Source organism: Arthrobacter sp. SE2 (assembly GCF_058244265.1).
Window position 1 is genome coordinate 456,453 of sequence record NZ_JBZAYA010000001.1, and the last position, 55,149, is coordinate 511,601.

Below are 55,149 nucleotides of genomic sequence, written 5' to 3' on the forward strand. Positions count from 1 at the left end.
ATCGGCCGAACTGCCTTCGTGGAGAAAGCCACCATTGATAGTCAGTTAAAAGCTACCGCCAGTAAGCGGGACAAACTAATCCACAAGCTACGATTACTGGCGGAATGACGCACCCTGTGCGGCAAGTCACAGGATTGTTACCGAGCGGTGTTCAAGCGTTCCACGGCCGCATCGATGCGTTCGTCCGTGCCCGTGAGCGCCACCCGGATAAAACCATTGCCGGCGTCTCCATAGAACACTCCGGGCCCGACGACGATCCCCAGGTCAGCGAAACGCTGGACCGTGTCCCACGTCGCCTCCCCTGCGGTGGACCATAAGTACAGGCCTGCTTTGGACTCCTGGATCTCCAGGCCGAAGTTTTGCAGTGCCGGCAGGAGTCGCTCACGGCGGCCGCGGTAGAGATCCTTCTGGGCGAGCACATGGCCGGCATCGCCCAGCGCGACCCGCATGGCCTCCTGGACCGGGTAGGGCACGATCATGCCGGCGTGCTTGCGGCTGTTGACCAGATTCGCAACGATCGACGAGTCGCCCGCCACGAAAGCAGCACGGTAGCCGGCGAGGTTCGACTGCTTGCTGAGGGAGTAGACGCACAACAGGCCATCCGTGGACCCTCCCGTGACACGCGGGTCAAGGACGCTCGGCACTGGCTCGCCGCCATCCTGGGCATCCCATTCACCCCAGCCGAGTTCGGCGTAGCATTCGTCCGACGCCACGACTGCGCCGATCTCGCGCGCCTGGGCCACTATCTGCCTGAGGGACTCGACGTCACGGACGCTGCCCGTGGGGTTGCCCGGCGAATTGATCCAGATGAGCCGGACCCTGGAGCGGGTTGCGGAATCCAGTTCGTCCAGGCTGTCCGCGGCGATAGCAGTTGCCCCGGAAAGCATGGCGCCGATGTCGTAGGTCGGATAGGCCACGGTGGGGCGAACCACGACGTCCCCTGCGCCCAGTCCCAGCAGGAACGGCAACCAGGCCACTAGTTCCTTCGAGCCGACCGTCGGCATGACATCCCTCGGATCGATCCCCAGGACCCCGCGGCGGCTGGCGAACCAGTTGGATACGGCCTCGCGAAGAGCTTCCGTGCCGTGGACCGTTGGGTAACCGTGGGCGTCCGCTGCCCCGGCGAGCGCCTCACGGATCAGCTGCGGCGTAGGATCCACAGGGGTTCCGATGGAGAGGTTGACTGCCCCGCCCGGGTGTTCCGAAGCCTTGGCCACGTACGGCGCCATAGCTTCCCACGGGTAGTCGGGCAGGTTGAGGCCGAAAGCGGGGGCCGCAGAAATCAAAGGAAGCAACCGTTCTTAGTGGTCTTGGTTCTGTGGAGGCAGCGCGGCGATGAACGGGTGGTCCTTGCCGGTGTTGCCGATCTTGGCAGCTCCGCCCGGGGAACCAAGGTCATCGAAGAACTCGACGTTGGCCTTGTAGTAGTCGGCCCATTCCTCCGGGGTGTCGTCCTCGTAGTAGATCGCTTCCACCGGGCACACGGGTTCGCAAGCTCCGCAGTCCACGCACTCATCCGGGTGGATATAAAGGGAACGTTCGCCTTCGTAGATGCAGTCAACAGGGCATTCTTCAATACATGCCTTGTCCTTGACGTCCACACACGGCTGCGCGATTACGTAGGTCACGTCCCTTGCCTCTCCACAGTTGTCCCGGACAATTTCCGGGTAGTACCACCGGCCCTGTGGCCGGTACATCGAATTCTGAGCCTATTATCCACCAGCCGGAACTCAGCAACCTAGCCGGGCGTCTTACTATGAACTGGTGAATCTGCCCCGGCCCCAGGATTTCCTGCTCAATACCGTACCCGGAACACGGGTAGTTGTCCGATACCGCCTGGACGACGGCTTCACCGATGCCCTCGGCTACCTGCTCTCCGTCAGCAACGGTGCGTGCACCATCCGCACCCGACAGTCCGACGTCGAGATCCCGCTGGCCCTTGTAGTGGCGGCAAAGGAGGTCCCCCCTCCGCCCCCACGCCGGGGTACTCGCGCATCCCGCGAGTAACCCCGCGCTCCCCTGCCTGCGCCCCCACTGGACATGCCCCCTGCCCACTCGAACCACTGGACATAATGCCAATATGCCCATTTCTGGTTCTCAGGGCAGAGCATGTCCCTCGGCGGCGCAGGCCCGTGAGAAGCCGGGATCGGCACCCGGCACCGCATAGACCCCTCGGGCCACGCGGAGAATCCGCCCGCTCGCCAACGCCGACTTCAACTGGAAATGCGACACCCCAGCCGCAGCGAGATGCTTGGCCCGCGCCACGCCGTCGTACGCTGAAATGACGTCACTGATGTTCACCATGCGCCCCATCGTTCCGGCGAAAGCGGGAGGTGCGGAAGGGCAAACATTCGCTATGTGGAAAACATCCGGTCCACCCTTGCGGTCGAACATTGGACATGCGCCCCCAGCACCGCAGAGCATGCGCCACGTTGGGACCAAGGAATGAGCATGTTGCCATTATGTCCAGTGCTTCGGGCCAAGGCGGGGCATGTCCAGGGAGGGTCAGGAGCCGTGCACCTCGTCCGGTAGCCTGCGCATTCCCCACAGCGGGGAGAAGAGCACAGGCGCAACAAAAACAATGCTTCCACCCAAGCCGATCCAGAGTGTCGGGACGAGGCCAAAGTTCTCGGCTAGGAGACCCGAGGCAAGGGCTGCGATCGGCATGACTCCCCACACCACGAAGCGAATGGACGCATTCATGCGCCCCAGGAGCCGGGGCGGACACACGCGCTGCCTCATGCTCAACTGCATGATGTTGTACACCAGTACTCCGAAAGCGAACCCGAACTCGGAGACGATGAGCATCACGAGGGACATCCATCGTTCCGGGGCGAGCACGCACAGCGGAACCAGGAGGAGGAAAAGCGAGCTGATGATCGACGCCACGGGAATGACAGTCCCCTCGCCGATCCAGGCCGCGAACCTGGGCGCGGCAATCGCCCCGATCAGTCCGCCGACCGCACCGACCGCCATGATGAGGCCCATGCCCTCTGGACCGAGTTGCAATTCACGAAGCACCAACACCGGCATCAGAGTAAAGGCAAGCGTGGTGAAGAAGTTGACCCCGCCCGTGCACGCCACAATCCTGCTGATCAACGGATGCCTGACCACGAAGACCAGGCCTTCCTTGATTTCGCTCGCCAGCGGCTGCCGATCCTTCGCGGGCACGGGCCGTTCCGCATCGCGTGTCCTGAGCAGGAAAAGGGCCGACAGCAGATACCCGATCGCTTCCCCGACGAAAAGCACCGGGGCCGACACAACAGTGAGCAACCCACCGCCCGCGGCAGGACCCCCGATCCGCGCGATCTGGGAGGTGGCTTCCAGCTTGGAGTTGGCCTGCGGCACTTTCGGCGCATCCACGAGAACAGGCACGTAGCTCTGATAGGAAACGTCGAAGAAGACCGTTGCGGCCCCGACGACGGCGGACACGGCGTACAGGTGCCAGATCTGCAGGATGCCGGACCACCAGAGGATTGGTACGGTAGCCATCGCCGCGGTCCGGACCAGGTCCGCCACAATCATGGTGCGGCGCTTGAGCCAGCGGTCAACCCACGCTCCCGCCGGCAGACCGATCAGCAGGAAGGCAGCAAGGCCTGCGGCATTGAGTGCCCCGACTTCGAACTCGCTGGCGCCCAGCAAAGTTACCGCGAGGACGGGAAACGCCAATTGCCCCAGCTGCGCCCCGAGCTGGCTGACGGCTTGGCCCGACCAAAAGGTGATGAAGTTCCGGTCCCGCCACAGCGAGCCCGATTGCTGGGCTGGCTCAGTCTGCTGAGCATTGTCTGTGGTCCCGGCATTCACCCGCCCAGTTTCCTTCAGTGATTGGTATATGTCAATCACTCGGGGATGGCTACACTGGCCACCATGACGGCACACGAGCGGGAGGACAGTGACCTGGTGGCCAAGGGCCGCGCCTTGAGCTCACCTCTGCGCCTGAGGATTCTCCGGCTCTGCCTGCACCACGCGCGCACCAACAAAGAGATTGCCGGGCTGTTGGGCATCAACCCGGCGTCGAGCCTGCACCATGTGAGGACCCTGGTGCGCACCGGTTTTCTCGTGCCGCAGGAAGGCCGGAAGGGGAAAAGGGGCGCCAAGGAGGTGCCATATATCGCCACCCGCACCTCGTGGAGCACTCCCGTGGACGATATTTCCCCGGTCCTGATCGAAACATTCGTCCAGGAAACCCGCGGGCTCGCGCCCGAGGACATCGACGTCTGGCGGCTTGGCGTGAAGTTCAATGCTGCACGGCAGCAGGAGATGATGGGCAAGCTGCGGGCGGTCGTCGAGGAATACATGCGCCTTCCGGCAGACGACGACGGCGAGGCCACCTCGCTCTTGATCGCCCACCACCGGGACCCGAGCGCAGACTAGCTAGCCGCGCGGTGGACGCCCGTAGCGCCGGCACCACAAGAGCATCACGAAGGTAATGCCCGCACTCCCGTAGACCCAGACATTTCCAGGCACATCCGCGACGATCAGCTGCTTGCCCGTTCCGCCCGTCGAGAGCAGGCCTATGGTGGCGTAACAAACAATGCCCAGTACCGCCGTCGGGATCAAAGACCGCGACCACGCACCCAGCAGAAGCTGGAGCGATGCGAGCAGGAGCAATGCCGCTGCGGTGCCCCAATAGACGTCGACGCCGGCAATGAGGAGCGCCTGCCGGTGCAGTGCGGTGCCCGCAAGGGCAGCAAAAAGAGCCACCGGAACAGCAACGGCAATGCCGCGTGCTGTTCCGGTGGCTCCCTTATTCAATGCGTTGTCCGTTCAGCGCGTCAGTACGCGATCAGCGCAGGATCAGACTTTGGCGCGTGCGCGGGTAGCCTTGGCGCGCTCGTTGGCGTCCAGGATCAGCTTGCGGATACGGATGGACTCCGGGGTCACCTCAACGCACTCGTCTTCACGGGCGAATTCGAGGGACTCTTCGAGGGTCAGGTCGCGCGGCGGCGTCAAGTTCTCGAAGGTGTCGGAGGAAGCGGCACGCATGTTGGTGAGCTTCTTTTCCTTCGTGATGTTGACGTCCATGTCGTCGGCGCGCGAGTTCTCGCCGACGATCATGCCTTCGTAGACCTCGGACGTGGGCTTCACGAAGAAGGAGCCGCGTTCCTGCAGGTTGATCATGGCGAAGGGGGTGACGACGCCGGCGCGGTCGGCAACCATCGAACCGTTGGTGCGGTATTCGATGGGGCCGGCCCACGGCTCGTAGCCTTCCGAGATCGAGGAAGCGATGCCCGCGCCACGGGTGTCCGTGAGGAACTTGGTGCGGAAGCCGATGAGGCCACGTGCCGGAACGATGAATTCCATGCGGCACCAGCCCGTACCGTGGTTGGCCATGTTGGTCATGCGGCCCTTGCGGGCGGCCATGAGCTGCGTGACCGCACCGAGGTACTCTTCAGGCACGTCGATGGTCATGTGTTCCATCGGCTCGTGGATCTTGCCATCTATGGTGCGGGTGACAACCTGCGGCTTGCCGACAGTCAGTTCGAAGCCTTCGCGTCGCATCTGCTCCACGAGGATGGCCAGCGCAAGCTCGCCACGGCCTTGGACTTCCCAAGCATCCGGACGCTCGGTGGGCAGAACCTTGATGGAGACGTTACCGATCAGTTCCTTGTCCAGGCGATCCTTCACCTGGCGGGCCGTGACCTTGGCGCCCTTGACCTTGCCGGCCAGCGGGGAGGTGTTGATACCGATGGTCATGGAGATCGCGGGGTCATCCACCGTGATGAGGGGCAGCGGCTGCGGGTTCTCGGCGTCGGTCAGGGTCTCACCAATGGTGATTTCCTCGATGCCGGCAACAGCAACGATCTCGCCCGGGCCGGCCGAGTCGGTCGGAACTCGGTCGAGGGCCTTGGTGGCGAGGAGCTCGGTGATCTTCACGTTCTTCAGTTCGCCGTTGGCGCGCGCCCAAGCGACGGTCTGGCCCTTGCGGAGGGTGCCATTGTAGATGCGCAGGAGGGCGAGGCGGCCGAGGAACGGGGAAGCGTCCAGGTTGGTGACGTGCGCCTGCAGGACACCGTTCGGGTTGTAGGTCGGCGCAGGGATGTGCTCGATGATCGTCTTGAAGAGAGGTTCGAGATCTTCGTTGTCCGGTGCCGAGCCATCAGCCGGCTGGTCCAGGGACGCACGCCCGACCTTGGCTGCGGCGTAGACGACGGGAACTTCCAGGATCTTGTCCAGGTCCAGGTCCGGAACTTCGTCCGCGAGGTCGGAGGCCAGGCCAAGGAGCAGGTCCATGGACTCGTGGACAACCTCTTCGATGCGGGCGTCGGGGCGGTCGGTCTTGTTGACCAGCAGGATGACGGGCAGGTGTGCGGCAAGGGCCTTGCGCAGCACGAAGCGGGTCTGCGGCAGCGGACCTTCGGAAGCGTCGACGAGGAGGACCACGCCGTCAACCATGGACAGGCCTCGCTCCACCTCGCCACCGAAGTCGGCGTGGCCGGGGGTGTCGATCACGTTGATGGTGATGGTTTCGCCGTTGGACGACGGGCCGTTGTAGGCAACCGTGGTGTTCTTGGCGAGGATGGTGATGCCCTTTTCGCGCTCCAGGTCACCGGAGTCCATGACGCGGTCTTCCAGGTGGTTGTGCTCGGCGAAGGAGTTGGTCTGCTTGAGCATGGCGTCGACCAGGGTGGTCTTGCCGTGGTCAACGTGGGCCACAATCGCGACGTTGCGCAGATCACTGCGCGATGCAGTGGCCGCGGCGGTGTTGGTGGTGGTTTCAGACATGCGTAATGGCTCGATTCAGTGGTGAAGTCAGCTGTTGTATCGCGACATTTCCAACCGGAACGCACGACGGATTAGCCCCTTTGACACAGGGCACCTTCCTAGAGTCTAAGCGCTGTGGTATTTATTGGCCTAAAAATCACCCTCCAGGCCGCCGAATTGTGCCCTTCATCACAATCGGCAGCGAACTCCGGGACGAGCCGGGAACAGCAAAAGAGCCGGGACCACTTCCCCCCACGGAAGTGGTACCGGCTCTTCTGCCCGCCAAGCTGGCACTCAGCGGACGGGCGTCAAGCCCGTCAAGCCACCACAGGCGGCAGCATCAGGCTGGCACCCGGGATCGCCTGAAGCAGGGCCTTGGTGTAGTCCTGCTGCGGCGAATCGAACACGTCATCAGTGCTGCCCGTTTCCACGAGCTTGCCCTTCTGCATCACGCAGACATGGTCGGCGATCTGCCGCACGACGGCGAGGTCGTGCGTGATGAACAAGTACGTCAGTCCAAGATTGGACTGGAGGTCGGCCAGGAGGTTCAGTACCTGGGCCTGCACCAAAACGTCCAGGGCGGAAACCGCCTCGTCGCAGATGATCACTTCGGGGTCGAGGGCCAGGGCCCGCGCGATCGCGACGCGCTGCCTCTGCCCGCCGGAGAGCTCGTTCGGGTACCGCTGCATCGTGGACTGCGGCAGCGCCACCTGGTCCAGTAGTTCCCGGACCTTCTTTTCGCGGCTGGCCTTGTCACCGATCTTGTGGGTCCGGAGTGGTTCCTCGATGGTCCTGAAGATGTTGTACATCGGGTCGAGTGAACCGTACGGGTCCTGGAAAATCGGCTGGACGCGGCGCCGGAACTTGAAGATCTCCCGGCTGTTCAGGGTCGAGGTGTCCACACCGTCGAACACGATCCGCCCCGACGTCGGCGCGAGCAGGTTGAGGACCATCTGGGCCACTGTTGACTTGCCGGAACCCGACTCCCCCACGATCGCCGTCGTCGTCCCGCGTTTGACGTTGAACGAGACGTTGTCCACCGCTTTGAAGTCCGTTGCCTTGCCGATTCCGGAGCGCAGCTTGAAGACCTTGCTGAGGCTCTCGACCTTCAGAACGTCGTCTGCCAATGCCTTTTCGACCACAGCTTCGGTGGGCGCCAGGAGTTCTTCCGTCTGGATTCCTTCAGCCTTGGCGGCCTGGATCCTCCGGGAAGCGAGGGATGGCGCCGAGGCGACCAACCGCTGGGTGTACGGGTGCTGAGGGTTACGGAGCAATTCGAGCGAAGGGCCCGCCTCCACCACGTTGCCGCGGTACATGACCACCACTTTGTCCGCACGCTCGGCAGCCAGGCCAAGATCGTGGGTGATGAGCAAGACCGCCGTGCCGAGCTCCGCCGTCATGGTTTCGAGGTGGTCCAGGATCTGCCGCTGCACCGTGACGTCCAGGGCCGACGTCGGCTCGTCGGCGATTAGGAGCCGCGGCTGGCAAGACAGGCCGATGGCGATCAGGGCCCGCTGGCGCATGCCGCCGGAGAATTCGTGCGGGTACTGCTTGGCACGACGTGCGGAGTCCGGCAGGCCGGCTTCCCCGAGGACGCGGGCGACGTCGGCAGGACCGCTGGGCTTGCCGTTGGCGCGCAGTGTCTCGCGGACCTGGTAGCCGATCTTCCAGACCGGGTTGAGGTTGGACATCGGATCCTGCGGAACCATGCCGATCGTGTTGCCGCGCAGCTCGATCATGCGCCGTTCCGGAGCATGCGAGATGTCCTCGCCGTCGAGCAGGATCTGGCCGCCGGAAACTCTGCCGTTCTCCGGGAGGAGACCAATGGCTGCAAGCGCCGTCGTCGACTTGCCCGAACCGGACTCGCCCACAATGGCGACAGTCTCACCGGGCATGATGGTCAGGTGGGCGTTCTTGACGGCCTGGAATTCGCCGCTCGCAGTCTGGAAGGAGATGGCGAGATCGCGGATTTCCAGGAGCGGACGCTCTTCGGATCCGGCTTCGTCGATGGTGATGTTGGACGTTGTCATGATTGCCTCCTTCATCGCTTGCGGCTCTTGGGATCAAGGGCGTCACGCAGCGCGTCGCCAAGCATGATGAAGCTCAGGACCGTGATGGACAGTGCTGTTGCGGGGAACATCAGCACCTCGGGGTTGGTGCGCAACGTGTCTTTCGCCGCGGAAATGTCGTTACCCCAGGACATGATGCTGCCGGGCAGCCCGATGCCAAGGAAGGAAAGCGTTGCTTCCGTCACGATAAAGACGCCAAGCTCCATGGTGGCCAGGACGATGATCGGCGCGAGCGCGTTCGGAACGACGTGCCGGACCAGCGTGCCGATCTTGGAGACACCGAGCGAGCGTGCGGCGGTGACGAAATCCGCGTTGCGGACCTCGATCACGGCACCGCGGGTAATGCGGGCCATTTGCGGCCAGCCGAGCATCACGATGACCATGACCACCGTGAACACGCTCTTGTTCTCGCGGAAGAAGGGGAGCTGGGTAACAACCAGCGCACCGAGGACCAAAGGCAACGCGAAGAAGATGTCGCCGATGCGGGCAATGATGGTGTCAACCCAGCCGCCGAAGAAGCCTGCCAGCGCGCCGAGGGTGACCCCGATGATCAGGACGAAGATGACGGAGACGACGCCGACAGTCAAAGATGCCTGCGTGCCGTGGATGACGCGGGAGTAGATGTCACAGCCCTGGAAGGTGAATCCCAGGGGGTGGCCGGCCGAGGGGCCCGCGAGGGAGTCGCCCAGCTGGCAGTTGTCGTTCGGTGCTGTCTGCGTGAACAGGCCGGGGAAGAACGCGACCACGAGGAGCAGCAGAATCATGAGCGCCGAGATGATGAAGAGCGGCCGACGGCGGAGCTTCCGCCAAGCATCCGCCCACAGGCTCAGGGGTGCTGCGTCCACCTTGAGGGTATCGGTCGCCAGCAGCGGTGTCTCGTCGATGGGGGCAACAAAGTGCTCGATCTGACGGTTACTTTTCATAACGGATCCTCGGGTCAAGCCAGGCGTAAAGGAGATCCACCAACAGGTTGGCGGCAACGAAGACCAGTACCAGCACGCTCACAATGGCGACGACGGTGGGGCCTTCGCTGCGGATCACTGCTTGGTAGAGCTTCTGGCCGACGCCGGGCACGTTGAAAATGCCTTCGGTGACGATCGCGCCGCCCATCAAGCCACCTAGGTTCGCGCCCAGGTAGGTGACCACGGGAATCATGGAGTTTCGCAGGATGTGGGCCAGGACCACGCGGGGGCGCGAGAGGCCTTTCGCGGTTGCGGTCCGGACGTAGTCGGCGTTCATGTTTTCAATGACCGAGGCGCGGGTCAGGCGCAGCACGTAGGCAAAGGAAACGAGGCCAAGGACCGTGGCCGGAAGGATCAGGGTGCCCCAATCCGCGTTGGATCCAACGGTCGGCTTCGCCCAGCCGAGCTGTACGCCAACGACGAGCTGAAGGACGAAGCCCAGGACGAACGTCGGGACGGCAATGACCACGAGGGAGGCGACCAGCACGGTGGAGTCGAAGATCTTCCCCTTGCGCAGGCCGGCAATCAGGCCGAAGGCCACACCGAAGACAGCCTGGATGGCCAGGGCCTCGACGGCGAGCATGGCGGTGACCGGGAAAACGCGGCCAAGGGTGGCTGCGATTGGCTGGCCGGTGAAGTCCACCCCGAGGTTGAACGTGAAGAGGTTCTTGAGGAACAGGCCGTACTGGACCCAGAACGGCTGGTCGAGGTTGTATTGCTGGCGCAGCGCGGCAATGACGGACTCGCTGGGCGGTCGGTCGCCGAACAGGGCGCGGATGGGGTCGCCCGGGAGGGCAAAGACCATGAAGTACACGAGCAGGGTGGTTCCCAGGAACACGGGAATGACCTGCAGCAAACGCCGGAGGATGTACTGGGTCACAGCAACGGTTCCTTAGCGCTCATGAAAATGTGGGGATTCATTAGGGACAGCTTTCGTGCCGAATCAAGGCATGGGGGCCCGGTTTTTGGCCGGACCCCCATACGCTAACGAGCTTGGAACAAGTCCAGTAGGACTACTTTGCGGTGATGTTGTAGTACAGCAGGACGCCGTTCCAGCCGGAGTCAACGTTGCTAACGTTCTGGCTCCATACAGCCTGGCGTGCCTGGTACCACAGGGGCAGGTTCGGAAGGTCTTTGAAGAGGATTTCCTGCGCCTGGGTGAACTTCTTGTTGGCGTCGTCCGTGGACTTGGAAGCCAGGCCCTCGGTCAGCAGCTTGTCGAACTCAGGGTTGCTGTAACCCTCGTAGTTGGCGCTGGCTCCGGTCTTCAGCAGCGGGCCGAGGAAGTTGAACAGCGACGGGTAGTCTGCCTGCCAACCGGCGCGGGTGAAGCCCGGAAGGGTCTTGGCCGTGCGGAGGTTCAGGATCTCGGCGAACTTGGCGAACGGCTGGCCTTCTGCCTTGATGCCGAGGTTGTTCTTGAGGTTGTTGGCAACGGCGTCAATCCATTCCTTGTTGCCACCATCGGTGTTGTACGCGAGCTGAAGAACCTTGTCGGCGGGCCACGGGCTCATGGCGTTTGCCTTGGTCCAGAGGTCCTTGGCCTTCGCGGCGTCGAACTTCAGAACGTCGGAGCCGGTCACGTTGGCGTTGTAGCCATCGATGGACGGGGACGTGAAGTCCTTCGCAGGAATGCGGGTGCCGTTGAAGACAACCTTGGTGATCTCATCGCGGTTGATCGCCATCGAGATGGCCTGGCGGCGCAGCTGGCCGGCGGGTCCCTGGAACTCAGGCAGGTAGTTCGGGATGTTCAGGGTTGCGTTGCCGGCGTAAGCCTTGTTGAGACTGTGGTCCGGGAAGTCCGTGGTGTAGGTCTTCAGCGCGTTCGTCGGCAGGACGTCGGTAACGTCAAGGTTGTTGGCCTGGACGTCCGTGTAAGCCGGAGCCGGGTCGGTGTAGAACTTGAAGGTCACGCCGCCGTTCTTGGCCATACGCGTGCCCTGGTAGTCCGGGTTCTTGACGAGGGCGATCTGGCTGTCGTGCTGCCAGGCACCCTTGGCTGCCATCTTGTACGGGCCGTTGCCGATCGGGTTTTCGCCGAAGGCCTTCGGGTCCTTGAGGGCGTCGGCCGGAAGCGGCATGAAGGCGGAGTAGCCGAGGCGCTGCGGCCAGTCGGCCTCCGGCTGGGCCAGCTTGACCGTGATGGTCGAGTCGTCCTTCAGCACCAGGCCGGACATGGTCTGGGCGGTCGGTGCGGGAGTCGACGTTGACTTTCCGTCCGCGCCCTTGGTCTTCGTTACGGCGCTGACTGCGTCGTAGCCTTCGATGGATTCGAAGAAGCTGCTGCTGGACTGGGCGTTCGTGCTCAGTGCGGCGAAGTTCCAAGCATCAACGAAGCTCTTGGCGGTGACCGCCTCGCCGTTAGTGAACTTGGCGCCCTTCTTGACCTTGATGGTGTAGTTCTGGCCGTCGCTCGTGTTAATGGATTCCGCGAGTGCGTTCACGGACTTGCCATTGGCGTCGTAGCTGGTCAGGCCTTCGAACAGCAGGTCGACAACGCGGCCACCGTACACCTCGTTGGTGTTGGAAGGGATCAGGGGGTGCTGGGGTTCATTGCTGTATGCGGTGATGATTTTGTTCGGATCGCCGGCAGCGGTCGGGCCACTGCTTCCGGAGCCAGAGCTGCCGCATCCGGTGAGGGCAAGTGCGGCGACTGCCAGCAAGCCAAGAGCTTTGGAAGTGCGCGAAAAACGCATTCCGCCTCCTATGGATTCAGGGGGATGGGTCGGGGCAACTCATAGCTGCCCCCGGGGCCGGACACAGAATTATCCTGTGACGCGGCCTACATGGATGTGTAATCCTAACCACACCTTGTCCGAAATATGGAATCCCATTGGCATGAACAGCGAAGTGTGCACTTGACAGTTTTAGTAATGAAGCAGTCATTTCAAGTAAATGAAGCAGTCATTTCACGCAATGGGTGTTCCCTTGCTAGACTCGACATGCCTGTCCCCTATCTTTCCCCGGAATGTAGGGTTATTTCTGGCACCCCAAAGGGGTACAATAGACACACCCGGCGCCTCAAACAACCACGAAAAAGAGCCCCCGCCGGCCAATGGCCACAGGGACTCTTTTGCGGTTGCGGCAGCAGCCGCGAACTGCTCCGGGTTGCTACTCGATCCCGGCGGCCATGAGCTGGGCGCGCAGTTCCCGACGCTCACGCTGCTTCTCAGGGTCCGGAAGCGGCACCGCTGCCAGCAGCCTCTGCGTGTACGGCTCCTGCGGATTGCGAAGGATCTGCTCCCGGGTCCCCTGTTCCACGATCCGGCCCCGCTGCATCACGCAGATCCGGTCTGCGAGCACATCAACCACGGCGAGGTCGTGCGTGACGAACAGGCACGCGAATCCGAGCTCCCTCTGCAGGTTCTGGAAGAGTTCCAGGACCTTTGCCTGCACCGAAACGTCGAGCGCCGACGTCGGCTCATCCGCGACCATGAGCTTGGGCTGCAGGGACAGCGCCCGGGCAATGCCGACGCGCTGCTTCTGGCCACCTGACAATTCATGCGGATACCGGTTGCGGTAGCCACGCGGCAGTTCCACCTGGTCCAGGAGGGTCTCAATCCGTTTCTGCAGATCGACGCCCTTGGCGACCCCGGCGAGGTACATCGGTTCGCCGATGCTTTCGCCGATGGGCAGCCGCGGGTTCAACGACGACGACGGATCCTGGAACACCATGCCGATGTCCCGCCGCACCTCGTGCAGTTGCTTTCCGTTCCGCTTCGCGGCGGAAATGTCCTGCCCCACCACACGCATGCTGCCCGCGGCTACAGGCAAGAGCCCGACGGCGGCGCGTCCAATGGTTGTTTTGCCCGACCCGGACTCGCCGACAAGGCCTACCACCTGGCCGGGGTAGATCACGAGGTTGGCCCCCTCGACGGCTCGGAACGCGGGAACCCGGCCCTGTTTGGGGTACTCGATGGCCACGTCGATCAGTTCAAGCACGGGCTGGCCCTTGGGCTTGGCTGCTTCTTCCGCCGCTGCCTTCAAAGCAGCCTGGTTCTCGAGTTCCCGGCGGACCAGCTCATCGTGATCGACCGATTCCAGCTCAGCGTGGGTAGCGGCAGCCAATGCCGCGGTGACGTCGACGTCGGCGCTGTCAGCACCCTGTCCCAAGTGGGGAACAGCAGCGAGAAGAGCCTGCGTGTATTCGTGCTGCGGGTTACTGAAGATCTGCTGGGCAGTGCCGCTCTCCACGATGACGCCCTGGCGCATCACGGCAATTCGATCGGCGAGGTCGGCCACAACGCCCATGTCGTGCGTGATCAGGACGATGGCGCTGTCCAGCTTGTTGCGCAGGTTCCGCATCAGATCCAGGATTTCAGCCTGGACAGTCACATCCAAGGCAGTGGTGGGTTCGTCTGCGATCAGGAGTTTGGGATCGCAGGACAATGACTGCGCGATCATGGCTCGCTGCCGCTGGCCGCCGGAGAGCTGGTGCGGATACGACTTGAAGGCCTTCTCCGGGTCCGGCAGCTCCACCAGCTCGAGCATGCGCAAGGCCCGCTGCCTGGCTTCATCGGGGGAAATCGAGTTGTGCAGCCTGATCGTCTCCACTATCTGTGTACCCACGGTGTACACAGGGTTGAGCGCGGTCATGGGCTCCTGGAAGATGACCGCGACATCCTTGCCCCGGACTTCCCGGATGTTGCCTGACTTCTCACCCAGCAGCTCCTTGCCCGAGAGCTTGACGCTCCCCCGAACACGGCTGTTGCTGGGCAGCAAGCCAAGCAGTGCCATGGAGCTTGCGCTCTTGCCGGAACCCGACTCACCGACGATCGCGAGGACCTCGCCGGCCCGGACCTCGTAGTTCAGTCCAATGGCGGCAGGGACCCATTTCTTGTCCACACCGAAGTCGACGCTGAGATCTCGTACTTCCAGGACCATGGCCCCGCGCGCGCTCTTATCCGACTCGGTCTCGAGGTGGGTGGCCTCCGGTTCGGGGCTGGCGTTGTCAGTCATGTTGGGTCTTCCCTTCCGACCGGGCCACCCTCCAAGGGGTGATTAGTGAAGTAGCCCGGAATCCTGAATTATTAGGGGCATGAGCAGAGTGCCGTATGCCGGAAATGTAGAAATCTTCAAGGCCCGCACCAGCAAGATGTTTGCTTGGATCTGCTGGGCAGTTGCCGTTTTCGGAGTGGTCGTTACGCTCGTGGCAGCCGGACCGCGAGCCCTTCCCGGAGCCACTCCCCTGCTCTTCGTAGCGTTTCTTGGCTGGTTGCTCTTCTGGCGCCCGGTTGTGGTGGTCCGCGATTCCGGCGTCGCGCTGGAGAATCCCTTCCGGACCATCGATGTTCCGTGGGATGCCCTGGTGCAGGTTGATACCCGCTACGCCCTCACGCTGGTGACACCCCGCAAGAAGTATCCGGCGTGGGCTGCTCCCGCGCCGGGAATCTGGGGTGGGCGCAATGCCCGCCCAGAGCACCTCAAAGGACTCCCGGGCACCACCTACGGCCCCAGCAGCTCGGTTCGCCCCGGTGATCTCAAGAACACCGATTCCGGCGCCGCGGCGATCCTCGTGCGCACCCGTTGGCAGGACCTCGTAGAGGCCGGACGCGTGGAACCCGGCCGGGCTGAAGACGCTTCGGTGACCGTTGCCATCGGATGGTTCCGGATAGCAGCCACGGTAGTCCTGGCCGCGGCCAGTTACTGGGCGGTCTTCCTTTAGGAGGTTTCCCTGGACGGGTAGCACTCAGCCGCCTTTCGAGGCGTCGGCAACCGGCGCCGTCGTGCTCGAGTGGCGCGTGGTTTCGACGGCGGTCTTGGCTTTGAACTTCTTCTGCCGCGGATCGAAGGCGTCCCGCAGGCCGTCTCCGATGAAGTTGATGCTCAAGCAGATGAGGATGATGAATAGGCCTGGGAACCAGAACAGCCACGGCCTCGTGGCGAACGCTTCTTGGTTCTGGGCAACCAGCAGGCCGAGCGAGGTGTCGGGAGCCTTCACGCCGAGGCCCAAGTAACTGAGGGCCGTCTCGAGCAGGATCGCCGCGGACATGGTCAGCGTCACGTTGACGATCAGCACACCGACGGCGTTGGGGAGGATGTGCTTGAAGATGATCCTTGCGTTGGACGCTCCGGAGATCCTGGCTGCGTCTACGAACTCCCGCTCGCGCAGGGTCAGGAACTCACCGCGGACCAGGCGGGCGAGGCCCACCCAGCTCACAAAGCCGAGAAAGATGCCGAGGACGACGACGCCGTTGTTGGCGGCAAATCCGGTCAGCCAGCTTCCCTCATCCCTGCGGTTGGCTATCTGGCCAACAACGGCCGCGAGGAGCAGCAACGGAATGATGATGATGACATCGGTGAGGCGCATGAGGATGGCTTCGACCCAGCCGCGGAAATAGCCGGCGAGTCCCCCGACGATTGCGCCGACCGCGCCCGCGATGCCGCCGATCAGGACCATGACCGTAATGGACTGTTGCGCACCGCGCATGGTCATGGCAAACAGATCGCGTCCAATGCGGTCCTGGCCAAAGGGGTGCTCTCCCCAAGCGAGCGGCCAAAACGAGGAGGTGGGGACGCCGTCATTGACCAAAGGTGAAACATCCACATGGTTGTACTTCCACCATCCGGGAATCCCGAATGCGCCCACCGAGGTGAAAGCAAGCAGGAAGATCACTGCAAAAACCGCGAGCCCGATCAGGGCGCCGGTGTGGCCGAAAAACCTCTTGCGGACAATCTGGCCCTGGCTCAGGCCGCTGGTAACTTCGCTGCTTGCGTGGGTGGCTGCAGCTTCGGCAAGCGCCTGTTGCGCGAGGAGTTCTTCCTCTTGGGTTGGCTGGCTCATGCTTTGATCCTTACGCGTGGGTCGAGCGCGGAGTACGCGAGGTCCGCTATCAGGTTGAAGACCATGGCGGTGATTGCAACACAAAGGAACACGCCCATGACCGGGTTCGGGTCAGTGTGCAGCAATCCGTCGATGAACAGGAAACCCATGCCCCGAACGGAGAAGACCGTTTCCGTGATCACGGCACCACCGATCAACGCACCGATGTCAAAGGCGACGATCGTTGCAATCGGGATCAGGGCGTTCCGGAAGGCGTGGCCCATGATCACGGAACGTTCGCTCAGGCCCTTTGCCCGCGCAGTCCGGATGTAGTCCATGTTCATGATTTCGAGCATCGACGAGCGTGTGAACCGGGTGTAGCTGGCCAGCGACACAAGGATGAGGGCAATCGTCGGCAAGATGAGGTGGGTCAAGGTGTCTGTCGACATGATCCAGAAATCGCCCTGGATGTTCGGGGTTCCGGCCCCGATCGTGGCGATCGGACGCCCGCGCACCCGGCTGTTGTTGAAGTAGGACGGCCAAGCCTGCATGAATTTGTCCACGACCACCAGGAACCCGACCAGGAAGGCGGTCAGTCCTGCCGCGCGCATGGACTGGCCGCGGTCGTAACCGCCCATAAAGTACCCCACCGCGACGCCAACCAAGATGGTGGCGATTGCCAGGAGGAAGATCATGAGCCCGGTCGCGTCATTGAGCAGCGGCTGCACAGCGAAGTAGGCAACCACGCCGATGCCCACCACGATCAGGCTCGATTGCAGGGCCTTGCGGTTTTTGAGTCCGGAAACCAATATCGTGATTCCGAAGGCGATTCCCACGCCCATGATGGCGATGATGACCGGCCCCAGACCCGGATTGCGGAACCATTGGGTCAGCGAGAAGTAGAAGAGAATAAGCGAAACGGCCGCAAAGACCGAGCCTCCGACGATCAGTCGACGCTTCACCGCACCGCCGACGACGACGGCCCCGATGATGCCCAGGACGGCCCCGATTCCAAGAGCCACGACCGGCGGTATTTCCGGATTTCGCAGGAAGTCATTAAAGCCGATGGCACCGAATTCCTTGAGGAGAACGGCTACCCAGAAGATCGGCAAGGAGAAGAACAGGAACGCCATGAAGGTTACCCCGTAGTCCAACGCGCTGTACTGGCGGAGTGCCGTCACGATGCCGAGCGAAATGCCGATGAGGATCGCAAGAATTGTCGCACCGGTAACGAGTGTCAGGGTTTGGACCAGCGCGAAGCCGAGCGCCTCCGTGATTGGCTGTCCGGCGATGTTCTTACCGAGATTGCAGGCGTTGCCGAAGGGAACCAGACACTGGGCGGCGCCTCCCAACCACTTGAAATAGCGCAGCGGCGCCGGTGTGTCGAGATCTAGCAGATTGATTCGCGCGTCCATCAGTGCTTGCCGGTTCGGCGCGCTGCTGGTGCGGAGCTCTTCCAAGGGGTCTCCGGACAACGCCGTCAGGAGATACACCAGGAAGGATGCTCCAAGGAGTATGAATGCGGCGGTTACGAGCCGCCGGACGATATAGGTCACCATGGTGAAGAACCTCGAAATCCAGGCCCGGGATCTCCGGCGCCTATCGCAGAATCGTGCCCCTTCCCTGCTTGAGGTCGGTGGGGAAGCAGACAATGTGCCGGTCCGCCAACCCGAAGGCGCCGGGACCATGGTACGTCGGTCCCGGCGCCTCGGCTGGCGATATTGCGCGCTAGTTGAGCCTTACTTCTGAGCCCACTCCCAGAAGTTCCACCAAACGCCAGTCTGGTTCGGCATGAGCTTCACACCGGTAATGCGGTCGCTGTAGGCGTCCACGTTCACGGACTGGAAGAGCGGCACACCGTAAGAGCTGTCCCAGATCTTCTTGTCGATCTGCTTTTGGAGATCGTCCTGCTTGCTGCGGTCGGTGGTGACCACGAGCTCTTCCATCAACTTGTCAGCGTCAGTGTTGCTGAACTGGTTGAAGTTGTTGCCACCAGCGGTCTTGAAGATCTGCGGAACGCCGGAGACACCGACGCCCGGGTTGATCCAACCGAAGATGGTGGCATCGTAGCCGCCCTTGCCCAAGGCCTTGCCCCAGTCGGACTTGCCCAGGCCGCCGTCGACGATCTTGAAGCCCGCCTTGGTGGCGGATTCGCGGATCAGCGAGAAAGCGTCAACACGGTTGGGGTTGTCCTTGTTGTACATGATGCGGATTTCCGGAGTAGCGCCGTTCAGGAGCTTCTTGGCTCCATCAATGTCCACGTCCTGGTAGGCCGAGGAGCCATTGTTCTTGGCGGAGTCAGCGTAGGCAGCCTGCTGGGGAACGAAGATCTGCGAGTCCAGCGGCTTCGCGTTCGGGTCAAGCTTGCCGATGATCTTGCTGACGATGTCCTTGCGGGGCACCGTCTTCATGAAGGCGGTACGTACGTTTTGGTCGGCCAGCGGACCCGAGAAGTTCAAGTCCAAGTGGTCGAAGGCCAGCTGGTTGCCCTGATCGACAGTGACGCCCTGGCTGGAGAGTGCCTTCAACTGTTCGAGAGTGTCCGCGGAAGCCTGCGGGGCAATGATGTCCGCCTCGCCGTTCTTGAGGGCCTGCACTTGGGCCGGTGCCGAACCGATGTACCTGACGGTGATTTCGTCAAGGTTTGGAGTCGGTCCCCAGTTGTAGTCCTTGTTGCGGACCATCGTGAGGGACTGGTCCTGGTTCATGCTCTTGACGATGTAAGGACCGTTTGAGAGGAACAGGGTCGGGTCAGCGGGAAGCGTCTTCGTGTCGAAGCCGGTGTTCCACATGTCCGACATTGCCTTCAGCTTCGCGTCGGCGGGAAGCGGGGCCTTGGAGTCTCCGCGCGGCTTGCTCTTGAAGAAGTCAATCAAGGCCTGGGTGTCCTTCAGGCCGGCCTTCTGCGCGAGGACGTGGGCAGGAACGTCAATGCCGGGACCACCAAGCACGATCTCCCAGTCAGCGAACGGCTTGGAGTACTTGAGCGTGAGGGTCTTGTTGTTGTTGCTGATCTCCGGGAAGTCCGTCAGGCTGAGGCCCGTGTTGTCACCAGCGTAGGAGAAATAGGACGTACCCGTCTTTGCCTTGGGATCGGCGTCGTCGTAGTAGCCGGAGAAGGCCGCCCACTGGAGGAGGAGGTCAGCTGCGGAGACCGGGGTGCCGTCAGACCACTTCACACCATCGTTGATGGTGTACTTGACGGTCAGCGGGTTGTCCGAGACCTTCTCCATCTTGCCGAACTTGTCGTTGTGAACGACGTTCAGCTTGTTGTCGATGTAGTAGAAGCCCGAGTGCGTTGCGTAACTGACCTTGGAGTTGATGTCAGTGTTGCCGTCGGCTGTGTTGGGGTTGAACGTGTTGAAAGCGTTGACCTCGACCACAGTGGCCGTGCCACCCGTCTTGGCTGCTCCGGTGGATGGGGTATTGCCACCGGAATTGCCGGCACAGGCGCTCAGTGCGATCGCGGCGATTGCCGCAATACCCACTGCTTTGGAAGTACGTCCGAAACGCATTCCGCCTCCTATTTTTTTGAGTGGAAAAAGCCGGCGCTGTTGACTCCGGCAGACTGCCACAACCCCCTCAGCAGGCTTGTGGCTCGTCTCACATGAGCAGTAGCCTAGCGCCCGGAACGGATCTTTGGGTCTAAAGTTTCCCGCCGGTAAAGTTTGTTATCGAGATGCAATCATTGAAGGACGTCCTAGTGGTTCCGTGATCCGCGCCAATATGAGAAGAGCCCCGATTGACGGCGAATCGGGGCTCTTGTCAGTTAATTCCCCATCACTGAAGCGTGTTTGGCGCGAGCTCCGGCCCGGGGCCGCCTGCTGCGCTAGCCGATCCAGGTCCCTCGGGTTGAGGACCAATAAACGGTCCCATGGTCAAAAGATTGGGCCCAGACTCCGAATCCGGAATAATATTCGCCCGTTCGAGGCAGTCCCAACCGTCCGTTAGGCCCGCCGTTGTTCCACCATGCAGAGCCGATGCCACCGTCAACACCGAACGAGTTGCCCACCGCACCGTTCCAAACGACAGTTCCGGCCTCGAAAAGCTGGTAGGTGCCACCGGGGGCCCAGATTTCTTCGGTCCGCGGATATCCGTACTGGTAGACGCCGCCCATGGCGTCCCAGCGTCCGAGGATGCCACCGCGCACTGAATGTGTTCCTGTTCCGGCAGACCAGTAGTAATATCCCCGCTGGAACTTCTGGCTCGCGCCGTTGCGGTATGCGTAGCCTTCTGCTTCCAGGGGATAGCCGAGGGCTGACGATGGACCGCCCGCATTCCACCATGAACCGGCGATGCCACCGCGGACCGGGTGGGCGCCCGACCATGGCGACCAAAGGATCCAGCCACTGGTGAAGTCCTGGACGCGGCCGCCAGGAACGTCGTGCTCCTCGGTCTTCGGCAGGCCTGCGTGAGCAAAGTAGGCGCCTCCATCCCCACTCCAGTCCTGGTAAATGGCTCCCCGCACGCCGTACGTCCCGAACCGCGGGCTCCAGACGATCGTGCCCTGCTCGAAGTCCTGGGCGCTCCAGCCGCTTCCGTCCCAGGCGCCGTACTCGGAGTTTGTCGGCTGACCGTACCAGTACCAGCCCGAGTTCGTGTTCCAGTAGTCTCCAATGGCGCCGCTCGGGCCGTAGATAGATGCGGCCACCTGGGCATTACGTGACGCTTCGACGGATTGCGGAGGCGCTGCCTGCGCTTCCGACCCGACGAGCGCCAGCGCTAACGTGACTGCCGCAGCGATTACTGTCGATTTCAGCTTCATGAAGTTGTCCCCCTATTTGATTTTTCGGATCATTCCGGCCGGCTCGAGCTTCGTCGCGCAGCCTGCAAAATGGCGGCACGATTGCTCTCGTCAAGCCATTCTTGGCAAACCATATTCCAAAGTTGCCCTGGTAGCCCAGTTTGACGAGGCGCCACGGCAACAAAGCTGCAGCCCGGCGTCGGGCATTTGCATCGGGTGACCGAATAGACCCCGACGGGGTTCACGAGCCGCTTGCATGGTCCAGTGGTATCCACGCATCGGCTTGGGGTCTACTTTGGGGTTTATGGGCGAAAAATTCACGTATGAGGGCGGTCCCCGCGACAAAGAACGCAGCGAGGGCGAGGTATCGGACTTCCCGGAGATTCACCCCGGCGGAGAGTACCAATGGTCTGGTTTGGCGCACGGCCAACCGATAACCGACGAACCTGCTATCGAGTCCGATGACGGCGAGCCCGCGACCGTCGTCTGGTACCCGAAAACCGACTAACCCGGTTAGTCTCGCTTTCCCCCGCACGCAGGCTTAGTCTGTCATCAATTCACTGGTCTATTTGGGGGAATCATGGTCTCAACCCGCTTCATTCGGCGTGCCTTTATCGGGGTAGCCGTCGGCTTGGCGCTTGCCGCGTGCGGCGCACCGGCTTCAGAAGTACGAAACTTACCAAGCCAAACAGCGGTGATTACGTCCACCGCGTCGCCAAGCTTCAGCGCCAGTCCGACTTTTTCTTCGCCGTCGCCTTCTGCTCAGGCCCCCACGACGGCAGCCGCTGCTCCGCCGTCGGCGGCGCCGGTCGCCGTCGTACCAGCTCCCGCCGCACCAGCCCCGGCGGCACCGGCACCCGCAGTACAGGCGCCGGAGCCGGTTGTACCAGCCGCACCAGCGGACCCTGTCCCCGCTGCTCCGCAACCCCCAGCGCCGACCACCGTCCAAGGAATCATCCCTGGAGCCTTTTGCCCGAATGCCGACGTCGGCATGCAAGGAGTTGCCGCAAACGGCCGGACTTACGTCTGCGGAGGCAAAGGCGCCGACAAAAACGGCCACTATCACTGGAATGTCTAAAGACGCTGCCGTCAGTCGTAGGGCTGGACCCATGCCTACTCGAAACTCACCGACGAGGCGGAGGCGCTGAGAAGGTGCCTACAGGCGCCGTTTCAGCCCTACGTGGGCGGTCCGATATCCGAGGCGTGTGTAGAAAGCTCGAGCCCGTTCCCGTGCTTCGTCGGTGGTCACCTGTGCCAGTTGCGCGCCACGCGCACGCCCAAAATCGTGTGCCCACTCAAGCATCGCGGTGCCCAATCCATGTGAACGCTCCGCAGCCGCAACTCGCAGTCCCTCGATCTGAAGCCGGGAAGAACCACCCCGGGAAAGACCTGGAATGACGGTCAATTGCATCGTGGCAACGATGCAATCGGAATCATCGCGGACAACCCCCAGATAGTTGGAGTTGTCGCGAACAACCAGGTTATAGGCCGCTTCGTATCGTTCGAGCTCGACGCACTCACGATCGGGACCGAACTGATCATCCGACAGCAGGGCGGCGATGGCCTCAACATCATCGCGGCTCGCCCGTTCCAGCCTGAAGGTCCGGCCCGCCAGACGCAGCAGTCCTCGAACCGAGGATCGCGCATCTGCCTGCAACCGAGCGACCAGCAGATCAAGCCATCCGCCGACGTTGGCTCGAGCCTCAACAGTGTCGGGATAACGGCATCTCAGGTGCAGACCGGACTCGTCCAGGATGAACCAAAGCATGACGCCGTCGGTGTCGATTGTCGCGCTCACATACTGGGCGTCGAGTCCCACGGAGTCGATTCGCACCGGTAGTCTGCGCAGGTCCAGCCAGGAGATCGCGAACATACCAGGAGCTACGGGCATGCCGCCCCATGGAGCCAGCACGTCCGCGAGCGGCCACGAGCCAAGCTGCACAGCCTCTTTTACCGCGGCAGCTGCAGCGCGCGGCTCGGCGACCCCGGACTCAAGTACCGAATTGGTAATGAACCAGCCGACTGAGTCATGCCAGTTATCGTCGAAGCGGCTGTGCACGGGAAAAACGGCTCGCAGCGGGGTTCCGGCTAACTCGCGGGTCACCGCTGTCATCGCAACGACAGCGAGCGCGAGCGTCGAGACACCGTCGTTGCGGGCCTGTGCGGCAAAGGCGGCACCGTCGTCGAGATCGAACACATCGCGGACCTCTACACGCTCGCGCTGCGGATCGGACGCACCCAGGGGCAGGGGGAATTGCGGCATGACGCCGCCGCTGTCCCCGATGATGTCTTCCCATCGGTGACGCACGTGGTCCGGCGCGGTATTCCGATCCAGCAGTGCTTGGGTGTGTTCGACAAAGGCCGGCACTGGCCCGGGCAACGGTTCACGGCCTGCCTTCCCAGCATCGAGGGCCGACAGCAGGTCCCGCGCGATCACCAGCATCGACCACATATCGACGTGGGCGTGGTCGGCTGCAATCACCACCGTGAGTCCGGCAGCAGTCTCCAATACGCACAGCCGGTGTGAGGGCTGTTGGTATGGCGAACATGCGGCATCGAGAATGTCCCGCACCGCGTCATTGACCGCCTGGCCAGGAGACACCTGATGCTCCACCCAGGTTCCAGGAGCAATATCAATTTCGTGAAGCTCCGGATCACCATCCGCACCGGGCACGAAGGCGGTTCGCAGTGTGCCGTGACGGGCGATGACAGCCAGCCAGGCTTCGGCAATCGACTCGCGACGAGTTGGCGTAGGCAGGCGAAAGGACATTGCCATCCAGGAGCCGGGCCGGGAGCCCGCTCCCACATGGAGCCGCTGGTCAAAGGACACTGGAAGACGTCGGCCGAGCGCAGACACACTGACGTCGTAGCCCCAAAGTCGTCCGAATGGTAGGCGCAGGTGCGTGACGTTGGTCAGCCGCATGGCAGTATCCTATCGCCCCAGATAGCCTGAATGTTCAACGCGACTGCTCGACAGGACGCGGTCAGTCACGAAACGAGGAGCCTGATGCCCACTTTCGAGGTTCCCGGAGCCGAGCTTTCGGTTGCGTTGAGCGACGAAGGCGGACACCCGGTTGTCCAACTGCATGGCCTCACCTCAAGCCGGGCGCACGATCGGCTGCTCAACCTTGACCTCGGCCGAGGGCTTAGTGGAACTCGACTGCTGCGGTACGACGCACGCGGCCATGGCCGGTCCACGGGGCGGAAGGTTCCCGACGAATATCAATGGCAAAACCTAGCCGACGACCTCCTGCGACTCCTCGATCACTGGTTCCCTGGCGAACGTGTCCACGGAGTCGGTCCCTCCATGGGCACAGGCACACTCTTGCACGCCGCTTCCCGCGAGCCAGACCGCTTTACCGGGCTCACGCTCATGGTGCCACCCACGGCGTGGGAAACCCGGGCTGCACAGGCCGCAAACTACCGGGTTGCCGCGGCGCTCATCGAGTCTGCTGGTGTCGAGGCGTTCCTCGCCACCACCCGCGGAGCAACTCCGCCGCCGGCCACAATCGGTGCGCCGGAGACGGGGCCCGACGTCGACGACACCCTATTGCCTTCAGTGTTTCGAGGCGCGGCACTCAGCGATCTTCCTGCCCCTGGGGTCGTCGCGCGAATCGACGTACCGACGACAATCCTGGCGTGGGTCGATGATCCGGGCCACCCGCTGTCAACCGCGGAATCCCTTGCCGCTCTGCTCCCCCAAGCAACACTGACGGTGGCCCGCACCCCGCGAGATGTCGAAACCTGGCCCGATATTCTGAGCCAGGATGTCGCCCGTTGGGGTTAAGACAGGATGATCGTTACCCGATCAGGTAGACCATGCCGCGCCCCTCGTCGGCGAGATTGGTGGCGAAGACCCGAGCCCGTCGAAGATAGCCAACGGCATACTCGACGTCAAGGTCCCGATCGACACATGGCGAATCCGGCAACCGCAGCCTCACCTCCGCATCAGAGATATCGTCCAAGTCCTGAGCAATCGCCAAAACCTCGGACGGAGTCAAGGCCCTTACCCACGGATCCCAACCTTCGCCATGCATGGTCACGTTGCCTTCAAACATACGAAAAGCGGGTCGCGCCGCCATGGCCGCCCCCAATGGGGCCGTGAGAACCTGCAGATGCCGCCATGCCTTGTCCAGATAGAGCATGTCGCGCTCAGATATCAATTGCTCGAAGGTGGTACCACTGGTCCCGACACCAGGGTCAAGGCCCCAAGCATCAGCAAGCGGATCGACCGACACGAAGGTCATCGGGTCGGAAAGCACCTGTTCAGTGAGGTCGCCGTCGAATGCATATGCGTAATATCTGATTCCCATTCACCAAGTATTGCCAAAGCGCAAGCTGCGCAGGACGGCTGAGTTGCGTTATGTGGATAACTCGCGAGATGAACTGTACCGGCATGTCGATGACCAGCCGCACCGATTTGTTCACGCGACCTTGAGAGGCGTGATGGCCGCGATCTGCCCAGCCGCACGATCTTCGGCAACGTCGAGATCGTAATGCGTCTGCAGGTTGAGCCAGAACTGAGCCGACGTTCCAAAATACTTGCCGAGACGTAGTGCCGTGTCGGCTGTGATCGCACGCTTGCCGTGCACTATCTCATTGATTCGGCGCGGCGGCACATGGATCGCCACGGCGAGCTTGTTCTGCGTGATGCCGAAACCCTCAATGAAATCCTCCATGAGAACTTCACCTGGGTGAATCGGCGCAAGATAGTCAATGGTAGTCAACGATCTCCACCTCCTCTGGTCCAGCGTCTGTCCACCTGAAGCAGATCCGCCACTGGTCGTTGATCCTGATGCTGTATTGACCGGCCCGGTCACCTTTCAGTGCTTCGAGCCGGTTCCCCGGCGGAACGCGGAGATCCTCGATCGACTCCGCGGAACCCACCTGGCGAAGCTTGCGGAGGGCGGACCGAAGGATCCGTGAATCCATCGAAGCCACATGCTCACGACGCCACAGTCGTTCGGTGTCTTCGCTCCCGAACGACCCGATCATGACATCAGGATATAACGCACAGCGTTAATAACGCTAGACGTTAAATCGGAGCCCCACCTCGTTCCGTCACAGGGAAGCGTCTCGGCACGACGTTGGGCTGCGCGCAAGATCCGGAGGAGGAAGCGGTTCGCTGTGGACCATCCGAGCCCCCGATTCCCCGCCTGCTGAATGCTGGGGCTCGGCCATCGACGAAGGACCGGGCACCTGACCAGGATGTAAACGCCGTGCTCGCCGTGGGCAGCAGGCGTCCGGTCGGCGAAGTCGCACTGGTCTACCCCGTGCCGGATAGGACGGCGTAAATATCGGCTCCACCGCAGCGAGCGGGTGGTTAGGCTGGGTGGATGGCAACAGTTATCCTCGTGCGGCACGGCCGCACTACAGCCAATGCCACCGGGCTGCTGGCCGGGCGGGCGGTCGCCGTCAGCCTGGACCAGGTCGGGCGCGACCAGGCGGCTCTGACCGGAGACCGACTCGCGGCCGTGCCCTTGGTCGCGGTGGTGTCGAGCCCGCTTGAGCGTTGTCAGCAGACCGCCCAGCTCATCCTCGATCGCCAGTTTGGCACGCCGTACGCGCCGGTCGATCCCGATCTCACCGAGTGCGATTACGGCCAGTGGCAGGGCCGCACGCTCAGTGATCTCGCGACCGAGGAACTGTGGCCGGTGGTGCAGTCCCAACCGTCCGCCGTCGTCTTTCCCGGCGGTGAATCCATGGCCGCGATGCAGGCTCGGTCGGTGGCAGCGATTCGACGCCACGATGCAGCCTTCGAAGCCGAGTACGGGCCAGGGGCGGTGTGGGTGGCGGTGAGTCACGGTGACATCATCAAGTCAATCCTTGCCGACGCGCTCGGCATGCACCTTGACCTGTTCCAGCGTATTACCGTAGGCCCCGGCTCCGTATCGATCGTGCGCTACGGCGCTAGCCGGCCGAGCGTCTACGCAACCAACACCGACGCGGGTGATCTGTCGTGGCTGTCGAACGGCATCCCCACCGGCGATGCGCCGGTGGGCGGCGGTGCAGGGCAAAAGGCGCCCTGAACCTCATGTGCCTAGAATACTGACATGCCTACACGTGTTCACGAGTTTGCCTGGCCTGATCGGGTCGTCGTCGGCACCATTGGCCTTCCGGGGGCGCGCACGTTCTACCTGCAGGTGCGCGCAGGGACGCAGATCGTGAGTGTCGCCCTGGAGAAACAGCAGTCGGCCCTGCTCGCGGAGAAGATCGACGAAATTCTCGACCAGCTGATCACCGTCGAGGGCAACCCTTTCAGCGTTCCCACGGGTACCCCCATTGAACTTGTCGACAATGACCAGCTCGACGCCGTTCAGGAGCAGTTCCGCACCGGTGCCATGAGCTTGGGTTGGGACCCGTCCACCGCCCAGGTCGTACTTGAGGCCTACCCCATCACCGATGTCGATGCTGATGACAACGACGCATCTCTTGATGAGGACGGCGCTAACGAGTCCGAAATGCTGCTCGTGCGAATGCCGGTCGGCACCGCCCGCGCATTCGCCAAGCGCACCCGTGAGATCGTGGGCGCCGGGCGTCCGACGTGCCCGCTCTGCGGTTACCCCATAGACGCCGACGGGCACATCTGCACCCTTCCCGAGGTCTGATGCCAACGCCGGACCTAGTGACCGCCGAGCTGACGCTCACCGGCCGCATCACGACGGCTTCAAACGCTACATTTCTGGGCCGCATCGGCGACGTGGTGGTCGTCTATAAGCCGATAGCAGGCGAAACTCCGCTGTGGGACTTTCCCCACGGCACCCTGGCACACCGGGAGGTGGCCGCCTACCTTGTCTCGCAGGCCTTCGGCTGGGACATCGTGCCGCACACCTGGCTGCGCGATGGTCCGATGGGCGAAGGAATGGTGCAGCTCTGGCAGGAGCAAGACCCCGCCCAAAATGCCGTGAACCTGGTCGCGACAGACCACGTGCCCGAGACGGGCTGGAAACACGTTCTCGAGGGACGAGATGAGAACGGACGGATGGTCGCCCTCGTTCACGAAGACTCGCCAGCGCTCAGACGCATGGCGGTGTTCGACACGGTCGTCAACAACGCCGACCGCAAGGGGGACCACATTCTTGCCATGACGGACGGACACCGGCACGGCGTGGACCATGGGCTCACCTTTCACCGTGACCACAAGCTGCGCACGGTGCTGTGGGGATGGCTGGGAGACCCCCTGACCCCCGAGGAATGCGAGGGCATCGATCGTGTCAGCGAAGGACTCCACGGCAGGCTGGGCCGAAACCTGGCGGAATTGCTCAGCGCCGAAGAAATCGCATCCCTAGCCGCGCGCTGCGCCCGGTTGCGCTTGGCAGGGCGGTTTCCGGCTCCGAGCGGCGAGATGTCAGCGGTGCCCTGGCCGCTGTTCTAAGGGAATTGGGCCGGCATGGAGCGCTCGGCTTGGGGCGGGGGTCGATTCGCCGATGACCAACCCTCCTGCCGCGCCGGCGTCGAAGTCCCCGATCGGGGCCAAGGCTGCCTCGTACAACGGTTCGATCGGGACCGCGACCAGCCCGGAGGTTTCCGGGCTCAAGTACGGCGGCTCCTTCCAGTGCTACCAGGTCGGCTGCATCCTGTACTCCCCAGCTTCCGGGGCGCACCTGACCATGGGTGCCATCCGCAGCAAATGGGCTGAAACCGGATTCGAGAACGGGCGCCTGGGCTGCCCGGTCACCGACGAGATCGCCGGGCTTCGGAACGGCGGCGTGTACCAGAACTACCAGAAAGGGGCGATCATCTGGTCCCCCGCGACCGGTGGCTTCGTCTCCTCCGGCGGGACCCGCTCCATCTGGGGCTCCACCGGTTTCGAGAACGGCACCCTCGGGTACCCGACCAGCAATGAGTACGCGACCGGCCCGGGAGGTGCTGTAGCCCAGAACTACGAGGGCGGCGTGATCCACTGGACGCCGACGGGATGGTGGGTCACCTACATCTGGGCTCGTCTGTAAAAGTCTCCTCGCTTCACCGGCACGGGCGTTCGGCGCTCACCGGCAGTACGAGGAACCCGATGAGAAAATCTCAGTAGTACGTGACCGTTGTGCCATAGCCGCTGGTCCAGGTGAGGTAGCCGTGCTCGAAGTACTGGCGGGTGCCCCAGTAGTACCTCGGGTAGGCGGTGTAATCGTTCCACCAGAGCTCTTCGGTCGTCGGGTACCCAAGGCGTCCCCATGCCCAGTTGAGCGACTCATATACCTTCTTGTCGCCATTCATGAGGCGCTGGGCGCCGGTGGTGGGAGACCACCAGATGATGCCATTCTCGAACCACTGGTAACACCCGCCTCCGGGCCCTGTGCAATTTTCGTCGCTGATCGGGTAGCCGATCATCTGCATGGGGTAGCCGGACGAGTTGTAGTCCCGCCACACCCAGTTGGCGCGCTCGTAGGCGCGCATGATCGCGCCCCACACGACGTGAGTTCCCGAGGTCGGGGACCACCAGATGATCCCACCTTGGAACCACTGATAACAGCCCGATTTGTCGACGTTGTCGACGATCCACGAAAAGCATGTCTCGGGTCCCGTCGGGTAGCCGAGACGACTCGCCTCCGCTCCCATGTACCGCCACTTGTCCCGTATTGCCCCCTTGACGGTCTGGATTCCGAGGCCAGCGGTCCACGTCAGGCTGAGGCCGGGGAAATCCTGTTGGCACCCGTTTTGCGCGAGCCCGCACCGCTCGTCGCCGAGCGGTATCCCCACGCTGTTGGGGCCGATTGACATTTTCCACCACTGGAGGATCGCACCTCTCATGGTGACGGCGCTCGATGCGTTCGCGAGCATGACCCCGTTCTGGAACGGCGTCTCGCAATAACCGGCCGGTAGTTGCCAGGAACATCCGACGCTCTGCGGGGCACCCAGCCAGCTGTTTTCGGCTCCGAGGGCGTTCCAACGCTTCCAGACTTGGCCGGGGAGGTCGATGTGGCTGAGGTTCATGGCGGGGTATTCATAGTTACGGCGGACGACGGGTGCTGAGGGGTCGTTTGGTGCGGCCAGAGTTTGTGCCGCGCAGCCTCCTTTGGGGGGCAGGCCGCACGTGATCGGGGAGACCCATTGAGGGCTCGGGGAACTGCCCTGGGAGTCGAGGCTCATAACGATCTCTGTATGGCGACTCAGGGTGAATGCGGCCGCGCCGTTCGGCACCACGATGATCGCGTTTTCGAAGCCTTGCTGGTCCGACTCCGGAATTCCGATGGAGGAGGCCCCGTCAAAGTGGATGTTGTCACGGTCTGGCATCCCGTATGTTGCATACCCGCCGTCGGCGAAATATTTCAAACCGACAGGAGACGATTTGAGGACTCCGTGAGGTCCGAAACTCGGCTGCCAATACGCGGTCCCGTTCTGGAATTCCTGCGAGCAGAAATCGACCGTCGGGCAAACTTGTTCCGCGATGGGCTGACCGTAGCCCGCGGCGGCTGAAGTCGAGTACCACGTCCCGAAAACGCTGCAGACCACGAAACCCGCCGGCGCGGAAGTCGTCAATGTTAGGTCCGGCGCTGAAGCGGCGGACGTCGTCGACAGCGGAGGGGTGGATGTGGGCGTCGTGGTTCCAGCGGCGGCCGGAGAAGACGCAGGGCTCACGGGTGGGGCCGGCGGCGTGGTTGCGGCCGGCGATTGTGTCGGTGGGATTGTCGCTGAGGGTGACGACGCGGCGACCGCGAGGGGCGTCACGCCACCCCAGATGACCGCACTAGCGGTTAACGCAGACAGGAGGATACGGGCCGTCCTCCGATTGTGGAACCGAATAGCGCGCACGCGTGATCCTCCCCCTGATATGCCCCTCTGTCGGGTGGCACTCAGGGGAGGATATCCTACGCAGGGAGTCGGCGGACGAAGACACGTCCTTGATGGGTTTTCGGGGATGAGGTCCATCCGGACGGAACCGGACCGATCTGACGAGCGCGGGCACCTGATGGGCCGCAACGGCACCGGGCCCGCCGCCAGTACCCCGCACCGTGACAGGGACCCAGGTCAGAGGAAGCATCATTTTCGACCAGGCGGGCGGTCATAAAAACGGACAGCCGCTAAGAACACGTGTTCTTAGCGGCTATCGCAAAACGTTTCAGGGAGATCAGAAACTAGACATTAAATCTAAATTCCACCACGTCGCCGTCGGCCATGACGTATTCCTTGCCTTCAATGCGGACCTTGCCGCGGGACTTGGCCTCGGCCATGGATCCGGCGGCGATGAGGTCATCGAAGGAGACAACTTCGGCCTTGATGAATCCGCGCTGGAAATCCGTGTGGATGACCCCTGCGGCCTGCGGCGCGGTGTCGCCTCGGTGGATGGTCCACGCACGGGCTTCCTTGGGACCGGCCGTGAGGTAGGTCTGCAGTCCGAGCGTATGGAAACCTACGCGTGCCAGCTGGTCGAGGCCGGATTCGTCCTGGCCGTTCATCTCGAGCATCTCGCGGGCTTCTTCCTCGTCGAGTTCGACGAGATCCGATTCCAGCTTGGCGTCAAGGAAAATGCAATCCGCCGGCGCCACCATTGCGCGCAGTTCCTCTTGCTTTTCCGGGTTGCCCAGGATGCCTTCGTCCGAGTTGAAGACGTAGATGAAGGGCTTGGCCGTGAGGAGGCTGAGCTCCTTGAGGTGCTCCATTTCGAGCTTGTCGCTCTTGACCGAGGAGAAGATCGTGTCGCCACGTTCCAGCACAGCCTGGGCAGCCAGGATTGCTGCGAGTTCCGCGGCTTCCCGCTTCTTGATCTTGACTTCTTTTTCGATCCGGGGAATGGCCTTTTCGATCGTTTGGAGATCGGCCAGAATCAGCTCGGTGTTGATCGTCTCGATGTCCGAGCGCGGATCGACTTTGCCGTCGACGTGGACAACGTCGGGGTCGTCGAAGACGCGGATGACCTGGGCGATGGCTTCCGCTTCGCGGATGTTCGCAAGGAACTTGTTGCCCAGGCCTTCGCCTTCCGAGGCGCCCTTGACGATTCCGGCGATGTCAACGAACGAGACGACGGCGGGCAGGAGGCGCTGCGATCCGAAGACCTCCGCCAACTTCTGCAGGCGCGGGTCCGGGAGGTTGACGACGCCGACGTTTGGCTCGATGGTGGCGAACGGGTAGTTCGCGGCCAGCACCTGGTTGCGGGTCAGTGCGTTGAAAAGAGTTGATTTGCCGACGTTGGGCAGTCCGACGATGCCAATAGTAAGAGCCACGAGCATTGATTCTACCCGTTGAGTGCCCTTCTCCGCTTTGCGGGGAGAACCCAGGACCGGACGCCCGGGTGCCATGAGCCGGCTTCGCTATATTGTCCGACCCCTATGCCAAGGTTGGAGACATGGATGGTTTTGCAGTAATACTCGCTTTGTTCATGCTTCTTCTGGGAGCGTCCGCCGGGGTGGTGGCTGGCTTCCTCCTGTTTAGGCGCCGCACTGCCGCGCTTGAAGAAGATTTCGACGGCGTCTCCGCCCGGCTTGCCGCGGTGAACGCCCAGTATGCCGCCGCCGACGCCGAACGGCGGCTTCTGTTGTCACAGAACCGCGAACTGAACGAGTCCAGGAACCAGGATGGCAGCGTGTTGCGAGCGCTCGCCCCGGTTGCCGAGAAGTTGACGGCCGTACAACAACAGGTCTCACTTCTGGAGCGGGATCGTTTGGAGCAGTACGGCCAGCTCGCCCAGCAGCTCCAGGAAGCGCGGCTCTCCGATGAACAACTTCTGCGCTCCACCCATGCCTTGGCCTCTGCCCTTCGGTCCAACAGCGCGAGGGGCCAGTGGGGTGAAGTCCAGCTGCGCCGGGTTGTCGAAGCCGCAGGGATGCTGCGCCACGTCGATTTTCACGAGCAGGTGCATTCCGCTTCCGTCGACAACGCCATCCGGCCGGATCTTGTGGTCCAGTTGCCGGGTGGAAAACAGCTCGTGGTTGACGCAAAGGTTCCGTTGGCCTCCTACCTCGCCGCCCAGGAACAGGGCAGCTCTACCCAGAGCATCAACGGCCTTCAGTCTGTGGGCAATGGCGCGGATGCTTTGCTCCTCGCACATGCAAAAGCCCTCAAATCCCACGTTGATGCCCTGGGGTCGAAAAAGTACTGGGACATCCCGGGCAACTCGCCCGAGATGGTGATCTGCTTCCTGCCAGCGGAATCCATCCTGGCCGCTGCGCTCGAAGCGGACCCCGCGCTCTTGGATCACGCCTTGTCCCGGAACGTAGTGCTCGCGTCCCCCGGCACATTGTTGGCAGTACTTAAGTCTGTCGCCTTCACCTGGCGCCAGGACGTCCTGACGGACAACGCCCGGGAGCTCTTCGAGCTCGCCCGGCAGCTGTACGAACGCATGGGAACCCTCGGTGACAACGTGGGCAAGCTGGGTTCGTCGTTGAAGACCTCGGTGGATCGCTACAACGCACTCGTGGGAACGCTCGAAGCACGCGTTTTGCCGACGGCGCGGAAGCTCAACTCCATGGACACAGACGGCCTGGTGTCACCGTCCGCAGTGGAAGCAGTGCCGCGGACCCTTGCCGCACCCGAACTGATCGAAGGAGAGTCGGCGGCCTAGGACCGGCCCCGCAGTGGACCGGGCCCGGCAAAACGGGCCCGGACCGGACTACGACGTCGGCCGGTTCCCGCGTCCGCCCAAGGCGCGTGTGACGTCTCCGGCCTCTTTGAGGGTGGCGCGCAGTTCCTTCGGCAAGGAGAACAGCAGGTCTTCCTCCGCCGTCACCACCTCTTCAACCGCACCGTAGCCGTAGTCGGCCAGTAAACGGAGAACGTCCTGGACCAGGACTTCGGGAACGGAAGCGCCGGAGGTGACGCCCACGGTGGCCACGCCTTCGAACCAGCTCTCGTCGACCTCGTTCGCGAAATCGACCCGGTAGGAGGCCTTGGCGCCATACTCGAGCGCCACTTCGACGAGCCGTACGGAGTTGGAAGAATTCGCAGATCCCACCACGATCACGAGGTCAGCCTGCGGGGCAATCTTCTTAATGGCCACTTGGCGGTTGGTTGTGGCATAGCAAATGTCGTCGCTGGGCGGATCCTGCAACGTGGGGAACCGCTCCTTAAGCATCCGGACGGTCTCCATGGTCTCGTCGACGCTCAGGGTGGTCTGCGAAAGCCAGATCGTCTTCTCCGGATTGCGCACCTTGACCTTGTCCACTTCGTGCGGACCATTGATGATCTGGATGTGGTCCGGGGCTTCGCCCGCCGTTCCTTCCACTTCCTCGTGACCGTCATGGCCGATGAGGAGAATGTCGTAATCTTCCTTGGCGAAGCGGACGGCTTCGCGGTGCACCTTCGTGACGAGGGGGCAGGTGGCATCGATGGTGCGCAGGCCGCGGTCTTCGGCCGACTGCACGACAGCCGGGGACACGCCATGGGCTGAGAAGATCACGAGCGCGCCTTCGGGTACCTCGTCCGTCTCTTCGACGAAGATGGCACCCTTCTCTTCCAGCGAGGTGACCACGTGCACGTTATGCACGATCTGCTTACGGACGTATACCGGCGGCCCGTAGTGTTCCAGTGCCTTCTCCACCGCGATGACTGCGCGGTCGACGCCTGCGCAATATCCGCGGGGGGCCGCGAGCAGGACTCGTTTGGGGCCGGAGACCGGAGCGGCGGCCAGCACCTCTTCCGGCGTCCGACGCCTACGCGGGATAGAGGGCATCGGAATGGAAACTGCTGAGCTGGTCATCCCTCCATGCTACCGGCAGCGTTCGCCCGCACGCTCGGCCTGGCTTTGCGCGAGAAGATCGCACCGAGCAGGCCGAGAAGTGCAAACACTCCCGCGGCAATCCAGGCGATGGTGATCCAACCGGTGAAATTGTCGACGGAAGCTGCCACCAACTCCCGCGCAAAGAGGCCGCCCGTGGCGGTTCCGCCCAGTCCTGCATCGCCTGCGCCCTTGAGTACCGTCGTGGCCACTTGCCACAGCGCAGCGACTGCGGCCAAGCCCAATCCGGTGAACAAGAGAAGCACTCCCCTGCGCTTCGCGGAAAGCAAGCCCAGGGCAAACAGCAGGACGGCGCCGAGGCCGGGAATCCACCACATTGGCGCGTACGCGGCGATGGCATCTACCTGCTGGCGCTGAGCGGGGCCGCCGATGTTGATCAGGGTGGATTCCGGCGTCGCAATGGGGAGGCCGGTTGCCGCGTGCAGCCGGTCAGCGGCGAGCCTGACCAGAGGCCCGACGTCGAGCACCAAGGACGTCCCCGCGGTCGAGTTCCCGGGGCCGGCAGTGCCTGCGAAATTCAGTTGGTGGCTCCGGCGTACGGTTTCGTCCCATGCTTGCGGGTATTCAGGCCACGTTGACATCGCGGTGGCGGCGTCCTTGAGGAACGAAGCGCCAAGTTGTTCCACGGGCGCCGGTAGATTGATTTTGGATTCAAGGCTTGCGACGGCGGTAGCCGCCAGCCGCGCCTGGAACGCCTGGTCCTTCCCGATCGGAGAGGTGAGAGCCACAAACCCGTCTTCCCGGACGACGTTGGCGTCCGTCCATGCCATCGGGACGGCGATTCCTGTGAGCAGAAGGGCAAAGATCACTGCGATTGCAGAGACGAACGTGCGCAATGGATTCCTCAAGTTTGGACTGCAGCAGTTCCGGTCGGGGCGACGACGAGTAAATGTCGGTCATGCATGCTACAAGGTATGGATAGAGTTGGAAGCCTGCCACCGTCTTTTCGATAGCACCGTCTTTTCGATAGCAAAATCTTTTCGGTAGCAAAAATCCAGTAGCACTGAAAGCAGCAGTGCTTCCGGCACCCCTTAGCAACGTACCAGCGAGGACGGAACCATGCACCAGCCACCAGCAGGAGGCTACCCGCGTGTCCTATGATGCCGTACCCGGCGGCGCGCCACAGGCGTTGCCGATTTCAGGACTCCCGAACCCGGGAGCCCAGGGCGAAGGGTCCTCCGGAGAAGAATCCACGAAGGCAGAGTCAACCCTGCCCGCGACGGCGTCGGAGACAAGTCCCGACAATCCTTGGCCGCTGCAGCTGCTATCCCGCAAGCTCAAGACCCACATAGAACGGGCCCCGGCTGCGTGGATCGAAGGCCAGGTCATCGAACTCAACCGGCGAGGCGGCAGCGCATTCGTGACGCTGCGGGACACCGACGCCGAAATCTCCTTGCCCGCATCGCTGTGGTCCAACGTCCTGGACCGCCAGAAGATGCCACTTGAGCGTGGCTCACGCGTCGTGGCCTTGGTGAAACCCGAATTCTGGCTCAAGACCGGCCGGCTCAACATGTCGATCAAGGACATTCGCCCGGTCGGCCTCGGCGATCTCCTCGCGAGAATCGAGCGCTTGCGCCAGGCCCTTGGCGCCGAAGGGCTGTTTTCAGACTCGCGGAAGAAGCGGCTTCCTCTGCTCCCCCACCGGATCGGGCTCATCACCGGTCGCGATTCCGACGCCAAGAAAGACGTCCTGCGCAACGCGGCGCTTCGCTGGCCCGCCGTCGAATTCGCCGTCCGGGAAGTCGCAGTCCAGGGAGTTACCGCAGTCAGCCAGATCCTGGCTGCGCTCAAGGAACTCGACGCCGATCCGCACGTGGATGTGATCGTGATCGCCCGTGGTGGCGGAGCCCTGGAAGATCTGCTTCCGTTCAGCAACGAAGATCTGGTCCGGGCAGTATCCGCAGCCGCCACCCCTGTGGTCAGCGCGATCGGCCATGAAGCCGACCATCCCATCCTGGACGATGTCGCTGACCTTCGCGCATCCACACCCACCGACGCCGCGAAGAGGATCGTCCCTGACGTCGTCGAGGAATTGGCGAGGGTGCGTCAGGCCCGCGAGCAGCTACGTCGCGGCGTTGGACGCCTGGTGGACCGCGAAACGGATCGACTCCACGCCCTAAGATCGCGTCCTGTGCTGGCGTCCCCCGAAGTAATGGTCAAGATACGGGAGGACGATGTCGAACGGCTCCGGAAACATGCCCACACCGCGGTGAGCTCCGCTGTTATCCGCGCACTTGATCAGGTGCACCATCTCCGCGCCCAGGTAAGGGCATTGTCGCCCCAAAAAACGTTGGACCGCGGGTACGCCGTCGTCCAGGTCGCGGGAGCGGATGGGGTCGGCCACGACGTCGTCCGGAGCCCTGACCAGGCCCCTGACGGCACGGAGCTGACCCTCCGGTTGGCGGAAGGCCGCCTTGCCGCCGTATCTTCCGGAGCCCCCGCTGCAGCCGGACAACCCAGCAAGCACCAGCAATGAGGACTAAGAAATGACAGCAGAAAACACATCCCCTGCGGCCAAGGGATCCCCTGAGGACCTGGACACTCTCAGCTATGAGGAAGCCCGCGAGCAGCTCATGGCCGTGGTTGGCCGCCTTGAAGCCGGCGGAGCAAGCCTTGAGGAATCCCTCGCGCTCTGGGAACGCGGCGAGGCTTTGGCGAAGCGCTGCGAAGAGTGGCTGGAGGGTGCCCGCAGGAGGCTGGCCGCGGCCCGAAGCAACGGCGAGGACGGCCCGGCGGCCAGCTAGGATTGGACGGCCAGAGCCCGCTCCGCCGGCACGTCAAAGTCTGCTTTCGGCCAGCTCAGGTCCAGCTTCCCGAGGGCCTCGAGCAGAAGCTCCTGGACAGCGATCCTCGCAAACCACTTCTTGTTCGCCGGAACCACGTACCACGGCGCCACCTCGGTTGAGGTCTTCTCGAAGACCCGCTGATAGGCGTCCATATAGGAATCCCAAAACGCGCGTTCCTTGAGATCGCCCGTGCTGTACTTCCAGTGCTTGGACGGGTCATCCAATCGTGACAGCAGGCGCGCTTTTTGTTCATCGCGGCTGATGTTGAGCATGACCTTGACGATTGCCGTACCTTGTTCGGCGAGGCGTGCCTCGAACTCGTTGATGGCCGCATAGCGCCGTTCCAGTTCAGCTTCATTCGCCCAACCGTGCACTCGGTGTATCAGCACGTCCTCGTAGTGGGATCGGTCAAAAACCCCGACGAACCCGGCGTCGGGCAGGGCTCTCTCGATCCGCCAGAGGAAATCGTGGGTTTTCTCCTCATCAGTCGGCGCCTTGAACGGGGCAACCTTGACACCTTGGGGATCCATTGATCCGACGACGTGCTCAACGATCCCGCCTTTGCCTGCGGTGTCCATGGCTTGCAGGATCAACAGCACCCGTTTGGAGCTGCCGAATTTTCCCTCGGCAAAGAGCATCTCCTGCAGCACGTCCAAACGACCATCCTGCGCTGCCAGCAAAGCGACGCCGTCAGACTTCTTTCCCTTGTAGCCGGGCGTCGATCCGGGGTCTACTGCGTCCAGCGAGAATCCCGGCCCGGCCTTCAAGATCGTGGATACCTGCTTGGTGAATTCCTTGGTCCCGGCCATTTCGACGTCCCCTCTGGTCCGGCCGCATGCGTCGCGGCTTGCACAACAGGCTAGTTGCCTTGATACCGCCCGAGGAAGTCCGCCATGCGGCCAATCGCTTCTTCAATATCCTTGACGTTCGGCAGAGTCACCATGCGGAAGTGGTCAGGACGCACCCAGTTGAAGGCCCGTCCATGTGAGACGAGGATCTTTTGTTCCTTGAGAAGGTCGAGGACGAACTTCTCGTCGTCGCGGATGTGATAGACCTCGGGGTCCAACTTCGGGAACAGATAGAGCGCACCCCGGGCCTGTTGTGTGCTGACGCCGGGGATGGCGTTGAGCAGATCGTAGGCCTTGTTCCGCTGTTCAAGGAGCCTGCCGCCGGGCAGGATGAGATCGTTGATGCTTTGGTGGCCACCGAGGGCGGTCTGAATGGCATGCTGTGCCGGCACGTTGGCGCACAGACGCATGTTGGCCAGCAGGTTGATGCCTTCGAGGTAGTCCGCGGCGTCTTTCTTGGGACCGGAGATGGCCATCCAGCCGGCACGGTAGCCACACACCCGGTAGGCCTTGGACAACCCGCTGAACGTCAGGCAGAGCACGTCGTCGCCGGTGAGTGCGGCAAGATTCACGTGGACAGCGTCTTCGTAGAGGATCTTCTCGTAGATCTCGTCGGCGAACACTACAAGGTCATGCTTTTCGGCGAGGGCCACGATCTTCTTGAGGGTTTCCTCCGGGTACACGGCACCGGTGGGGTTGTTGGGGTTGATGACCACGATGCCCTTGGTTTGAGGCGTGATCTTCGATTCCATGTCCTCAAGGTCCGGCTGCCAGCCCGATTCTTCGTCGCACAGATAGTGGACCGGACGGCCGCCGGCCAGCGCCACCGAGGCGGTCCAGAGCGGGTAGTCGGGCGTGGGGATGAGAATCTCGTCCCCCACTTCCAGCAAGGCCATGAGAGACATGGTGATGAGTTCGCTGACGCCGTTGCCAAGGTAGATGTCGTCAACGTGGATGTTTTGGATGCCGCGGGTCTGGTAGTACTGCGAGACGGCCGTGCGGGCCGAGAAAATTCCGCGCGAATCGCTGTATCCCTGGGCATGTGGCAGATGGCGGATCATGTCCACCAAGATCGCGTCCGGCGCTTCGAATCCGAACGGTGCCGGGTTTCCGATATTCAGTTTGAGGATGCGGTGACCCTCTGCCTCCATCTGCTGGGCGGCCTGAAGAATCGGTCCACGGATGTCGTAAAGGACATTATGAAGCTTGGTGGACTGCTTGAATTCTGCCATTCATCAAATATGCCATATCGGGGATGTACTTCCGTTGAGACATCACTCACATTAACGACGACGGCGGCGAGGCCCCCAAAAAGGGTTCCTCACCGCCGTCGTCCTTGGCAGGGGCCTCCGCCGCCGAGGGTTCCCTGGACGAGCGGAGCGAGGCGAGGGAGGCGGTGGGGACTTACTTCACGATCCCTTTGTCCTTGAGCCAAGCGGCTGCAGCATCCTTGGGATTCTGCTTTTGGTTGCCGCTGACTGCGCGGTTAAGGCTGATGAGATCGTCCGTGGTGAGGATCTTGGAGACGTTGTTGAGCGCATCCTTCGCCTTGTCCGTCATCTTGGCCATGTTGTACAGCGGGAGGACCTGCTGGGCCTTGAAGTTGTTCTTAGGATCATCCAGCACCACCAGGGCGTTGTCCGGGATGGACGGCGTGGTGGTGTAGATGTCGGCAATTTGGACGTCGTTGGAGAGCAGTGCCTGCAGTGTGAGGTTGCCGCCTCCATCGCTGAACGGCTTCAGGCCCTTGAGCACGCAGTTGTAGTTGGACTTGAGGCCCGGGAGCCCGTAGGCGCGGGTCTCAAAGGTTGCCGGTGCCGCAATCGTGAAATCCCCGCAGTTCTTAGCGAGGTCTTCGATGGACTTGAGCTGGTACTTCTCGGCCGTGGCCTTTGTGACAACCATGGCGTCCTTGTCTTCGGCCTTGGCGGGGTCGAGCACTCCCAGGCCCTTCGGAAGCTTCCCGGGCAGCGCCTTGTAGACGTCGTCGGCCGACACCTGTGAGGCGTTGGTGTCCAGGTAGGACAGCAGGTTGCCGGAGTAATCAGGGGCGAGGTCGATCGAACCGTCTTGCACGGCCTTGAAGTAGATTTCGCGGGATCCGATATTGGGCTTCGTCGTAGCGGTGACGCCGGCGGCGTTGAGTGCTCCGGCGTAGATTTCGGCGATGACCTGGCTCTCGGGGAAATCTGCCGAGCCTACAGTGAGCGAGCCACCGGCCCCGGAAGGAGCGTTGGTGGACGGGCTAGACAGCGGGCTGCCGCCACATGCGCTCAGTGCAAGCGCAATGCCGACTCCGGCCGCCAGGCCGCCGAGCCCGCGGCGGGTCAGGGTGACGGGTTGCTTCATGCGGTACCTCCTTGAACGGCAGTCCCCGCTGGTGCGGCGGCTGCGAGATCTCCGGCGGCCTTGTGGCCGCCGTTGGAATCGATGGAAAGTCCGGGCGGGAGGAGGATCCTCTGCGCCATGGCCAGAATGAGGTCGACGGCGATTGCCAACGCCGCGATGAGCAGTGACCCGCCGAGCATGCGGGGGAAGTCCTGAAGGACCAGTCCGTCAAAAAGATAACGCCCCAGGCCTCCCAGCGGAAGGTACGCCACCACGGAAACCGTCGCGATGACCTGGAGGACCGCTGTGCGGATGCCACCGAACATGACCTGAAGTCCGTTGGGCAGCTCTACGCGGAACAGGATCTGCAGTTCTGTCATGCCCATGGCGCGGGCTCCGTCAACCACCGTTGGATCAACGCTGGAAATCCCGGCGTAGGTCCCGGCCAGGAGGGGCGGCACTGTCAGGATGACGAGGGCCCAGACGGGAGGCATGAGACCGCTTCCGGCCAACAGGGCGAAGAGGACGAGCAGTCCGAGTGTCGGGAGGGCCCGCAAGGCGCCCGCGAACGCCACGGCAACCACGCGCCCGTGTCCCGTGTGCCCGATGAAGAGACCCACCGGCACAGCGATGGCCGCGGCAATCACCAGGACCAGCGCGGAATACTGCAGGTGTTCCAGGAGCCTCGTGGCGATTCCGCCGCTTCCTGACCAGTGAGCCGGGTCCGTGAGCCAAGCGAGGGTGTCAACGAAGATATTGCTCATCGGCTTGCCTCCGCGTGCATCCTGGCATCTGCGATGAACTCCCCTGCCTTGGCCTCTTGCTTGGCCGTGACGGCACCGGCCCGAGTCCAGGGCGTCAGTAGCTTCTCAAGGAGCACCAAGAATGTGTCCATGACGAGGGCCAGCAAGAGGATCGCAATGATGCCGACCACCACCTCGGTGACGAACGCCCGCTGCAGACCGTCGGTGAACAGCATCCCCAGGTTCCCGACCCCCAGGAGCGCGGCGACGCTCACGAGGGAGATATTGCTGACGGACACCACGCGCAGGCCCGCAAAGAGCACGGGCAAGGAAAGCGGAAGGTCGATTTGCAGGAACCGTGCGGTCGGCTTGAAACCCATGGACACGGCCGCCATCCGGAGGTCGTCGTCCACGGAATCGAAGGCGTCCATGGCAGCCCGCACCAGCAAGGCGACCGCGTACATGGTGAGGGCAACCACCACGTTGAGCGGATCCAGGATCCGGGTTCCCAGGATCGGCGGCAGGATGATGAAAAGTGCCAGTGAAGGAATGGTGTACAGCAGGGAACTTGCCGTGGTGACCGCGGTCCTGAGGGTACGGTTGCGCCGGGCCAATTGCCCCAAGGGCACCGCGATGAGCAGACCCAAAACCATGGGAATCAGAGCCAGGATAAGGTGCTCGCCGGCCCGCTCAAAGACCATTCCGCTGTTCGCCAGGAACCATTCCATCAGGGGGCGTCCTCCCTGTTGTGCCGGGTCTGTTCGATGAGCGCCAGCACTTCATCGGCTTTGAGGACGCCGGCGAGCCTGCCGTCGTCGTCCACCACCACGCCAAGGCCCGAAGGTGAGGACAGCGCGGCATCCAGGGCCCGGCGGAGCGTATCCCCGCGCCGGAACAAGGAACCTCCGGGAATCAGCCCGGCGCCGTCGCGCGGCGAGGCCCACCCCATAGGCCGGGAGTCGCCGTCGAGCACCAAGGCCCATTCGCCGCTGCCCGCGGCAACGTGCGGGGCTTCCACCGTCTTGACGGGATGCACCGGAACAGCGTCGGCGCCATTGAAGGCAAGGTGCCGGAAGCCCCTGTCGCGGCCCACGAAAGAGGCCACGAAGTCATTGGCAGGTGCCCGGAGGATCTCTTCGGGCGCCGCGTATTGCGCCAGTTTGCCCCCGACGGCGAAAACGGCCACTTTGTCGCCGAGCACGGTGGCCTCATCGATGTCGTGGGTGACGAAGACAATGGTCTTGGCCAGTTCGCGCTGGAGCCGGAGGAGTTCTTGCTGGAGTTCGTCGCGGACCACGGGGTCCACCGCGCTGAAGGGCTCATCCATGAGAAGTACAGGCGGGTCCGCTGCGAGCGCGCGGGCTACCCCGACGCGCTGCTGCTGGCCGCCTGATAATTGGGACGGGTACCGTTTGCCGAGCACCGAAGCCAGCCCGACGACGTCGAGCAGCTCTTCCGCGCGTTTGCGGGCTGCCGCCCTGGAAACGCCGTTGAGCCGCGGAACGGTGGCAATGTTGTCCAGCACTGAACGATGCGGCATAAGTCCGGAAGACTGCATGACGTAGCCCATGGAACGGCGCAACTGCGCGGCCGGTTCGTTCGAAACATCTTTGCCTGCCACGGTGATAGTGCCCGAGGTGGGCTCTACCATTCGGTTGATCATCCGCAGGGAAGTGGTCTTTCCGCAGCCCGAGGGTCCGACGAATACGGTGATGGCACCCTTGTCGATGGACATGCTCAACCCATCAACAGCGGGTTGCCCGCCCTGATACTGCTTGGTGACGCTCTGGAACTCAATCATGGCTTCAGCCATTCCGGGGCTTACCTAACTTCTTGGGCCGCAAATATCAACGATGGAAATCAATCAACAGTGAACTTTGTTCTACAGCCTAACCAGCACCACCGACGATGTCAGCGCAGGCGCGAAGACCGTAATGAATCGGCAATGCTCAGGACGTCGGCAGTTTTCCGTTGAGAGGCCGCTCACTGTGCAGGCGGAGGCCGATATCGACCAAGGACACCCGGTTCAGTCCGGGAACCTTGCCCAGCGGCACCCAGGCGGCGTGGGTAGTGCTGCCGTCTATCTCGTGGGTCAATTCGCCGCCCGTGATGCTTGCCTCGTAGACCAGCCGGATTGCCTGGAAATCACGGTCAGATCCGTCAAGCCGCCCCTCACCCGGCCAGTGGCCGACGTCGATGCCGAGCATCGCTCCGATATCGGCGTCGTACCCGGTTTCCTCCTGGATCTCGCGGCGGCAACCGTCCACGGGATGCTCCCCCAGGTCCAGGCCTCCACCGGGAAGTGTCCAGCCCTCTTTGCCGTCTTGCTTCCAATAGGCTAAAAGGATTGCTCCGTCGCGGATGACCACTCCGTACGCGGCCGGGCGGGTGTCGAACTGGATGCTCATGGAGCCAGCCTAGGCCTAAGCTGGGAGGAACACTGTTCAGCACATGGAGTTGTATTGTGACCAACTTGGAAACGGCCCCGTCACAGGAAGTCTGCCCCGCCGGACACCCCGGGCGAGGACCCTTTGTACAGCTTTGGCCGGCGCGCGAAGTTCCCCTGGGCGGCGTCCGGAACATGACGGTCTCCCGCACCCTCCCCCAGCGCGGGATGCCGACGGTAGGAGCCTGGTGCTTCCTGGACAGTTTCGGCCCGGACCGCGTCGCGATGAGCGTTCTTCCCCACCCGCACATGGGACTGCAGACGGTCACGTGGCCCCTCGAAGGCGAGGTGCGGCACCGCGACAGCGTAGGCAGCGACGTCGTGGTCCGTCCCGGACAGTTGAACATCATGACGGCCGGCCGCGGCATTTCGCATTCGGAGTTCGGCGTGCTGCCGGCAGGACTTCACCCGGACGCGCCCGACGGCGGCGCCCTCCTGCCGCTGTCCCGGGGCCTCCAGTTGTGGGTTGCTTTGCCCGACGCCGTGAGGCACCGGGCGCCGTCGTTCCAGCAGATCGTCGACCTGCCGGTGGTCGCCACGGACGGTTTCAGGGCCACGGTGCTCGTGGGCGAATTCGCCGGACAGCGCTCCCCCGCGATCATGTACAGCCCGATTGTCGGCGTCGAAATCTCAGCCTCGGGCCCGATCGAGCTGCCGCTGAACCCCGAATTCGAGCATGCGGTCCTGGTCCTGGACGGCTCCGCGGTGATCGACGGCCAGGAAGTCGACCCCGGCCCCTTGGCCTTCCTCGGCATGGGCCGGGAATCGCTCCACCTTGAGGCGGCTCCGGGAACACGCTTCATGCTTCTGGGCGGTGAACCCTTCGAAGAGGACATCCTGATGTGGTGGAACTTCGTGGGCCGGACGCACGAGGAAGTGGAGCAGGCCCGCGAAGACTGGGAAGCCCAGGCGCTCCTGAACGACGAGGACGCCCGTACCGCGCGGTTCGGCTGGATCCATGGCCACGGTCCCGACGCCGGAGCCGAAGCCGGGCGCATCCCCGCACCCCCCATGCCGGGGGTCCAGCTCAAGCCGAGGTCCCGGAACAGGGCTGCTGACTAGGCCCCGCGACACCCAAAAAGTTTGGCGTCACGCGCCGGACTCAGGACACCGATATCCGAGGGTCGCCGGTCTTTCTCCGTATCCGCCAGTCATTTGCGCGTCGCCAATGAGTCAGTGCAATGTCCGGCTACGGAAGCTCCGCGACAATCCGCAGCACACCGAAAACCGGTTCCTGGTCCAGGACCCGCACATCGGTGATCCCGTGCGCGGCCAGTCCTGCCCGGAAAGCTGACTGCAAGGGCTCGACGTTCATTCCGAGCCCGCCGCCAAGAATCACCGGTCCGGGGAGGCGAAGCTGGCGAACAGCCTGCGCCGCCAGCTCCGCGAGATCCCGTCCTGCCTGGTCCAGCAGTTGGCGGCTGATCTCGAGCCCCTCGCGGGCGGTCTCCACCACCGCACTTGCGCGCTGGGCCCAGTACCGCCGGTCGGTGTCCTCCGAATGGAACAGTGCGATGAGTTTGTTGGGATCGTCTAACCCGCAGGACTCCAAGAGGGCCGCTGTGAGACCATCGGGTTCCAGTCCTTTGTTCATGCGCCGGAGGCTGTGACGCACTGCCTCCCGGCCCAGCCAGTAACCGCTTCCCTCATCGCCCAGGAGAAAGCCCCAGCCGCCGGCACGGGCTTCTTCCCCTTCGGCATTCTTCCCCCAGGCCGCGGATCCGGTCCCCGCGATGACAGCCACTCCCGTGCTGGCCCTGCCTGCCGCCAGCAGCAGGCGGGAATCGTGGACAACCGTGACCTGCGCGCCCGGAACATGGGGTTCGATCAGCTCGGCGAGGGCGCGGGCATCGGCGTCGGTATCGATTCCGCCCGCCCCGGCGAGGACGCGGTCCACGTCGCGCCCACCGATCATGGCGAAGAGCTCGGCGAGATTCCTGGCCGCCGTCTCCCGGCTCACGTTCTGGACGTTGGAGCTGCCGGTGCTTTCGTCGCGGACCGGCTTGCCGTCCTCGAAGCGGACACCGCGGGTCTTCGTGCCACCGATGTCGAGCCCGATGACCGTTGCATCGGGCCGGGGGGTCGTGTTTTCTGCAGTCTCCACGTCCAAAAGCCTAGCGTGGGCGCACAGGGTGGATCTATTGGGTCGCGGATCGCGCTTTGACAAGGCCTGCGAGCAGCCCCGGCCCTTCCGAAAGGACCATTTCGCGGAAAAGCCTGACGGGGTCGGGTTCCTTGCGCCGTTCACGCCAGGCAATCCCTATCTCCCGGTATGCGAGCTCCGAGTCGAGCGATACCTCCACCCACCCCAGGTCCGTGGAATCCAGGACCCCTTGAGGTCCCGGCCCAAGTCCTCCTGGCGGCAGGATGCTGTAGCCCAATCCGGCAGACACGAGCCCGCGGATGGTATGCGAGTCCTGGCTCTCGAAAGCAACCCTTGGGCGAAAGCCCGCATCCCGGAAGATCGCGTCGGTCAGCGAACGCAGGCCGAAGCCTGGCCCCATGGAAACGAACGGCTCGTGTCTGAGCTCTGCAAGCCGCACGCTGGCACGCCGGGCAACGGGATGGCGGTGATGGACCACCAGCCGCAACGGCTCGCGATACAGCGCCGCAGAGCCCAGGTTCCTGCCCGGAGCCGCCACGGGTGCCGTCAAGGCGAAGTCGGCGTCACCGGCAACGAGCGATTCAAGGCAGGCGGCACGCGCTCCTTGGCTGAGCTCGAAAGCCGTGGCGGGGTGCCGGCTCCGGAACGCGCTCATGAGCAGCGGCAACGTGGCCTCGCCGAAAGTGTGCTGGAAGGTCACCGCGATTCGGCCGCGGACAACATCGGATTCGTGCCGGACCACGTCCAGTCCCGCCTGGAAATCCGCGAGCGCCGCTTCGATGTAGGGAAGCAGCGTTTTCGCAGCCGGAGTTAGGCGGACGCCGCGGCCTTCACGGATAAGGAGTTCGGTCCCGACGACGGCGCTAGCCCGGGCCAGCGCCCGGCTCACCGTCGATTGGGGTACTCCGAGCAGCTCGGCCGTCTCAGTGACATGTTCTGTCCGGCCAAGCTCAGCCAGCAGTGGGAGCAACGGCAGCAGTTGGACCAGTTGCTTGTGTTCGATGTCCATATCTGTCCATCCTCAGATCGACTACGAGCGAAATTATCCAAAACCGCTATCAATCTTAGGTGAATCATGCATTGGAATCATCACTTCTGCTCGCCCTACTGTGGAAAGGTGAGTACAAGCGCAGCATCCCCGAGCCCCGCCGAGTCCGATTGGGAAGGCCACCTGAAGGGCTCCATTGCGTACCGGCGGATCCTCGCCGGTCTGGGCCTCGCCGGAGTGGCCACTTTCGCGCAGCTGTACTCCACCCAAGCCGTCTTGCCGCTCATGGCAAACGAACTGCACATCACGGCAGCAGAGGCAGCGCTCACCATTTCCTTGGCCACGGTAGGCCTCGCGGCAACGGTGTTGCCTTGGTCCTTCGTCGCCGACAAGATCGGCCGGGTACGTGCGATGGCGGTCGGAATCGCGGCGGCCACCGTCCTGGGCCTGCTCGTCCCCCTGGCCCCCACCTTTCCGCTTGTCCTGGCTTTGAGGGCGCTCGAGGGCATGGCCCTCGGCGGCATTCCAGCGATCGCCATCGCTTACTTGAATGAAGAGGTCAACAAAGTCCACGCCGCACTGGCTGCCGGCAGCTACGTAGCCGGAACCACCCTCGGCGGACTTGCCGGGCGTTTGCTCGCCGGACCCATCGGTGAATTGTGGGGTTGGCGGGCCGCCGCCTTCGCAGTCTCCATCCTTGCGACAGCATCGGCAGCCCTGTTCCTGCTGCTGGTTCCGAAGCCGCGCCGCTTCACTCCAAGTTCCGCCGGAGGTTTCCGTGGGGCCATGAAGACGCTGGCGGGCCATTCTTCCAATCCGCGGCTGCTGGCTCTGTATATTCAAGCGTTCCTGTTGATGGGCGGCTTCGTGGCCGTCTACAACTACCTCGGCTTCCGCCTCCATGCCGCGCCCTTCGGACTGCCGGCCACCGTGGTCAGCCTGATTTTCCTGGCCTATTTGTCCGGCACCGTGAGCTCCCGCTGGGGTGCCGGATTGTCCATGCGCTTCGGCCGCCGCACAGTCATGCTCGCCGGGATAGCGACCATGACGGCCGGCCTTGGGCTCACTCTGTGGGACAACATCGCCGCGGTTTTGGCGGGCTTGGTGGTCTTCACCGGCGGCTTCTTCGCCGCGCACAGCATCGGAGCAGGCTGGACCGGGACCATCGCGACGAGCGGCCGCGCGCAAGCCGCGTCGCTGTACAACCTCTCCTACTACCTGGGTTCCAGCATTATCGGCTGGGCCGGCGGACTCGCCTTCCAGGCGTTCGGCTGGACCGCACTCGCCTGGGTGGTCATCGCACTGGGGTGCACGACGGCGGTGATCACCGCCGTCGTGCACCGGTCCCCGGCGCCGCAGCTCGGCGTCGTCGGCTCCTTGGAACCGGCCGGACAGGGAAAGTAGCGGCCGCTAGCGGGTCGACTCGATGGCCTGGACCAGGTCATCGATGATGTCGGCCGGATCTTCCAAGCCGATGGAAAGCCTGAGCATGCGCGCCTGGGGCTTGGCCTCCGGGGCAACCGGGCGGTGTGTCAATCCGGCGGGGTGTTGGATCAACGTGTCGATTCCGCCCAGAGACACCGCGTGCGTGATGAGGCGGACCGCGCCGGGAATGCGCTCCGCATGCTCGGCTGATTCAAGGTCGAACGAGATCAACGAGCCCGGACCGCCCATCTGCGTACCGACCAAATGCAGAGGATCGCACTCGGGAAGCCCCGGGTAGTACACCTTTGCGACGAGTTCGTGACTTGCGAGCGCCGCCGCGATCTTGTGGGCGTGGTCCTGCTGGGCCCGTACCCGAATGGGAAGGGTGGCCAGGCCCCGGTGCAACAGGTAGGCGGGCCACGGGGTCAGGATGCCCCCGGTCACGGCACGGACCCGACGCAGCCGCGTGGCCCACTCCGGACTTGTTGCCACCACGCCGCCCATGGCATCGCCGTGGCCGCCCAGGAATTTGGTTGCACTGTGGAGCACCATCGCGACGCCATGTTTGAGTGGCTGCTGGAGAATCGGCGTTGCGAAAGTGTTGTCCACGAGGACCGGAACGTCTCCGGCGTCGGCCACCAGGCAGTTAAGGTCGACGAGGTCCAGGCTCGGGTTCGAGGGGGTTTCCACTACCACCAGCCCGGTGTCCGGGCGGAGGGCATCGCGCACGCCGTCGGCCTTGACGAAGGTGACCTGGTTGCCAAGCAGTCCGCTGGCCAGGACGTGGTCCGTGCCGCCATAGAGTGGCCGCACCGCAACCACGTGCGTCTTGCCTTCTGATTGGGCGGCGAGCAGCACTGCGCTGAACGCGGCCATCCCCGAGGCAAAACCGACGGCTTGCGCTGCACCTTCAAGCGCCGCTACGCCGTCTTCGAACCTGGCTACCGTAGGATTCCAGAGACGCTGGTACACCGTGCTCTGACCGTCGAGGGGCACGCCGCCCGTGGCCATCTGCTCGTAGGCGAGGCCGCCGTCGTGAACGGAAGGCAAAGGCGCAGTGGTTGAAAGGTCGATGGGAACGGCATGCACGCCCTGCTCCGTGAGTCCTGTCCGGCCCGCGTGAACTGCGAGTGTGTCGATGGCTGTCACTGCTCTCCTTGAATTATTCACCGTTGAATTCGGTCAGTATCTGGCAATAATTCGGAAATTGACAGTGCAAATGAATGCATTGATCGGAAACTGGCACCTATGATGAATACACAGCACTTTCAGGAGGATCCGTGACCACCACCCCGAAGAACGTTCGGCCCGTCGGCATCAGTGAACCCCTGGATGCGATCGACGAACGCATCCTCGCGGCTTTGGTTGACGATGCCCGGATCTCCAACAAGCAACTGGCCGAACTCGTCGGAATTGCTCCGTCGACGGCGCTCATGCGCACGCGGTCACTTTCCGAACGCGGCATTATCGAGGGTTTCGAAGCCGTGCTCAGCCTCCCGGCAATCGGCCGATCGGTCCAGGCCCTGATCGCGGTGCGCCTGCGCGCCCATGACCGCGACCAGATCGACCGCTTCACGGCCCGGGTTCCCGCTCTCCCTGCAGTGATCTCCACGTTCCATACTTCGGGCTCCGTGGACTACTTGCTTCATATCGCGGTCGCCAACACCGACGACCTCCGCGACTGGGTCCTGGACAACCTCGCGACCGACCCCGTGGTCGGACACACCGAGACCACTTTGGTCTTCGCCCACATCCAGGGCAACCACGGGCCGCTGCCGGAATAGCGTTGACTTAGCGGGTGATTCTGCTGGTGCCCGGTTCAGTTCAGTGACGTGGTTCGAGGCCCGAGTGTGCGGCCCCCATGGCGTCCTGGCGAAGATCACCTAGTTCCTGCCGGCGCGTGAGCGCCGCTCGCTGCATGGCCAGGTCGACCGGAGGAATGTAGCGCCTCCGCTCGGCCCACGAAACCAGGCCGGTTCCGATTCCGGCGGCTGCCGACTCCAGCATGGAGGGCCGGCGGTAGGTGCCGCATGATGCGGTGGCAGTGCTCATGACTCTTTCCCTTCGGTGGCTGCTGCGTGCGACTTCGCGTCGCGGGATTTCTTGTCTCCGGCCCATGCCGGGACTCCGAGGATCGGGAATGCGTTCAAATGGATCTGCACCGGGCGGGCATCGTCCGCCTCCGGTTCGTTCCGGATTTCCTCCAGAAGATTGCGGGCGAACGCTTCCATGGACCGGGCATAGCGGCCGAGTTGCTCGGCTGACATCCGGGCATTGGCGGTGTTGACGATGGCCGCGTCGAGCCAGTCTTCGCCCAAGGAATCCATGCCGTGCGCCATGAAGTCGGCGAGGACGGCCTGCCTGCTGCGTTCGAACTCACGGGTTACCAGCCGAGATGCCTCCTGGGTCGCCGGCGAATGTGCCAACTCGGGGGACGTGATCTGGATGGCTCCCCTGGGCCGCTCCCACCACCGCTCCCGCGCCGTCCCCTTGCCTTGGACTTCGTGGACGAAGTCGAACTTGGCGAGCTGCCTCAAGTGGTAGCTCGTAGCGCCACTGGATTCATCGAGGAGTTCGGCCAGGCTGCAGGCGGTCTGTGGCCCATAACGCGACAGCATCTCGAGGATCTGAACGCGTAGGGGGTGCGCGAGCGCTTTGAGGGATGCCGTATCGACCTTGCGGACGGGGAATTCCGGCTCTTGAACCTTGTCCATGCCCGAAACGCTACTCTTGCAAAGAAATCTTTGCAAGACTTTCTTTGCAAATCAATCTTTGCGAACTTGGACTTCCAGGAAAGACCGCCGGTCAGCCCTTGCGGAGCACCCTGCGGAAAGAAAGGACGGCGAGCACCGCGGCTGCCAGCCCGCACACCACAGTGAAGTAGCTTGCAGCGGCACCCAGCCCGATGAACGAAGCGGCCAGGCCCAGTCCGATGACCGGCACAGCGCTGCCAAGGTAGGTGATGACGTAGACGGTGCTGATGATTTGGGCATGCCGGGACGCTTCGACTTTGCCGGCAACGTCGTTGAACACCAGCCGGAAGGCGATCCCTTGCCCAACCCCGGCGGACAGGCTAGCTGCCACCAGCAACACCGGACTGGACAGGGAGGCCGCAGCGCCGACCAGCACAATGGAAACCCCCAGGACCGCTAGCCCAGCGGGCACGGCGAAACGGCCACGGACCTTCAGCAATTGGCTGAGCGCGGACGCTCCGAGCGTCAGTCCGGCGAGCAGGCCGGTCATGGGGCGGGAATCGGCGTGCACGACGACGGCGAAGTAGCCGGGCGCGAGCGAAAGGCAGAATCCGAACACGGCAAAGCTGAGGAAGCCGACGCTCGAGGCCAGCCAAAACGCTCCCCTGGCTTCCCGCGAAACGGAAGGCCGTCGTGGGGCGAGCACCGTGTAGGGACGCGGGCCTTCGGCAGGTCGAATCGCGGGACGTGCCTTGAGAAGCCACAGCGGGACCAGCAAGAGGAGCAGGACGGCCGCGTGGATGAAGAACGGCGTTGACGTGGCACCCGGGAGCAGCGAAAGCAGCCCACCGATGGCGGGACCGGCGGCCACCCCTCCGGAGGAAGACAGCAGAGTGAAGCGGGAGGCCCACTCGGGCCGGGACGGAAGCAATTCACGCAACGCAGCCGAGCTCGCTCCGGTAGCGAGGCCCACGGCAACGCCCTGGAGCATCCGGCCGGCCGAGAGCATCAAGAGGTTGTCAGCGTTGGCGAAAACCAGGCCGCCCGCCAAGCCCACCAGAACCGCCAGCACCAGCGCTGCACGCCTGCCGATATGGTCCGACCAGTGGCCTGCGAGCATCAGCACAACCACGAGTGCCAGGACGTAGCTCGCAAAGGCAATTGTCACGCCCAGTGAAGTGATTCCGAGTTGCGCCTGAAGCAGCGGATACAGCGGGCTCGCCAAGTTGGCACCGACCAGCAGTGTGAACATGACGGCGCCGGCCAGGACCAGCCGTGCCGTGGTGGAAGCATCCCAGCCCGAGCGCCCGGCGGTGGCCTGGCGCATGCGCAGTTCGCTAAAGACAGTCATTTCCGTGCCTTCGCCTCAGCGGCCATCACGGAACCTGGCCTTGTGGGCCTGGACTGGACGGCCCAAAAATATTGATGGCAACAGGATGTCGCAAGGCTGCCGGATAGATCAGATGTCCATGAAAGAATTGATCAGAACAGTCAATATTGAGATCCACCAATGACCAAAAATGAGCCGGAGTGATGATTTGAACACCCTCGATCCAACGGATCTGAAGATCCTGCTCGAGTTGATCCGTGATCCCAGGGTTCAGATCGCCGAACTGAGCGAGTCCCTGGGGATTGCGCGCAACACCGCCCAATCGAGGATGCGCCGCTTGGTCCGCTCGGGCGTACTGAACGACGGCGGCCGCGAGGTCGACCTCGAAAAGGTGGGGTACGACGTCGTCGGCTTCGTGACGCTGGAGGTGACCCACCGGGAACTCGACGGCGTGATCGGAGCCCTCCGCCGCATCCCCCAGGTCCTTGAGGTGCATGAAATTTCCGGGCGCGGCGATCTCTTATGCCGCGTGGTGGCCACCGACACGCACAACCTGCAAACCGCGCTTCGCTCCATCCTCAGAACCAAGGGCGTCATCCGCACGGAAACGGTCCTTGCCCTGCACACCCATATCCCCTACCGGACAGAGCCGCTGATCGGCAGGCTCGTGGACGCCGCCGAAACGGCCGGCGCCGTGAAACGCGTCAAAACGCAGGTTTCCACTGATTCGCCGGTCAGGGAAGCCGACTAGGATTCCAGAATGGATTGGCTCTCTTCTCTTCAGCACCTCAACTGGCTGGCCATACTCCTGGCCTTCATTTCCAGCATGGTCATCGGATTTGTCTGGTACATGCCTGCGGTCCTCGGCAGACGGTGGATGCAGGCTATCGGGAAGACCGAGGAAGACCTCAAAAAGATCGACGGCGGCGCAGGAATCTGGATCCCCATGATGGTGGCCGCAGCATTCACAAGCATCCTGTTGGCCGTCCTCATCGGAAAGCTGGACGTGCAGGGAAGCTTGCACGCCGGTTTCTTTGCGCTAGTGATTGCGGTGGTCTTCCGCGTCGGCGGCCACGTCATCCACAACGGTTTCGCAGGCAGGCCGTCCGCCGTGACCCTCATCGACTCCGGCCATGACATCGTGGCCATGACTGTCGCCGGGTCAATCATCGGGGCGTTGCAGTAACAGGAGGAGAATAACCTCGTGACCATCATTGACAATGCCGTCTATGTGAACGGCATCCGGACCGCGACTCCGGAAAGCCTTGAGCAAAGCGTCGAAACACTCGCCGCCCATGGCGGAATGGTGTGGATTGGACTGTACCGGCCGGACGAGACGGAAATGGCGGGGGTGGCTGCCGAGTTCGGCCTCCACCTGCTCGCCGTCGAAGACGCCGTCAACGCCCACCAGCGGCCCAAGCTGGAACGCTACGACAACAACCTCTTCACCGTGCTCCGGCCTGCGCGGTACGTAGACGCTACAGAGACCGTGGAGTTCGGTGAGCTTCACATCTTCACGGGGAAGAACTTCGTGGTCACGGTCCGGCACGCGGAAACGCCCGGGGTGGCCAAGGTCCGTCGCGATCTGGAACAACAGCCGGAGCTTCTGCGCCATGGTCCCGAAGCCGTCCTGTACGCACTGTTGGACCGAGTAGTGGACGACTACGGCCCCGTGATCTCGGGCCTGGAAAACGACATCGACGAGATCGAGGACCAGCTCTTCGGCGGCGATCCCCTGGTTTCGCGGCGCATTTATGAACTCGCCCGCGAGGTCATCCAGTTCCAGCGCGCAATCAATCCGCTGCCGGAAATGATGGCCTCCCTGAAGCGCGGGTTCGTGAAATACGGAGTCGACATCGAACTGCAGCGCAAACTCCGCGATGTGGAGGACCACGTGGAACAAGTCATATCCCGCGCCAATGGCTTCCGAGACCTGCTTCAAAATGCCCTGACCCTCGACGGGACCTTGACCGCGAACCGGCAAAACGAGGCGAGTGCGGCACAAAACGAACAAACCAAGAAGATCTCCTCGTGGGCCGCGATCTTCTTTGCACCGGCATTCGTCACCGGGCTCTACGGCATGAATTTCGACATCATGCCTGAGCTCCATTGGCCGTTCGGCTATCCGATGGCGCTCGGCATGATGGTTGCCGCGGGCTTTGTCATGTATGTCATCTTCAAACGGAAGAACTGGCTCTAGTGTTCTTTGGCTCCGCTGGGCGAGGCCCGAGGCGGATGGCACGGCCATCCAGCGTTCGGTGGATGCCTTGCTGTCCGGCGTCGACATCCTGTGTTTCGACGAATTCCACGTGCACGATGTGGCTGACGGGATGTTCATCGCCAAGCTGCTCCGGACAGCGGCCCAACGGCGAGTCCCGCTCATGGTGACTTCGAACTATCCACCGGATAAGTTGTTGCCGAGCCCTCTGTGGCACCATCACTTCGTGCCGACCATCGGGGTGATCAAGGAGATGATGGACATCATGGAGATCGACGGAGACACCGATTTCCGGCGTTCGCCGGTTGCTGGTTCCGCTGCGCCACAG

The 55,149-nt window shown here is 63.0% G+C and carries 56 protein-coding genes and 1 pseudogene (1 of these 57 cut by a window edge); 19 read left to right on the forward strand and 38 right to left on the reverse strand.

The annotated features are described in order from the left end of the window. Positions 1-137 precede the first annotated feature (137 nt). Complete coding sequence (gene dapC, locus AC4CS3_RS02235; protein WP_490782016.1) at positions 138-1,286, reverse strand: succinyldiaminopimelate transaminase; 1,149 nt, start codon at positions 1,284-1,286, stop codon at positions 138-140. A gap of 15 nt (positions 1,287-1,301) precedes the next feature. Continuing rightward, positions 1,302-1,628, reverse strand: coding sequence for a ferredoxin (gene fdxA, locus AC4CS3_RS02240; RefSeq protein ID WP_018776555.1), 327 nt, complete (start codon positions 1,626-1,628; stop codon positions 1,302-1,304). A gap of 136 nt (positions 1,629-1,764) precedes the next feature. On the opposite strand from fdxA, the gene AC4CS3_RS02245 reads away from it, so the two are divergent. Continuing rightward, entirely contained in the window at positions 1,765-2,007 is a 243-nt protein-coding gene (locus AC4CS3_RS02245; RefSeq protein WP_490782017.1) for a putative acetyltransferase, read from the forward strand. Positions 2,008-2,097: 90 nt separating this feature from the next. Here AC4CS3_RS02245 and AC4CS3_RS02250 read toward each other — a convergent pair whose 3' ends face one another. Continuing rightward, positions 2,098-2,304 (reverse strand): type IV toxin-antitoxin system AbiEi family antitoxin domain-containing protein, encoded by a 207-nt coding sequence (locus AC4CS3_RS02250; protein ID WP_490782018.1) that lies wholly within the window; start codon positions 2,302-2,304, stop codon positions 2,098-2,100. Between the two features lie 201 nt (positions 2,305-2,505). Beyond that, on the reverse strand, positions 2,506-3,804 hold the full coding sequence (locus tag AC4CS3_RS02255; protein ID WP_490782019.1) for an MFS transporter: 1,299 nt from the start codon (positions 3,802-3,804) through the stop codon (positions 2,506-2,508). A 63-nt stretch (positions 3,805-3,867) separates the two neighbouring features. On the opposite strand from AC4CS3_RS02255, the gene AC4CS3_RS02260 reads away from it, so the two are divergent. Then, positions 3,868-4,374, forward strand: a complete 507-nt coding sequence (locus AC4CS3_RS02260; protein ID WP_490782020.1) for an ArsR family transcriptional regulator — start codon at positions 3,868-3,870, stop codon at positions 4,372-4,374. On the opposite strand, the gene AC4CS3_RS02265 is transcribed toward AC4CS3_RS02260, so the two are convergent. The 7 genes from AC4CS3_RS02265 to AC4CS3_RS02295 form a co-directional block, all read right to left on the reverse strand. Next, positions 4,375-4,755, reverse strand: a complete 381-nt coding sequence (locus AC4CS3_RS02265) for a hypothetical protein (protein ID WP_490782021.1) — start codon at positions 4,753-4,755, stop codon at positions 4,375-4,377. A gap of 42 nt (positions 4,756-4,797) precedes the next feature. Beyond that, entirely contained in the window at positions 4,798-6,726 is a 1,929-nt protein-coding gene (gene typA, locus AC4CS3_RS02270; protein WP_284980702.1) for a translational GTPase TypA, read from the reverse strand. Positions 6,727-7,022: 296 nt separating this feature from the next. Further along, positions 7,023-8,735 carry an ABC transporter ATP-binding protein gene (locus AC4CS3_RS02275; protein WP_490782022.1) on the reverse strand — a complete coding sequence of 571 codons (1,713 nt, stop codon included), beginning with the start codon at positions 8,733-8,735 and terminating at the stop codon, positions 7,023-7,025. A gap of 11 nt (positions 8,736-8,746) precedes the next feature. Further along, positions 8,747-9,697, reverse strand: a complete 951-nt coding sequence (locus tag AC4CS3_RS02280; RefSeq protein ID WP_236812066.1) for an ABC transporter permease — start codon at positions 9,695-9,697, stop codon at positions 8,747-8,749. Further along, a complete protein-coding gene (locus AC4CS3_RS02285; RefSeq protein WP_059387472.1) occupies positions 9,687-10,616 on the reverse strand; it encodes an ABC transporter permease in 930 nt (309 codons plus the stop codon). The genes AC4CS3_RS02280 and AC4CS3_RS02285 overlap by 11 nt, the downstream gene beginning before the upstream one ends. 133 nt (positions 10,617-10,749) lie before the next feature. Beyond that, complete coding sequence (locus AC4CS3_RS02290) at positions 10,750-12,432, reverse strand: peptide ABC transporter substrate-binding protein (RefSeq protein WP_490782023.1); 1,683 nt, start codon at positions 12,430-12,432, stop codon at positions 10,750-10,752. 415 nt (positions 12,433-12,847) lie between these two features. After that, the gene (locus AC4CS3_RS02295) at positions 12,848-14,695 is read right to left on the reverse strand and encodes an ABC transporter ATP-binding protein (protein WP_490782024.1); all 1,848 of its coding nucleotides are present in this window, start codon (positions 14,693-14,695) and stop codon (positions 12,848-12,850) included. 79 nt (positions 14,696-14,774) lie between these two features. On the opposite strand from AC4CS3_RS02295, the gene AC4CS3_RS02300 reads away from it, so the two are divergent. Next, positions 14,775-15,401 carry a PH domain-containing protein gene (locus tag AC4CS3_RS02300; RefSeq protein ID WP_490782025.1) on the forward strand — a complete coding sequence of 209 codons (627 nt, stop codon included), beginning with the start codon at positions 14,775-14,777 and terminating at the stop codon, positions 15,399-15,401. Between the two features lie 24 nt (positions 15,402-15,425). Here the strand turns inward: AC4CS3_RS02300 and AC4CS3_RS02305 are convergent, their stop codons facing one another. From AC4CS3_RS02305 to AC4CS3_RS02320, 4 genes are all read right to left on the reverse strand, one after another. Continuing rightward, positions 15,426-16,520, reverse strand: coding sequence for an ABC transporter permease (locus tag AC4CS3_RS02305; RefSeq protein WP_490782026.1), 1,095 nt, complete (start codon positions 16,518-16,520; stop codon positions 15,426-15,428). Further along, positions 16,517-18,058, reverse strand: a complete 1,542-nt coding sequence (locus tag AC4CS3_RS02310; protein WP_490782027.1) for an ABC transporter permease — start codon at positions 18,056-18,058, stop codon at positions 16,517-16,519. Before AC4CS3_RS02310 ends, AC4CS3_RS02305 begins: the two co-directional genes overlap by 4 nt. A gap of 180 nt (positions 18,059-18,238) precedes the next feature. Further along, positions 18,239-20,014 (reverse strand): ABC transporter family substrate-binding protein, encoded by a 1,776-nt coding sequence (locus tag AC4CS3_RS02315; protein ID WP_441413904.1) that lies wholly within the window; start codon positions 20,012-20,014, stop codon positions 18,239-18,241. Positions 20,015-20,328: 314 nt separating this feature from the next. Next, positions 20,329-21,264, reverse strand: a complete 936-nt coding sequence (locus tag AC4CS3_RS02320) for a hypothetical protein (protein WP_490782028.1) — start codon at positions 21,262-21,264, stop codon at positions 20,329-20,331. 283 nt (positions 21,265-21,547) lie between these two features. On the opposite strand from AC4CS3_RS02320, the gene AC4CS3_RS02325 reads away from it, so the two are divergent. Further along, on the forward strand, positions 21,548-21,751 hold the full coding sequence (locus AC4CS3_RS02325; RefSeq protein ID WP_490782029.1) for a hypothetical protein: 204 nt from the start codon (positions 21,548-21,550) through the stop codon (positions 21,749-21,751). Positions 21,752-22,005: 254 nt separating this feature from the next. Here the strand turns inward: AC4CS3_RS02325 and AC4CS3_RS02330 are convergent, their stop codons facing one another. Then, positions 22,006-22,236 carry a hypothetical protein gene (locus tag AC4CS3_RS02330; protein WP_490782030.1) on the reverse strand — a complete coding sequence of 77 codons (231 nt, stop codon included), beginning with the start codon at positions 22,234-22,236 and terminating at the stop codon, positions 22,006-22,008. Positions 22,237-22,399: 163 nt separating this feature from the next. Beyond that, on the reverse strand, positions 22,400-24,013 hold the full coding sequence (locus AC4CS3_RS02335; protein WP_490782031.1) for a GNAT family N-acetyltransferase: 1,614 nt from the start codon (positions 24,011-24,013) through the stop codon (positions 22,400-22,402). Positions 24,014-24,250: 237 nt separating this feature from the next. Here AC4CS3_RS02335 and AC4CS3_RS02340 point away from each other — a divergent pair, with 237 nt between their 5' ends. Next, positions 24,251-25,030: an alpha/beta fold hydrolase gene (locus AC4CS3_RS02340; RefSeq protein ID WP_490782032.1), complete on the forward strand. Its 780-nt coding sequence runs from the start codon at positions 24,251-24,253 to the stop codon at positions 25,028-25,030. Between the two features lie 13 nt (positions 25,031-25,043). Here the strand turns inward: AC4CS3_RS02340 and AC4CS3_RS02345 are convergent, their stop codons facing one another. The 3 genes from AC4CS3_RS02345 to AC4CS3_RS02355 all read right to left on the reverse strand — a co-directional run bounded on the left by AC4CS3_RS02345 (position 25,044) and on the right by AC4CS3_RS02355 (position 26,238). Continuing rightward, complete coding sequence (locus AC4CS3_RS02345) at positions 25,044-25,556, reverse strand: hypothetical protein (RefSeq protein WP_490782033.1); 513 nt, start codon at positions 25,554-25,556, stop codon at positions 25,044-25,046. Positions 25,557-25,667: 111 nt separating this feature from the next. Then, positions 25,668-25,970, reverse strand: coding sequence for a HigA family addiction module antitoxin (locus AC4CS3_RS02350; RefSeq protein WP_234748386.1), 303 nt, complete (start codon positions 25,968-25,970; stop codon positions 25,668-25,670). Next, positions 25,957-26,238 carry a type II toxin-antitoxin system RelE/ParE family toxin gene (locus AC4CS3_RS02355; RefSeq protein ID WP_490782034.1) on the reverse strand — a complete coding sequence of 94 codons (282 nt, stop codon included), beginning with the start codon at positions 26,236-26,238 and terminating at the stop codon, positions 25,957-25,959. The genes AC4CS3_RS02350 and AC4CS3_RS02355 overlap by 14 nt, the downstream gene beginning before the upstream one ends. Positions 26,239-26,579: 341 nt before the next feature. Here AC4CS3_RS02355 and AC4CS3_RS02360 point away from each other — a divergent pair, with 341 nt between their 5' ends. Genes AC4CS3_RS02360 through AC4CS3_RS02375 form a run of 4 tightly spaced genes read left to right on the forward strand, consistent with a single transcriptional unit; the run spans position 26,580 to position 29,195 of the window. Further along, positions 26,580-27,272 (forward strand): histidine phosphatase family protein, encoded by a 693-nt coding sequence (locus tag AC4CS3_RS02360; protein ID WP_490782035.1) that lies wholly within the window; start codon positions 26,580-26,582, stop codon positions 27,270-27,272. 24 nt (positions 27,273-27,296) lie between these two features. Beyond that, complete coding sequence (locus AC4CS3_RS02365; protein WP_490782036.1) at positions 27,297-27,851, forward strand: DUF3090 domain-containing protein; 555 nt, start codon at positions 27,297-27,299, stop codon at positions 27,849-27,851. Continuing rightward, complete coding sequence (locus tag AC4CS3_RS02370; RefSeq protein ID WP_490782037.1) at positions 27,851-28,618, forward strand: SCO1664 family protein; 768 nt, start codon at positions 27,851-27,853, stop codon at positions 28,616-28,618. The genes AC4CS3_RS02365 and AC4CS3_RS02370 overlap by 1 nt, the downstream gene beginning before the upstream one ends. Before the next feature lie 52 nt (positions 28,619-28,670). Then, on the forward strand, positions 28,671-29,195 hold the full coding sequence (locus tag AC4CS3_RS02375) for an LGFP repeat-containing protein (protein WP_490782038.1): 525 nt from the start codon (positions 28,671-28,673) through the stop codon (positions 29,193-29,195). Positions 29,196-29,265: 70 nt separating this feature from the next. Here AC4CS3_RS02375 and AC4CS3_RS02380 read toward each other — a convergent pair whose 3' ends face one another. From AC4CS3_RS02380 to ychF, 3 genes and pseudogenes are all read right to left on the reverse strand, one after another. Then, positions 29,266-30,474: an LGFP repeat-containing protein gene (locus AC4CS3_RS02380; protein ID WP_490782104.1), complete on the reverse strand. Its 1,209-nt coding sequence runs from the start codon at positions 30,472-30,474 to the stop codon at positions 29,266-29,268. A 30-nt stretch (positions 30,475-30,504) separates the two neighbouring features. After that, positions 30,505-31,110 (reverse strand): annotated as a pseudogene (locus AC4CS3_RS02385) (hypothetical protein); the annotation flags it as partial. 206 nt (positions 31,111-31,316) lie between these two features. Further along, positions 31,317-32,402 (reverse strand): redox-regulated ATPase YchF, encoded by a 1,086-nt coding sequence (gene ychF, locus AC4CS3_RS02390; protein WP_234748400.1) that lies wholly within the window; start codon positions 32,400-32,402, stop codon positions 31,317-31,319. A 122-nt stretch (positions 32,403-32,524) separates the two neighbouring features. Between ychF and AC4CS3_RS02395 the strand changes: the two genes are divergently transcribed. Next, positions 32,525-33,739: a DNA recombination protein RmuC gene (locus AC4CS3_RS02395; protein ID WP_490782039.1), complete on the forward strand. Its 1,215-nt coding sequence runs from the start codon at positions 32,525-32,527 to the stop codon at positions 33,737-33,739. 48 nt (positions 33,740-33,787) lie between these two features. Here the strand turns inward: AC4CS3_RS02395 and AC4CS3_RS02400 are convergent, their stop codons facing one another. Together AC4CS3_RS02400 and AC4CS3_RS02405 are read right to left on the reverse strand one after the other, a co-directional pair. After that, on the reverse strand, positions 33,788-34,873 hold the full coding sequence (locus AC4CS3_RS02400) for a 4-hydroxy-3-methylbut-2-enyl diphosphate reductase (protein ID WP_236812092.1): 1,086 nt from the start codon (positions 34,871-34,873) through the stop codon (positions 33,788-33,790). Beyond that, positions 34,870-35,748 (reverse strand): hypothetical protein, encoded by an 879-nt coding sequence (locus AC4CS3_RS02405; RefSeq protein ID WP_490782040.1) that lies wholly within the window; start codon positions 35,746-35,748, stop codon positions 34,870-34,872. The genes AC4CS3_RS02400 and AC4CS3_RS02405 overlap by 4 nt, the downstream gene beginning before the upstream one ends. Positions 35,749-36,122: 374 nt before the next feature. Between AC4CS3_RS02405 and xseA the strand changes: the two genes are divergently transcribed. Both xseA and AC4CS3_RS02415 read left to right on the forward strand, forming a co-directional pair. Further along, positions 36,123-37,388 (forward strand): exodeoxyribonuclease VII large subunit, encoded by a 1,266-nt coding sequence (xseA, locus tag AC4CS3_RS02410; protein WP_490782105.1) that lies wholly within the window; start codon positions 36,123-36,125, stop codon positions 37,386-37,388. A gap of 10 nt (positions 37,389-37,398) precedes the next feature. Continuing rightward, positions 37,399-37,656 (forward strand): exodeoxyribonuclease VII small subunit, encoded by a 258-nt coding sequence (locus tag AC4CS3_RS02415; RefSeq protein ID WP_345449168.1) that lies wholly within the window; start codon positions 37,399-37,401, stop codon positions 37,654-37,656. Here AC4CS3_RS02415 and AC4CS3_RS02420 read toward each other — a convergent pair. The 7 genes from AC4CS3_RS02420 to AC4CS3_RS02450 all read right to left on the reverse strand — a co-directional run bounded on the left by AC4CS3_RS02420 (position 37,653) and on the right by AC4CS3_RS02450 (position 44,025). Beyond that, on the reverse strand, positions 37,653-38,507 hold the full coding sequence (locus AC4CS3_RS02420) for a polyphosphate kinase 2 family protein (RefSeq protein ID WP_490782041.1): 855 nt from the start codon (positions 38,505-38,507) through the stop codon (positions 37,653-37,655). The genes AC4CS3_RS02415 and AC4CS3_RS02420 overlap by 4 nt on opposite strands. A 50-nt stretch (positions 38,508-38,557) precedes the next feature. Continuing rightward, positions 38,558-39,778, reverse strand: a complete 1,221-nt coding sequence (locus AC4CS3_RS02425) for a pyridoxal phosphate-dependent aminotransferase (protein ID WP_490782042.1) — start codon at positions 39,776-39,778, stop codon at positions 38,558-38,560. 172 nt (positions 39,779-39,950) lie between these two features. After that, on the reverse strand, positions 39,951-40,895 hold the full coding sequence (locus AC4CS3_RS02430; protein WP_490782043.1) for an ABC transporter substrate-binding protein: 945 nt from the start codon (positions 40,893-40,895) through the stop codon (positions 39,951-39,953). Then, positions 40,892-41,638, reverse strand: a complete 747-nt coding sequence (locus tag AC4CS3_RS02435; RefSeq protein WP_490782044.1) for an ABC transporter permease — start codon at positions 41,636-41,638, stop codon at positions 40,892-40,894. Before AC4CS3_RS02435 ends, AC4CS3_RS02430 begins: the two co-directional genes overlap by 4 nt. After that, positions 41,635-42,345, reverse strand: coding sequence for an ABC transporter permease (locus tag AC4CS3_RS02440; RefSeq protein WP_490782045.1), 711 nt, complete (start codon positions 42,343-42,345; stop codon positions 41,635-41,637). The genes AC4CS3_RS02435 and AC4CS3_RS02440 overlap by 4 nt, the downstream gene beginning before the upstream one ends. Continuing rightward, the gene (locus tag AC4CS3_RS02445) at positions 42,345-43,430 is read right to left on the reverse strand and encodes an ABC transporter ATP-binding protein (RefSeq protein ID WP_490782046.1); all 1,086 of its coding nucleotides are present in this window, start codon (positions 43,428-43,430) and stop codon (positions 42,345-42,347) included. The genes AC4CS3_RS02440 and AC4CS3_RS02445 overlap by 1 nt, the downstream gene beginning before the upstream one ends. 136 nt (positions 43,431-43,566) lie before the next feature. Continuing rightward, positions 43,567-44,025 carry an NUDIX hydrolase gene (locus AC4CS3_RS02450; protein ID WP_490782047.1) on the reverse strand — a complete coding sequence of 153 codons (459 nt, stop codon included), beginning with the start codon at positions 44,023-44,025 and terminating at the stop codon, positions 43,567-43,569. Positions 44,026-44,081: 56 nt separating this feature from the next. On the opposite strand from AC4CS3_RS02450, the gene AC4CS3_RS02455 reads away from it, so the two are divergent. Then, positions 44,082-45,125 carry a pirin family protein gene (locus tag AC4CS3_RS02455; protein WP_490782048.1) on the forward strand — a complete coding sequence of 348 codons (1,044 nt, stop codon included), beginning with the start codon at positions 44,082-44,084 and terminating at the stop codon, positions 45,123-45,125. A gap of 127 nt (positions 45,126-45,252) precedes the next feature. Here AC4CS3_RS02455 and AC4CS3_RS02460 read toward each other — a convergent pair whose 3' ends face one another. Both AC4CS3_RS02460 and AC4CS3_RS02465 read right to left on the reverse strand, forming a co-directional pair. After that, entirely contained in the window at positions 45,253-46,167 is a 915-nt protein-coding gene (locus AC4CS3_RS02460; protein WP_490782049.1) for an N-acetylglucosamine kinase, read from the reverse strand. A 34-nt stretch (positions 46,168-46,201) separates the two neighbouring features. Then, positions 46,202-47,176, reverse strand: coding sequence for a LysR substrate-binding domain-containing protein (locus AC4CS3_RS02465; protein ID WP_490782050.1), 975 nt, complete (start codon positions 47,174-47,176; stop codon positions 46,202-46,204). A 108-nt stretch (positions 47,177-47,284) separates the two neighbouring features. Between AC4CS3_RS02465 and AC4CS3_RS02470 the strand changes: the two genes are divergently transcribed. Next, the gene (locus tag AC4CS3_RS02470; protein WP_490782051.1) at positions 47,285-48,559 is read left to right on the forward strand and encodes an MFS transporter; all 1,275 of its coding nucleotides are present in this window, start codon (positions 47,285-47,287) and stop codon (positions 48,557-48,559) included. Positions 48,560-48,565: 6 nt separating this feature from the next. Here AC4CS3_RS02470 and AC4CS3_RS02475 read toward each other — a convergent pair whose 3' ends face one another. Next, entirely contained in the window at positions 48,566-49,729 is a 1,164-nt protein-coding gene (locus tag AC4CS3_RS02475) for a trans-sulfuration enzyme family protein (protein WP_490782052.1), read from the reverse strand. A 131-nt stretch (positions 49,730-49,860) separates the two neighbouring features. On the opposite strand from AC4CS3_RS02475, the gene AC4CS3_RS02480 reads away from it, so the two are divergent. Continuing rightward, entirely contained in the window at positions 49,861-50,364 is a 504-nt protein-coding gene (locus AC4CS3_RS02480; RefSeq protein WP_284980732.1) for an Lrp/AsnC family transcriptional regulator, read from the forward strand. Between the two features lie 40 nt (positions 50,365-50,404). Here AC4CS3_RS02480 and AC4CS3_RS02485 read toward each other — a convergent pair whose 3' ends face one another. The 3 genes from AC4CS3_RS02485 to AC4CS3_RS02495 all read right to left on the reverse strand — a co-directional run bounded on the left by AC4CS3_RS02485 (position 50,405) and on the right by AC4CS3_RS02495 (position 52,624). Continuing rightward, the gene (locus AC4CS3_RS02485; RefSeq protein WP_490782053.1) at positions 50,405-50,632 is read right to left on the reverse strand and encodes a 2-nitropropane dioxygenase; all 228 of its coding nucleotides are present in this window, start codon (positions 50,630-50,632) and stop codon (positions 50,405-50,407) included. Continuing rightward, the gene (locus tag AC4CS3_RS02490) at positions 50,629-51,294 is read right to left on the reverse strand and encodes an ArsR family transcriptional regulator (protein WP_441413928.1); all 666 of its coding nucleotides are present in this window, start codon (positions 51,292-51,294) and stop codon (positions 50,629-50,631) included. Before AC4CS3_RS02490 ends, AC4CS3_RS02485 begins: the two co-directional genes overlap by 4 nt. Before the next feature lie 91 nt (positions 51,295-51,385). Next, a complete protein-coding gene (locus AC4CS3_RS02495; RefSeq protein ID WP_490782054.1) occupies positions 51,386-52,624 on the reverse strand; it encodes an MFS transporter in 1,239 nt (412 codons plus the stop codon). Between the two features lie 169 nt (positions 52,625-52,793). Between AC4CS3_RS02495 and AC4CS3_RS02500 the strand changes: the two genes are divergently transcribed. The 4 genes in view from AC4CS3_RS02500 to zapE are tightly spaced (at most 18 nt apart) and all read left to right on the forward strand, a layout consistent with a single transcriptional unit that may run on beyond the window. Continuing rightward, positions 52,794-53,354: an Lrp/AsnC family transcriptional regulator gene (locus AC4CS3_RS02500; protein WP_441413930.1), complete on the forward strand. Its 561-nt coding sequence runs from the start codon at positions 52,794-52,796 to the stop codon at positions 53,352-53,354. Positions 53,355-53,363: 9 nt separating this feature from the next. Further along, positions 53,364-53,789: a DUF1761 domain-containing protein gene (locus AC4CS3_RS02505; protein WP_437770961.1), complete on the forward strand. Its 426-nt coding sequence runs from the start codon at positions 53,364-53,366 to the stop codon at positions 53,787-53,789. A gap of 18 nt (positions 53,790-53,807) precedes the next feature. Next, on the forward strand, positions 53,808-54,803 hold the full coding sequence (gene corA / locus AC4CS3_RS02510; protein WP_490782055.1) for a magnesium/cobalt transporter CorA: 996 nt from the start codon (positions 53,808-53,810) through the stop codon (positions 54,801-54,803). Further along, a protein-coding gene (gene zapE, locus AC4CS3_RS02515; protein WP_490782056.1) for a cell division protein ZapE crosses the window boundary here: on the forward strand, positions 54,772-55,149 show its 5' portion. Its footprint extends 525 nt past the window's final position; 378 of the gene's 903 nt are visible here — the first part of the coding sequence; its start codon is at positions 54,772-54,774; its stop codon lies beyond the right edge, outside the window. Before corA ends, zapE begins: the two co-directional genes overlap by 32 nt.

Excerpts from the sequence above, each read along its gene's own strand:
- AC4CS3_RS02250 (WP_490782018.1), bottom strand. The coding sequence starts at position 2,304 with ATGGTGAACATCAGTGACGTCATTTCAGCGTACGACGGCGTGGCGCGG.
- AC4CS3_RS02260 (WP_490782020.1), top strand. The coding sequence starts at position 3,868 with ATGACGGCACACGAGCGGGAGGACAGTGACCTGGTGGCCAAGGGCCGC.
- typA (WP_284980702.1), bottom strand. The coding sequence starts at position 6,726 with ATGTCTGAAACCACCACCAACACCGCCGCGGCCACTGCATCGCGCAGT.
- AC4CS3_RS02275 (WP_490782022.1), bottom strand. The coding sequence starts at position 8,735 with ATGACAACGTCCAACATCACCATCGACGAAGCCGGATCCGAAGAGCGT.
- AC4CS3_RS02280 (WP_236812066.1), bottom strand. The coding sequence starts at position 9,697 with ATGAAAAGTAACCGTCAGATCGAGCACTTTGTTGCCCCCATCGACGAG.
- AC4CS3_RS02290 (WP_490782023.1), bottom strand. The coding sequence starts at position 12,432 with ATGCGTTTTTCGCGCACTTCCAAAGCTCTTGGCTTGCTGGCAGTCGCC.
- AC4CS3_RS02295 (WP_490782024.1), bottom strand. The coding sequence starts at position 14,695 with ATGACTGACAACGCCAGCCCCGAACCGGAGGCCACCCACCTCGAGACC.
- AC4CS3_RS02300 (WP_490782025.1), top strand. The coding sequence starts at position 14,775 with ATGAGCAGAGTGCCGTATGCCGGAAATGTAGAAATCTTCAAGGCCCGC.
- AC4CS3_RS02305 (WP_490782026.1), bottom strand. The coding sequence starts at position 16,520 with ATGAGCCAGCCAACCCAAGAGGAAGAACTCCTCGCGCAACAGGCGCTT.
- AC4CS3_RS02310 (WP_490782027.1), bottom strand. The coding sequence starts at position 18,058 with ATGGTGACCTATATCGTCCGGCGGCTCGTAACCGCCGCATTCATACTC.
- AC4CS3_RS02315 (WP_441413904.1), bottom strand. The coding sequence starts at position 20,014 with ATGCGTTTCGGACGTACTTCCAAAGCAGTGGGTATTGCGGCAATCGCC.
- AC4CS3_RS02320 (WP_490782028.1), bottom strand. The coding sequence starts at position 21,264 with ATGAAGCTGAAATCGACAGTAATCGCTGCGGCAGTCACGTTAGCGCTG.
- AC4CS3_RS02325 (WP_490782029.1), top strand. The coding sequence starts at position 21,548 with ATGGGCGAAAAATTCACGTATGAGGGCGGTCCCCGCGACAAAGAACGC.
- AC4CS3_RS02330 (WP_490782030.1), bottom strand. The coding sequence starts at position 22,236 with ATGCCGACGTCGGCATTCGGGCAAAAGGCTCCAGGGATGATTCCTTGG.
- AC4CS3_RS02335 (WP_490782031.1), bottom strand. The coding sequence starts at position 24,013 with ATGTCCTTTCGCCTGCCTACGCCAACTCGTCGCGAGTCGATTGCCGAA.
- AC4CS3_RS02340 (WP_490782032.1), top strand. The coding sequence starts at position 24,251 with ATGCCCACTTTCGAGGTTCCCGGAGCCGAGCTTTCGGTTGCGTTGAGC.
- AC4CS3_RS02345 (WP_490782033.1), bottom strand. The coding sequence starts at position 25,556 with ATGGGAATCAGATATTACGCATATGCATTCGACGGCGACCTCACTGAA.
- AC4CS3_RS02355 (WP_490782034.1), bottom strand. The coding sequence starts at position 26,238 with ATGATCGGGTCGTTCGGGAGCGAAGACACCGAACGACTGTGGCGTCGT.
- AC4CS3_RS02360 (WP_490782035.1), top strand. The coding sequence starts at position 26,580 with ATGGCAACAGTTATCCTCGTGCGGCACGGCCGCACTACAGCCAATGCC.
- AC4CS3_RS02365 (WP_490782036.1), top strand. The coding sequence starts at position 27,297 with ATGCCTACACGTGTTCACGAGTTTGCCTGGCCTGATCGGGTCGTCGTC.
- AC4CS3_RS02370 (WP_490782037.1), top strand. The coding sequence starts at position 27,851 with ATGCCAACGCCGGACCTAGTGACCGCCGAGCTGACGCTCACCGGCCGC.
- AC4CS3_RS02375 (WP_490782038.1), top strand. The coding sequence starts at position 28,671 with ATGACCAACCCTCCTGCCGCGCCGGCGTCGAAGTCCCCGATCGGGGCC.
- AC4CS3_RS02380 (WP_490782104.1), bottom strand. The coding sequence starts at position 30,474 with ATGCCAGACCGTGACAACATCCACTTTGACGGGGCCTCCTCCATCGGA.
- AC4CS3_RS02395 (WP_490782039.1), top strand. The coding sequence starts at position 32,525 with ATGGATGGTTTTGCAGTAATACTCGCTTTGTTCATGCTTCTTCTGGGA.
- AC4CS3_RS02400 (WP_236812092.1), bottom strand. The coding sequence starts at position 34,873 with ATGACCAGCTCAGCAGTTTCCATTCCGATGCCCTCTATCCCGCGTAGG.
- AC4CS3_RS02415 (WP_345449168.1), top strand. The coding sequence starts at position 37,399 with ATGACAGCAGAAAACACATCCCCTGCGGCCAAGGGATCCCCTGAGGAC.
- AC4CS3_RS02420 (WP_490782041.1), bottom strand. The coding sequence starts at position 38,507 with ATGGCCGGGACCAAGGAATTCACCAAGCAGGTATCCACGATCTTGAAG.
- AC4CS3_RS02425 (WP_490782042.1), bottom strand. The coding sequence starts at position 39,778 with ATGGCAGAATTCAAGCAGTCCACCAAGCTTCATAATGTCCTTTACGAC.
- AC4CS3_RS02430 (WP_490782043.1), bottom strand. The coding sequence starts at position 40,895 with ATGAAGCAACCCGTCACCCTGACCCGCCGCGGGCTCGGCGGCCTGGCG.
- AC4CS3_RS02435 (WP_490782044.1), bottom strand. The coding sequence starts at position 41,638 with ATGAGCAATATCTTCGTTGACACCCTCGCTTGGCTCACGGACCCGGCT.
- AC4CS3_RS02440 (WP_490782045.1), bottom strand. The coding sequence starts at position 42,345 with ATGGAATGGTTCCTGGCGAACAGCGGAATGGTCTTTGAGCGGGCCGGC.
- AC4CS3_RS02445 (WP_490782046.1), bottom strand. The coding sequence starts at position 43,430 with ATGGCTGAAGCCATGATTGAGTTCCAGAGCGTCACCAAGCAGTATCAG.
- AC4CS3_RS02450 (WP_490782047.1), bottom strand. The coding sequence starts at position 44,025 with ATGAGCATCCAGTTCGACACCCGCCCGGCCGCGTACGGAGTGGTCATC.
- AC4CS3_RS02465 (WP_490782050.1), bottom strand. The coding sequence starts at position 47,176 with ATGGACATCGAACACAAGCAACTGGTCCAACTGCTGCCGTTGCTCCCA.
- AC4CS3_RS02485 (WP_490782053.1), bottom strand. The coding sequence starts at position 50,632 with ATGAGCACTGCCACCGCATCATGCGGCACCTACCGCCGGCCCTCCATG.
- AC4CS3_RS02490 (WP_441413928.1), bottom strand. The coding sequence starts at position 51,294 with ATGGACAAGGTTCAAGAGCCGGAATTCCCCGTCCGCAAGGTCGATACG.
- AC4CS3_RS02495 (WP_490782054.1), bottom strand. The coding sequence starts at position 52,624 with ATGACTGTCTTTAGCGAACTGCGCATGCGCCAGGCCACCGCCGGGCGC.
- AC4CS3_RS02500 (WP_441413930.1), top strand. The coding sequence starts at position 52,794 with ATGAGCCGGAGTGATGATTTGAACACCCTCGATCCAACGGATCTGAAG.
- AC4CS3_RS02505 (WP_437770961.1), top strand. The coding sequence starts at position 53,364 with ATGGATTGGCTCTCTTCTCTTCAGCACCTCAACTGGCTGGCCATACTC.